47 protein-coding genes and 1 other annotated feature (1 of these 48 running past the window's edge) are annotated in these 57,671 nt (G+C 38.9%); of the genes, 33 read left to right on the top strand and 14 right to left on the bottom strand.

The window, feature by feature from the left end; translation table 11 throughout:
* Together AAHB12_RS11910 and AAHB12_RS11905 are read left to right on the top strand one after the other, a co-directional pair.
* Positions 1–1,529, top strand: partial view of a PAS domain S-box protein gene (locus AAHB12_RS11910; protein ID WP_342045469.1) — the 3' portion only. The gene continues 445 nt to the left of window position 1, outside the view; the window shows 1,529 of its 1,974 coding nt (coding positions 446–1,974); the start codon falls outside the window, past its left edge; its stop codon occupies positions 1,527–1,529.
* 62 nt (positions 1,530–1,591) lie between these two features.
* Entirely contained in the window at positions 1,592–2,542 is a 951-nt protein-coding gene (locus tag AAHB12_RS11905; RefSeq protein ID WP_342045468.1) for a sugar ABC transporter substrate-binding protein, read from the top strand.
* A gap of 143 nt (positions 2,543–2,685) precedes the next feature.
* Here AAHB12_RS11905 and AAHB12_RS11900 read toward each other — a convergent pair whose 3' ends face one another.
* Complete coding sequence (locus AAHB12_RS11900; RefSeq protein WP_342045467.1) at positions 2,686–4,179, bottom strand: peptide MFS transporter; 1,494 nt, start codon at positions 4,177–4,179, stop codon at positions 2,686–2,688.
* Between the two features lie 389 nt (positions 4,180–4,568).
* Here AAHB12_RS11900 and AAHB12_RS11895 point away from each other — a divergent pair, with 389 nt between their 5' ends.
* Positions 4,569–4,859 carry a hypothetical protein gene (locus tag AAHB12_RS11895; protein WP_246040109.1) on the top strand — a complete coding sequence of 97 codons (291 nt, stop codon included), beginning with the start codon at positions 4,569–4,571 and terminating at the stop codon, positions 4,857–4,859.
* Between the two features lie 625 nt (positions 4,860–5,484).
* A complete protein-coding gene (locus AAHB12_RS11890; protein WP_342045466.1) occupies positions 5,485–7,110 on the top strand; it encodes an AAA family ATPase in 1,626 nt (541 codons plus the stop codon).
* Between the two features lie 207 nt (positions 7,111–7,317).
* Here AAHB12_RS11890 and AAHB12_RS11885 read toward each other — a convergent pair whose 3' ends face one another.
* A complete protein-coding gene (locus AAHB12_RS11885; protein WP_342045465.1) occupies positions 7,318–8,991 on the bottom strand; it encodes a ribonuclease J in 1,674 nt (557 codons plus the stop codon).
* A gap of 847 nt (positions 8,992–9,838) precedes the next feature.
* Between AAHB12_RS11885 and AAHB12_RS11880 the strand changes: the two genes are divergently transcribed.
* From AAHB12_RS11880 to AAHB12_RS11840, 9 genes are all read left to right on the top strand, one after another.
* Entirely contained in the window at positions 9,839–12,394 is a 2,556-nt protein-coding gene (locus AAHB12_RS11880) for an EAL domain-containing protein (protein WP_342045464.1), read from the top strand.
* Between the two features lie 222 nt (positions 12,395–12,616).
* Positions 12,617–13,270, top strand: coding sequence for a GTP cyclohydrolase I FolE (gene folE / locus AAHB12_RS11875; protein WP_129725811.1), 654 nt, complete (start codon positions 12,617–12,619; stop codon positions 13,268–13,270).
* Positions 13,271–13,483: 213 nt separating this feature from the next.
* On the top strand, positions 13,484–14,020 hold the full coding sequence (locus tag AAHB12_RS11870; protein WP_342045463.1) for a 5' nucleotidase, NT5C type: 537 nt from the start codon (positions 13,484–13,486) through the stop codon (positions 14,018–14,020).
* Between the two features lie 16 nt (positions 14,021–14,036).
* Positions 14,037–14,990 carry an NAD(P)/FAD-dependent oxidoreductase gene (locus tag AAHB12_RS11865; RefSeq protein ID WP_342045462.1) on the top strand — a complete coding sequence of 318 codons (954 nt, stop codon included), beginning with the start codon at positions 14,037–14,039 and terminating at the stop codon, positions 14,988–14,990.
* Between the two features lie 293 nt (positions 14,991–15,283).
* Positions 15,284–18,049 (top strand): phosphoenolpyruvate carboxylase, encoded by a 2,766-nt coding sequence (gene ppc / locus AAHB12_RS11860; protein WP_342045461.1) that lies wholly within the window; start codon positions 15,284–15,286, stop codon positions 18,047–18,049.
* Between the two features lie 419 nt (positions 18,050–18,468).
* A complete protein-coding gene (locus tag AAHB12_RS11855; RefSeq protein ID WP_129725817.1) occupies positions 18,469–18,813 on the top strand; it encodes a hypothetical protein in 345 nt (114 codons plus the stop codon).
* A gap of 341 nt (positions 18,814–19,154) precedes the next feature.
* Entirely contained in the window at positions 19,155–20,990 is a 1,836-nt protein-coding gene (locus AAHB12_RS11850) for an assimilatory sulfite reductase (NADPH) flavoprotein subunit (protein WP_342045460.1), read from the top strand.
* Between the two features lie 26 nt (positions 20,991–21,016).
* Positions 21,017–22,735 carry an assimilatory sulfite reductase (NADPH) hemoprotein subunit gene (gene cysI, locus AAHB12_RS11845; protein WP_342045459.1) on the top strand — a complete coding sequence of 573 codons (1,719 nt, stop codon included), beginning with the start codon at positions 21,017–21,019 and terminating at the stop codon, positions 22,733–22,735.
* 396 nt (positions 22,736–23,131) lie between these two features.
* Positions 23,132–23,956 (top strand): GDSL-type esterase/lipase family protein, encoded by an 825-nt coding sequence (locus tag AAHB12_RS11840; RefSeq protein ID WP_342045458.1) that lies wholly within the window; start codon positions 23,132–23,134, stop codon positions 23,954–23,956.
* Between the two features lie 192 nt (positions 23,957–24,148).
* On the opposite strand, the gene AAHB12_RS11835 is transcribed toward AAHB12_RS11840, so the two are convergent.
* Entirely contained in the window at positions 24,149–26,350 is a 2,202-nt protein-coding gene (locus AAHB12_RS11835) for a transglycosylase domain-containing protein (RefSeq protein WP_342045510.1), read from the bottom strand.
* A 943-nt stretch (positions 26,351–27,293) separates the two neighbouring features.
* On the opposite strand from AAHB12_RS11835, the gene AAHB12_RS11830 reads away from it, so the two are divergent.
* The 3 genes from AAHB12_RS11830 to AAHB12_RS11820 are packed head-to-tail and all read left to right on the top strand — an operon-like array spanning position 27,294 to position 28,746.
* Positions 27,294–27,842, top strand: coding sequence for a helix-turn-helix domain-containing protein (locus AAHB12_RS11830; protein ID WP_342045457.1), 549 nt, complete (start codon positions 27,294–27,296; stop codon positions 27,840–27,842).
* Positions 27,839–28,000 carry a hypothetical protein gene (locus AAHB12_RS11825; RefSeq protein WP_342045456.1) on the top strand — a complete coding sequence of 54 codons (162 nt, stop codon included), beginning with the start codon at positions 27,839–27,841 and terminating at the stop codon, positions 27,998–28,000. The genes AAHB12_RS11830 and AAHB12_RS11825 overlap by 4 nt, the downstream gene beginning before the upstream one ends.
* Positions 27,997–28,746 carry a CPBP family intramembrane glutamic endopeptidase gene (locus tag AAHB12_RS11820; RefSeq protein WP_342045455.1) on the top strand — a complete coding sequence of 250 codons (750 nt, stop codon included), beginning with the start codon at positions 27,997–27,999 and terminating at the stop codon, positions 28,744–28,746. The genes AAHB12_RS11825 and AAHB12_RS11820 overlap by 4 nt, the downstream gene beginning before the upstream one ends.
* 213 nt (positions 28,747–28,959) lie before the next feature.
* Here the strand turns inward: AAHB12_RS11820 and AAHB12_RS11815 are convergent, their stop codons facing one another.
* From AAHB12_RS11815 to rpiB, 4 genes are all read right to left on the bottom strand, one after another.
* Positions 28,960–30,882 (bottom strand): LTA synthase family protein, encoded by a 1,923-nt coding sequence (locus tag AAHB12_RS11815; RefSeq protein ID WP_342045454.1) that lies wholly within the window; start codon positions 30,880–30,882, stop codon positions 28,960–28,962.
* 713 nt (positions 30,883–31,595) lie between these two features.
* Positions 31,596–31,892, bottom strand: coding sequence for a hypothetical protein (locus AAHB12_RS11810; RefSeq protein ID WP_342045453.1), 297 nt, complete (start codon positions 31,890–31,892; stop codon positions 31,596–31,598).
* A gap of 143 nt (positions 31,893–32,035) precedes the next feature.
* A complete protein-coding gene (locus AAHB12_RS11805) occupies positions 32,036–32,545 on the bottom strand; it encodes a DinB family protein (RefSeq protein WP_342045452.1) in 510 nt (169 codons plus the stop codon).
* Positions 32,546–32,783: 238 nt separating this feature from the next.
* Positions 32,784–33,254 (bottom strand): ribose 5-phosphate isomerase B, encoded by a 471-nt coding sequence (gene rpiB, locus AAHB12_RS11800; RefSeq protein WP_129725835.1) that lies wholly within the window; start codon positions 33,252–33,254, stop codon positions 32,784–32,786.
* A 302-nt stretch (positions 33,255–33,556) separates the two neighbouring features.
* On the opposite strand from rpiB, the gene AAHB12_RS11795 reads away from it, so the two are divergent.
* The 5 genes from AAHB12_RS11795 (at position 33,557) to AAHB12_RS11775 (ending at position 41,095) form a co-directional block, all read left to right on the top strand.
* Positions 33,557–36,577 (top strand): efflux RND transporter permease subunit, encoded by a 3,021-nt coding sequence (locus tag AAHB12_RS11795; RefSeq protein ID WP_342045451.1) that lies wholly within the window; start codon positions 33,557–33,559, stop codon positions 36,575–36,577.
* Between the two features lie 607 nt (positions 36,578–37,184).
* Positions 37,185–37,376, top strand: a complete 192-nt coding sequence (locus AAHB12_RS11790) for a hypothetical protein (RefSeq protein WP_342045450.1) — start codon at positions 37,185–37,187, stop codon at positions 37,374–37,376.
* Positions 37,377–37,719: 343 nt separating this feature from the next.
* Positions 37,720–38,463: a hypothetical protein gene (locus tag AAHB12_RS11785; protein ID WP_342045449.1), complete on the top strand. Its 744-nt coding sequence runs from the start codon at positions 37,720–37,722 to the stop codon at positions 38,461–38,463.
* 1,227 nt (positions 38,464–39,690) lie between these two features.
* A complete protein-coding gene (locus AAHB12_RS11780) occupies positions 39,691–39,975 on the top strand; it encodes a MerR family transcriptional regulator (protein ID WP_342045448.1) in 285 nt (94 codons plus the stop codon).
* A gap of 862 nt (positions 39,976–40,837) precedes the next feature.
* Positions 40,838–41,095, top strand: a complete 258-nt coding sequence (locus AAHB12_RS11775) for a hypothetical protein (RefSeq protein WP_342045447.1) — start codon at positions 40,838–40,840, stop codon at positions 41,093–41,095.
* 37 nt (positions 41,096–41,132) lie between these two features.
* On the opposite strand, the gene AAHB12_RS11770 is transcribed toward AAHB12_RS11775, so the two are convergent.
* Entirely contained in the window at positions 41,133–42,017 is an 885-nt protein-coding gene (locus AAHB12_RS11770; RefSeq protein WP_342045446.1) for an AraC family transcriptional regulator, read from the bottom strand.
* Positions 42,018–42,256: 239 nt separating this feature from the next.
* Here AAHB12_RS11770 and AAHB12_RS11765 point away from each other — a divergent pair, with 239 nt between their 5' ends.
* The 4 genes from AAHB12_RS11765 to AAHB12_RS11750 all read left to right on the top strand — a co-directional run bounded on the left by AAHB12_RS11765 (position 42,257) and on the right by AAHB12_RS11750 (position 47,782).
* Positions 42,257–43,435 carry a galactokinase gene (locus tag AAHB12_RS11765; RefSeq protein ID WP_342045445.1) on the top strand — a complete coding sequence of 393 codons (1,179 nt, stop codon included), beginning with the start codon at positions 42,257–42,259 and terminating at the stop codon, positions 43,433–43,435.
* A gap of 21 nt (positions 43,436–43,456) precedes the next feature.
* Complete coding sequence (gene galE, locus AAHB12_RS11760) at positions 43,457–44,458, top strand: UDP-glucose 4-epimerase GalE (RefSeq protein ID WP_342045444.1); 1,002 nt, start codon at positions 43,457–43,459, stop codon at positions 44,456–44,458.
* 28 nt (positions 44,459–44,486) lie between these two features.
* Positions 44,487–46,013, top strand: coding sequence for a UDP-glucose--hexose-1-phosphate uridylyltransferase (gene galT, locus AAHB12_RS11755; RefSeq protein ID WP_342045443.1), 1,527 nt, complete (start codon positions 44,487–44,489; stop codon positions 46,011–46,013).
* Between the two features lie 473 nt (positions 46,014–46,486).
* A complete protein-coding gene (locus AAHB12_RS11750) occupies positions 46,487–47,782 on the top strand; it encodes a HAMP domain-containing sensor histidine kinase (RefSeq protein ID WP_342045442.1) in 1,296 nt (431 codons plus the stop codon).
* 185 nt (positions 47,783–47,967) lie between these two features.
* On the opposite strand, the gene purF is transcribed toward AAHB12_RS11750, so the two are convergent.
* The 4 genes from purF to AAHB12_RS11730 all read right to left on the bottom strand — a co-directional run bounded on the left by purF (position 47,968) and on the right by AAHB12_RS11730 (position 51,033).
* Positions 47,968–49,347 (bottom strand): amidophosphoribosyltransferase, encoded by a 1,380-nt coding sequence (purF, locus tag AAHB12_RS11745; protein WP_342045441.1) that lies wholly within the window; start codon positions 49,345–49,347, stop codon positions 47,968–47,970.
* Positions 49,348–49,686: 339 nt separating this feature from the next.
* On the bottom strand, positions 49,687–50,244 hold the full coding sequence (locus tag AAHB12_RS11740; protein ID WP_342045440.1) for a CBO0543 family protein: 558 nt from the start codon (positions 50,242–50,244) through the stop codon (positions 49,687–49,689).
* A 292-nt stretch (positions 50,245–50,536) separates the two neighbouring features.
* Positions 50,537–50,770 carry a hypothetical protein gene (locus tag AAHB12_RS11735; protein ID WP_342045439.1) on the bottom strand — a complete coding sequence of 78 codons (234 nt, stop codon included), beginning with the start codon at positions 50,768–50,770 and terminating at the stop codon, positions 50,537–50,539.
* 5 nt (positions 50,771–50,775) lie between these two features.
* Positions 50,776–51,033: a hypothetical protein gene (locus AAHB12_RS11730; RefSeq protein ID WP_342045438.1), complete on the bottom strand. Its 258-nt coding sequence runs from the start codon at positions 51,031–51,033 to the stop codon at positions 50,776–50,778.
* Positions 51,034–51,107: 74 nt separating this feature from the next.
* On the opposite strand from AAHB12_RS11730, the gene AAHB12_RS11725 reads away from it, so the two are divergent.
* The gene (locus AAHB12_RS11725) at positions 51,108–51,662 is read left to right on the top strand and encodes an Hsp20/alpha crystallin family protein (protein ID WP_342045437.1); all 555 of its coding nucleotides are present in this window, start codon (positions 51,108–51,110) and stop codon (positions 51,660–51,662) included.
* A gap of 6 nt (positions 51,663–51,668) precedes the next feature.
* Here AAHB12_RS11725 and AAHB12_RS11720 read toward each other — a convergent pair whose 3' ends face one another.
* Positions 51,669–51,899, bottom strand: a complete 231-nt coding sequence (locus AAHB12_RS11720) for a hypothetical protein (protein WP_342045436.1) — start codon at positions 51,897–51,899, stop codon at positions 51,669–51,671.
* Between the two features lie 110 nt (positions 51,900–52,009).
* Here AAHB12_RS11720 and AAHB12_RS11715 point away from each other — a divergent pair, with 110 nt between their 5' ends.
* A complete protein-coding gene (locus tag AAHB12_RS11715) occupies positions 52,010–52,426 on the top strand; it encodes a hypothetical protein (RefSeq protein ID WP_342045435.1) in 417 nt (138 codons plus the stop codon).
* 55 nt (positions 52,427–52,481) lie between these two features.
* Here the strand turns inward: AAHB12_RS11715 and AAHB12_RS11710 are convergent, their stop codons facing one another.
* Positions 52,482–53,192 carry a DUF421 domain-containing protein gene (locus AAHB12_RS11710; protein WP_342045434.1) on the bottom strand — a complete coding sequence of 237 codons (711 nt, stop codon included), beginning with the start codon at positions 53,190–53,192 and terminating at the stop codon, positions 52,482–52,484.
* A 178-nt stretch (positions 53,193–53,370) separates the two neighbouring features.
* Positions 53,371–53,618, top strand: a binding site (T-box leader).
* A 24-nt stretch (positions 53,619–53,642) separates the two neighbouring features.
* Between AAHB12_RS11710 and AAHB12_RS11705 the strand changes: the two genes are divergently transcribed.
* From AAHB12_RS11705 to AAHB12_RS11680, 6 genes are all read left to right on the top strand, one after another.
* Positions 53,643–54,368 (top strand): SAM-dependent methyltransferase, encoded by a 726-nt coding sequence (locus tag AAHB12_RS11705; RefSeq protein ID WP_342045433.1) that lies wholly within the window; start codon positions 53,643–53,645, stop codon positions 54,366–54,368.
* A 15-nt stretch (positions 54,369–54,383) separates the two neighbouring features.
* On the top strand, positions 54,384–54,773 hold the full coding sequence (locus AAHB12_RS11700) for a tautomerase family protein (protein ID WP_342045432.1): 390 nt from the start codon (positions 54,384–54,386) through the stop codon (positions 54,771–54,773).
* A 288-nt stretch (positions 54,774–55,061) separates the two neighbouring features.
* Entirely contained in the window at positions 55,062–55,493 is a 432-nt protein-coding gene (locus AAHB12_RS11695) for an SRPBCC family protein (protein ID WP_342045431.1), read from the top strand.
* Positions 55,494–55,865 (top strand): ArsR/SmtB family transcription factor, encoded by a 372-nt coding sequence (locus tag AAHB12_RS11690; protein WP_342045430.1) that lies wholly within the window; start codon positions 55,494–55,496, stop codon positions 55,863–55,865.
* Between the two features lie 338 nt (positions 55,866–56,203).
* Complete coding sequence (locus AAHB12_RS11685; RefSeq protein WP_342045429.1) at positions 56,204–56,626, top strand: DUF1801 domain-containing protein; 423 nt, start codon at positions 56,204–56,206, stop codon at positions 56,624–56,626.
* Between the two features lie 603 nt (positions 56,627–57,229).
* A partial coding sequence (locus tag AAHB12_RS11680) for a hypothetical protein (protein ID WP_342045428.1) occupies positions 57,230–57,671 on the top strand: 442 nt, incomplete at its 3' end.

Here is a 57,671-nt window from a genome sequence, read left to right as displayed (position 1 = left end):
ATTTACGCAAGACAGAGGCACTTTCAAGAGTAATTGGCGAAACATTAAGGGATACAATTGTTACTTGTGATGAGCGAGGCTACATTCTATCTGTCAATCCTGCGGTAACAGAGATGTTTGGATACCAAACAGAAGAGTTACTAGGACAATCTATTACAGATCTCCTCCTTTCTATAAAGCAGGATGGGGGAGAAAGTACTGCTTTTACCACTGCTTCCTTTGTTAAGCAAACTACTAAGAAGGTAATGGAATGTACTGCTTTACGCAAAGATGGAAGCCATTTCTTTGCTGACATTCAAATCGGAGAAGCTATCATTGAAGGCGATTGCATCTTCGTGTGCTCCATTCATGACATTACAGAGCGGAAACAAATGGAAGAAGTGAGAAACCAAAGATTTAATGAGTTAGAAAAGCTGGTGGAGGAAAGGACGTTAGACCTTTTATTAGCTAATGAGAAGTTACAGAAGGAAATTGAGGAAAGAAAAAAGATAGCAGATGATCTCTATCTATCTCAAGACCGCTTTCGGAAGATTTTTGAATCCAGTCCGTGTTTAATAGCAATTCGTTCCTTACAGGATGGAAGATATATAGATGTGAATGCAAGCTGGTTACATTATACCGGTTATCGTTATGATGAGGTGAAGCAGCAAACGTCTGACTTATTAAATTTTGTTCAGAGCTGTGATGGCGACGATAATGACTTTGATACTCTTGCATTTAGTAAGCCAATTCGGAACATGAAAATCAGTTATCAAACTAAAATGGGAGAAGTACGGCGTGGTTTATTATCAACAGAAATGATAGAAATTCAGGATGAAACATGCGTCCTGATTGTGCTGATAGATATTACCGAAAGGGATCTTCTAGAGAAAGAAGTGTCGCGATTAGATCGTTTGAATTTAGTTGGGGAGATGGCTGCTGGAATTGCCCATGAAATTCGAAATCCGATGACAACGGTTCGTGGATTCTTGCAAATCGGAAGAATCGACAGCAAACAGCTTTCGCCTGAGCATATCGATTTAATGCTGGAAGAGCTTGACAGAGCTAATGGTATTATTAAAGAGTTCCTGAATCTGGCCAAAAACAAAACGAACCATAAAACAAAACAATCTCTCAACTCGATTATTGAGGCCTTATTTCCGCTTATACATGCAGAAGCTTTGCTTGCAGGTAAACGGGTTTTGTTAGACTTGGAGGACTGTGCGGAGCTGTACTTAGATGAAAAAGAAATTCGCCAGCTTCTATTAAATCTTTCTTTAAATGGGCTGGAGGCTATGACCTCTGGAGGACAGCTTACGATTAAAACCTATTCCGAGGGGCAAGAGGTTGTAATGGAAATACAAGATCAAGGCACTGGCATTACAGCAGAATTGCTTGATAAAATTGGAACTCCATTTTTTACAACGAAGGATAATGGGACAGGACTAGGCTTAGCAGTATGCTATAGCATAGCTGAACGCCATCATGCTGTAATTAAAGTACAAACAAATGACCAGGGAACTATCTTTTCAATTCATTTTAAAGCCTGATTTGCTCCGCTTTAAGAAAGGATAAATTTCCAGCTTGAATTATAATGGAAAGGGAATCGATAGTGAGAAAGAGATGGAGGAACATTCTATTTATTTGTGCTGTCCTTTGTGTCGTTTTTATAGGTTATACAGTTACATTTGCTAAGAAGGACAAGCCTGAGATTGTTGTTGTTTTAAAAGGATCAGATATACAGTATTGGAACATTGTTAAGGCAGGAGCCGAAAAAGCATTTAAGGATTTTGGGGTAAAGGGGAAAGTTGTAGCACCTGAGACCACCTATCCCGCTGAAAATCAAATTCGTATATTGAAAAATGTGTTGAAGGAAAAACCAAAAGCATTGATCGTTGCCTTGACGGAGCCTTCTATAACTGTACCTGTATTAAAAGAATATAAAAAGAATAATATTCCTGTGTTATTAGTAGATACAGGAGCAAATTGGGATGATCAAACTGCTTTTATCGGTACAGATAACCCTACACTAGGCAGAAAAGCAGGAGAGTTATTAGCTTCCATGTTGCAGCCTGGGGATAAAGTGGCTCTTATTGGTGGGGAAGATTCGGTGTTTGTTGAGAGAAGCGCGGGGGCGAAGGAGACTTTAGGGGCTGCAGGTATCGGCATTGTCTCGGAGCAATCGGGGTATAACGAAATTGGTGATCTAAAACCAGTAATGGAAAACGTATTACAAGCACATCCTGAGATTAAAGGTGTCTTTGCTACTGACGATATAATGGCTTTAGATGCATTAAAGGTAATAGAACAAAAAAGGTTAAACATACCAGTTATTGGTGCAGATGGTATTATAAAACTTATCGATTATATTGAAAAAGGAACTTTAACGAGTACAGTAGCACAAAACCCATATGATATGGGATATATAAGCGTAGAAAATGCAGTAAAAGCCATAAAGGGTGAAAAAATACCAAAACAGATTGATAGTGGTGTTGATATTATAACGAAGGATAATGCGAAAGAGAAATTAGACTTTTTAGAAAAGGTCTTGAAGGAAAGATAGATGTTGCGAAATATTTATAATCCTGAATAAGTTACTTGAGGAACAAGAAAAAAGCTACAGATATGATGCTCTGTAGCTTTTTTCTTGTAGAGGACAAGTTAAGCCTTTTGGCCAGTAAAAATGTCCTGCACTGATAAGTAAGGTTATCGAATACCTTTCATAAAATGCTGGAGTTTTGGTGACATTAAAAATAATAGAATTGACAAGAGAATCGAGGCTGCGCCAATAACACCAAAGTAGACCATTTCGGTTTCAGGTGTGTAAAATTTAACGATTTGTGCATTGATTGCTTGGGCAGCAGCGTTGGATAAAAACCATAAACTCATGGTTTGTGCTGAGAAAGCAGCAGGTGCTAATTTTGTTGTAGCTGATAATCCTACAGGTGACAAACACAATTCACCAATTACGACAACGAAGTAACTCAGAACAAGCCAGAGCGGGTTTACTAATGAATGAGTACCGCCAAAGTAAGCAGGCAGAAGAATCACTAGGAAGGACAAACCAGCGAACAATAGCCCTAATGAAAATTTTTGTGGAATTGTTGGCTGTCGATCTCCTAGCTTTACCCATACCCAGGCAAGTACAGGTGCCATAATGATAATAAATAATGGATTCAAGGATTGAAACCAAGCTGGTGAAATATGAATTCCGGCAAAATCTAATTGTGTACGTTTATCAGCATAGCTTGCAAGGATGGTCGCTCCTTGCTCTTGTATAGCCCAAAACATGATTGATGCGATAAATAACGGAATATAGGCGATGATTCGTGAACGCTCATCATTTGTTGTTTTAGGACTGCGGTACATCGTAACAAAATAGGCGATTGGAATCGCAATTCCTAATACCCCCACAAGTGCAATAAAGGTTTTGACAGTTAAAGCGTCCGTTAGAATAGCAATGATAATTAAGATGGCAACAATAACAGCAGCTAGTCCAAAAAGAGTGAAAACCTTTTTCTTTTCTGCTTGTGATAAAGGGTTTGCTATCAATGTACCTGCAAGACCAAGATTTGTTTTCTTAGTGAACATAAAGACCATTAATCCTAGGAACATACCGACAGCAGCCATTCCAAAACCTAAATGGAAATTATATTTCATTCCAGCAGTTCCGACTATTAAAGGGGCCAGGAATCCTCCAAGATTAATTCCCATATAAAAAATGCTAAATCCAGCGTCTCGACGATTGTCCTTTATACTATAAATTTCTCCAACAATACTAGAAACATTAGGCTTTAATAATCCAGTACCGATGATAATGAGAACCATCGAAGTAAAGAACATTGCCAGGCTTCCAGGGATAGCTAACGCAATATGGCCAAGCATAATCAATATTCCACCGTAAAACACAGCCTTTGATGTTCCAAAAAGCCTGTCAGCAAACCATCCTCCAATAATTCCTGACATATAGACTAATGATCCGTATATAGACATAATAGCCAGCGCAGTCTGCTGATCAAGTCCTAATCCCCCTTTTGAAACTTCATAGTACATGTAGTAAACAAGGATTGCCCTCATTCCATAATAGGAAAAACGCTCCCAGAATTCCGTGAAGAAGAGAGTGAATAAGCCTTTAGGGTGTCCGAAAAACCCCTTTTGAGGAACGCTTTCCACAATTTTACGCTTATTTAAGTCTGACATCCTGCAACCTCCTTTATATTATTTTATAATAATACTATTGATGGTTTTACTTAGTCAAAAATTACTTCTATATATTCAAAAAAATTTCATAATGTTAAGTTTTTTTGTTTGTTTTTATGAGGTTATTATGTTTTTTTGAAGATTTTATGTATCGTTTTTGTTTGAATTGTTTAATAATTATGAAATATAAAATTTTTTTGAGATATTAATTTAAGCAGAGGTGGCTGCTGCTGTTTGATGTAATGATAGGTTAGGAGCAGCAGTCGCTGCTCCTTTTTTGTGGAGAAATTTTAGGCATAGACGTCTTTAAAATAGAATATTAATTTGTTTTAAGAGAGCGAGCAATTTGATTATTTGCAGCATAACATAAAGTACCAATCAACAGGGAGATGATGACAATAGGTGCTTGGATGATTTACGCGCTGTGGGCGGTATTAGGCTTTATGTTGCTTGATTTGGTTGTTGGCTTTGTTAAAGCTTTGGTTACTGGGACGTTTTCTTCGAAATTGGTGTTAGATTATTTAAAAGATGTTCTATACTATGTATTTCCGTTATTATTTGTTATGAATATTATGTCAATTGATCCTACAGGCTGGATACTTATGATTTTTTACTATATTGGCAGCTTGGCTGTTATTTGGAATTATTTGGTCTCGATTAAAAATAAATGGAAAGCATAAGCTCTCTCTTATTGTTAAAAAAGTCGCTTGTTATTAACTAACAAACGACTTTTTTTATTTGGTGTATTTTAACAATAGCGTGTATATGTAACTAAGTCTCTGTCTTCGCCTAACGGCTCGCTAATCGGCGAGTTTTTTTATTATAGTGAATATTGGGTTCAATCTATTCTGGGTACTTATTTTTAATTAAATGTAAAGCGCTGGATTTTGATGATGAGTATATTAATAGCCTGAAAAAGAGGTTAGTGAAACAACTTCGGTTCTAAAAAGAGAAACAACGAATAAAATCTGTGGAAAGATTCTTTTTATAAGACATCCTTAGAGGGAGAGTTTATAGTTTTTGTTTAATTCTGGTAACTGAAAAGCAGGATGAGGGTATGTCTGCTTTTCAGGAATCTATGGACTTTATAGGTAATGAATATTATTTTTTTACATGGAAAGAAAAAGCCTTTTAATGCTATAAAGAAGGCTTTTTTGGGTTCAGGGAAACCAGTGAAAGGGAAGGGTGAGTCCTCCTCACTATACTTTATGGAGTTTTCATCATGTAGCGTTTGTCTTTAGGTATGAAGTACCCCTTGAGACTGTGTTTTTGTAGAACAGTAAAATCTGCAAAGGGAGTGGGGGCATGAGGAAGTATCGGTGGATTAAGTGGCGTAAATTCCTTCTTTGGTTGGCAATCTTCGTTCTTATCGGTGTCGTGTTATGGATAGGAGGGCCGCCAGCCAGGGAGATCGCATTAGGCATTCTTAATATTTTACTGCAGCTGCTTTTCGCTGTTGTGTTTATAATTATCCAATTTGTTGCTCTTTTTTGGTTCCTGGCCCGCGGACGCACATATTGGATTTTGCCTGGCGAAACCGGTGCTACCTGGGATGATTATCGAGGGAATCCTGAGATTGTTGAAAATGCTAAGCGGATTGTTATCCTGCTTAAAGGTGTCAAAGAATTTAAGGAGATGGGTGGCGAGGCAATACGGGGATTGTTGCTTTGCGGACCTCCCGGAACAGGAAAATCTTATCTAGCTCAGGTGATTGCCAACGAAGCACAGGTGCCCTTTGCTTATGCTTCAGCTCCAAGTTTTCAAAATATGTTTTTTGGTGTCGGCAACTTAAAGGTCATGTCTTTATATAAGAAAGCCCGGAAGCTGGCAAAGGTATATGGTGCTTGTATCATCTTTATTGACGAAATCGACGCGATTGGGATGAACAGGCAGGCAGGGGCCGGCGGAATGGGAGGGATGTTTGGCATGGGTGGGGCAGGCTTGCTTAATGAGCTGCTCTTGCAGATGGATCCCCCGAACATCGATAACTCCTGGTTTGCTAAGACGCTTCGCTCACTCGGGTTGCGCCGCACAAAGGCAGAGCGTCCGGCGGTGTTGACGATTGGAGCGACTAACATGCCCGATGTACTCGATCCTGCACTGCTCCGACCTGGACGCTTCGACCGGAAGCTTTGGGTAGACTCTCCTGACTATGATGGCCGAGTGGATGTCTTCCATTATTACCTCGAGAAGGTGAAAAGGGACCCCAGCTTGACTCCAGAGCGTGCGGCACTTGACACAGTTGGCTACAGCCCCGCGCAGATTAAACATATTGTCAATGAGTCAGTTGTAATTGCTCATCAGCGAGGAGCCCAACTGTCTAACTATGAGGATTTCCGGGCTGCTATGGAGACCTATGAGTGGGGACTCAAGCAGCCGCTTCGCTCCATGAGCGAGGATGAGAAGCGGAACGTTGCTTACCATGAGGCTGGTCATGCAGTGGCTCAATATCTGCTAAAGCCGCATGAACGGGTTTGGAAGGTGACAATCATCCGCAGGGGCAGTGCGCTCGGTCTTGCCGCTACCAAACCGATACATGAAAGGTATAATCGAAGCAATAGTGAGATTTTGGCGGAGATCCAAGTTTGTTTAGCAGCCCGTGCGGTGGAAGAAGAGTTTCTAGGGAAGAAATTAAATGGAGTGACTTCTGATTTGAGGCAGGCTACAGAGTTGGCCGGTGCTTATCTCGGTTTGGTTGGTATGGGGGATGAACTGTTTAGTTGGCTTGCTTTAGACTCGCGACCAGATGGACTTAAAGCGCTCCGCCCTAAAATTAATGAGTTGTTAAATGGCCAGATGATTGAAGTGAAGAATTTAGTACGGGAACAAGCTGAATTTGTTCATACCATCGCGGATGAGTTGCTGAAGCGGGGAGATTTAACCGGGGAGGAGATTGAGCAGATTTATAATCAATTATCTCATCATAACTAGTTGGTTACCGAAGGCAGAATCCAAAGAATATCTTTCAGCTGCTATGCTTAGTTAGACATACAGTTATTTTGAGGAGAAATCCATGAATTATACGCTGCTGGGAAGTCAACTCTTTGAATATTCATCTAAAAAGGGCTATTGGAAAAGAGGTGGCTGCAATAAAACACCGCTACAATAGCCCTGTTTAGTAATATGAAATGAATGATTTTATACTTCAATGATGATCGGAAGAATCATCGGCCTTCTTTTTGTACGAGAGTATAAAAATTGTCCGAGTTTTTCTTTTACATCCCTTTTTAGAACACTCCATTGGCTAATATTTGATTTTTGTAAGCTGGTGATGGTTGTTACAACGAGCTGATTAATTTCCTTCATGAGATCTTCCGACTCGCGACCATATATAAATCCGCGGGAAATCGTGTCCGGACCAGCAATGATTTTATGTTCCGTTTTACTAAGGGTGATAACAATCACGAGCATACCATCCTCAGAAAGCTGTTTGCGATCCCGTAAAATAATGTTTCCAACATTACCAATACTTAGGCCATCTACATAGATATTGCCCGCAGGTATTCGTCTAGTTTGTCGAGCCACCTGGTTATGTATATCGACAATATCTCCATTATTAATTATAAAGATATGCTCTCTTTTGACACCGACCGATTCTGCCAGTAAGCGATGATGATGCAGCATTCTAAATTCGCCATGAATTGGAATGAAATATTTGGGCTTCATTAAAGTGAGCATTAGCTTTAATTCTTCCTGATATGCATGCCCGGAAACATGCATTCCCGTTGAACTACCTGAGCCATAAATGACATGAGCCCCTAATAAAAATAAATTGTCGATAATACGTGAAACATTGCGTTCGTTTCCTGGTATAGGGCTTGCAGCTATAATGACGGTGTCCTCCGGCAGAACCTCTACTTGCCGATAGCTTCCGCTGGCTAGACGGGCGAGAGCAGCCATAGGCTCACCTTGGCTTCCTGTACAAAGGATAGCTACTTTTTCAGGATCCATTTGATTAATTGCATTTGCTTCAATCAACATCCCTTCAGGAATATCTAAATAACCTTGTTCCATAGCAACAGACACTACATTCACCATACTCCGGCCCAGCAAGGCTAGTTTCCTGTTCGTTTTTAAAGCGGCATTCACGATTTGTTGTACACGATTCACATTAGAGGCAAAAGTAGAGATGAAAATTTTTCTATGAGCTTTCATGAATGCTTCTTCAATATGCTCGCCAACAAAGCGTTCCGATGGGGTAAATCCCGGGCGTTCAGCATTTGTGCTTTCAGAGAGTAACGCTAAAACTCCATTACTTCCTATTTTAGCCATTTTATGAATATCCGGATATTGATTATTCACAGGGGTCAAATCAAATTTGAAATCACCCGTATGAACGACTGTGCCTTCAGGTGTATGAAATGCAATCCCAAGGCAGTCAGGAATACTATGGTTTGTTTTAAAAAAGGTTAGACGAATTTCTCCAAATTCAATATCCGATTCAGAGTGAATCGGAAACAATTGAGCTAAATCTTGAAGTCCATGTTCTTGCAATTTAATTTCAATTAAACCGAGTGTTAGGCGTGTAGCGTAAATGGGTATATTCAGTTCCTTTAATAGATATGGAACACCCCCGATATGATCTTCGTGTCCATGGGTAACAACTAAAGCTCGAATTTTATCCTTATGTTCTTGTAAGTATGTAATATCAGGTATAATTAAATCAACCCCTAATAAATTTTCATCCGGAAACTTAGAGCCGCAATCGATGACTACGATGTCATTAGCGTATTGTAGCGCATACATATTTTTTCCTATTTCATTAATGCCGCCTAAAGCAAAAATAGACAATGTATTTTCTGTTGTGCTCAAAGTGAACTCCTCCTTTGGAAAGGATTAAAGATATGTAAGGATATAAAGAAATTCTTTTTTACGCTTCTTATTGCCACTCAATAGCATTTTGATTTTTTACAGAATGAATGGTTGCTTTCTTTATTATCTAGTTGAGCTGGAGTATAGTTAGTTCAGCTCAATTAACCTTCAGTTTATATGTTCTCCAAGTATATGTAATATAATTCCGAGGGAAGCGCATAGCGTAGGTGATGATACGGTGGGAACCTTGGTAGTTGCTGTTAATTACAATGTGGAAAAGGACAAAATTTCCGGTTAGAAGTCATTCAATGATCTTTTGTTAAAATTTATATATGTGAATTTTTAGTTTTTATCTATAGTTGTGGTTTAGAATTCATTACCGGATAAACAGAAGCATATGAGTGGTTTTTCTTGCACTGTAAGAAAGTATAAATTTCCAGCTAGGCGCGAATTCGACGTAGTCGAAAATTTTAGAAATACGAATACAGTGTAAGGGCAACTACGCCTCTGTCTTCGCCCAAGGGCAGGGCTCACCAATCGGCGAGTTTTCTTTATTCAACGAGGTACTTATGGAATAAAAAACTCTAGGCAAGTAGCATGCTATGTATGTTAAAATGCTTTTATGTGAATATTTTACGCTTTAGCATCGATAAAGTGAAAATACAGTAGAGAGTCTATAAGTAAAATCTTTTTTAGTTTGAATATTCCATAATAGCCATATTACTTGTGTTATTTAGTTCCTACTTATATGGGATGCCTATATACTTAAATGAATTTAAAATCAATATTAACTTATAAGTAACATGACTTATATAAGGTGTTTTATTTTTTACAGAAGGAGAGGTACATGATAGTGTCAATAAAGAAGAGGCTATCTTTAATTTTTACCTTACTAGTATTATGTATTTTAATAGCTAATAATACATTGCACTATATATTATCCAAAAATAAATTAATAGAATATAATGAAAAAGAAATAGCATTAATTACCCAAGAAGTATCGTACCAGGTAGAGAATGCAAAAGAGGGTTCTTTATATGTGGAAAATATTATTGGCAGGGAGTTGAGAACAGCTTCTATCGCCATAAACAAATCTTTACCGTCCAAATATGAAGATGTGACAAATGAACAGTTAAAAGCCTTAGCTGATGAACTAATGATATCCCATATTACGTTATTGGCACGAACGCAGGATGATATTATAGGAGTAAAGTCCTCTGATCCGCATGAGATTAATATGTCAACAAAAGAATGGACCTATTGGCATGATGCCTTTCAACAGCTCTTCTCTTTATCCCCTGTTACAGTGAAAGAAGGGCTAGCTTTACCTAACTATTGGACAGGACCGATTGAGATTGCTTCTAGCAATCCTGATCATACAGATAAATGGGGTTACTATTATGATGGATCCTCTAATTTTATAATAGACCCATATCTTCGTGACAATCAGGTGCTAGATTATGAAAAACGGTTTGGACCAGCTAATGTAATGGATCGTTTCACGAAAAAACTCGATGGTATCTTAGAATTGACGGTTTTTAATCCGAAAAATTTTGGCCAGAAGAATAGCAGTGTATCTATAAATGGGAATACTTATATCAAGATAGCCGATCAGCCGATTTGGTACGGAACATATAAGTATAGAAATCAAAAAACAGATGCAAAACTCATTCAAACAGCGATAAAGACTGGAAAAACACAGAGTTATATTAAAGAGATAAATGGAAAAGATGTTAGGAAAACTTTAGTTCCTATCCGAACAGGAACTGCAGAACCGTATGTTATAGGAGTCACATATGATTACAGCATAATTGAGAAAGAACTCAAAAATGAACTGCTAAAACATTTGTTATTGTCCATTCCCTTTATATTAATTGTGCTCATAACAAGTATTGTGTTTTCGCGTTCTATTACAAAACCAATTGGTTATATAGTTGAACAGGTAAATGAGATTGCCCAAGGAAACTTTGGGAAAAAGTTAGTTTTAAAACGAAAAGATGAACTAGGGCATCTTACACAAAATGTAAATGCTTTATCCAGTTTTTTGAAAAACTATGTAGATGATTTAAAACAAAGCCAGGAAGTTATTGAATTCCAAGCGTATCATGATCCGCTCACTGGGTTGCCTAACAGAAGATATTTTCAAGAAGAGCTGCATCAGGGAGTGGCGAATGTGAAAAAAACAGGGAATATCATCGCTTTGTTGTTTATTGATATAGACCGTTTCAAAGACGTTAATGATTCGTTGGGACATGCTAAAGGGGACCGCTTGATAAAGCTGATCTCTGAGCGGATAAAGGGATGCCTGCCTGCGAAAGATAGTGTCCTCACGAGACAGGGCGGGGATGAATTTGTTATTTTATTTAGTAACCTTGATTTAGAGAAAATAAAAGAGATAGCTGAAACAATTGTAGCTGCCGTCAAACAGCCTTATTCTGTAGAAGGAAATGAAGTTTATGTAAGTGCAAGCTGTGGCATGAGTGTATATCCGACTCATACGGAAGATCCTGATGAACTTATGGTATATTCGGACGTATCGATGTACGCTGCGAAAAAACAAGGCGGCAACAAGGTTATCCTATATGATGATGCAATAAACAAAGAGAAAAAACAAAGATTGCGCATAGAAACACGTTTGAGAAAAGCAATTGAAAATGAGGAAATTGAAGTGTATTATCAGCCAAAAATCAATGCTCAAGCAGATGTAATAACAGGGGTAGAGGCATTGTTGAGATGGACTGATGCGGAATTGGGGTTTGTACGGCCAGACATATTTGTTTCCGTTGCGGAAGAAACAGGACTCATTCATTCTTTATGGGAGTTAGCGATGAGGAAAGCTTGCTCTCAAATAAGTAAGTGGAATGAGAAGCGTTTAGAACCGTTGAGCCTTGCTGTTAATTTTTCGGCTAAACAATTTCAAGACCCTGCTTACTTGGTAGGACGGGTGAGAGAAATTTTGAGCGAATGTCAACTGGCAGCACAAAACTTTGAAATAGAAATTACAGAAAGTACGTTATTTATCAACTCGGATGAAACAATTAAAGCTTTAGAAAGCTTACAAGAATATGGCGTATCTATTTCTATTGACGATTTCGGAACAGGGTATTCTTCATTAAGCTACTTAAAGACTCTACCAATAAATTGTCTTAAAATAGATCGATCATTTATTCAAGATATCCAGGAAGATTATAGTGATTCTGAAATTGCTAAAGCCGTTATCAATCTAGCTCAAAGCCTTCGGTTACAAGTAGTGGCAGAAGGGGTTGAGCAAGAATATCAAAAAGAATTTCTAATGAAAAATAATTGCTATCATATGCAGGGCTATTTGTTTAGTAAGCCAGTTTGTAAAGAGGAGCTTGAACGGTTATTGCTAAATATAAATGAACAGAAAACTTACTCATAAGGCTGTTGAGTTTATTTGGGCGGGCTCATGGAATGAGAGAGTGCATTATATATGATAAAAGCTTCATATGATAAAACCAGTATCTATCTAGCTGTATTGACCGAACCTGATAACAGAATGTATATTTTAATTAATGCTTAAAACTACTGGAGTGTTATTGACGTGCATTACTAGCTAACGAGAGTAAGTAGATATTTAGAATAAAGGAGCTGTATATACGAAGTGTTTATTACTGAAAACAAGGAGCATAGGTTAATTACCCAGAACTTTTTTGATATATTGGAACAAAATCCTGCTGAAATCAATAAAAAGATTGCTCAGTCACAAAATTTTATGAATGCTGTTAGAGAGCTGATTGAATTATGTGGGGATGATCCGGATCGCGATGGTCTTGAAGAAACTCCATATCGAGTACTGAAAGCATTTTTAGAATATACAGAAGGGTATAGAGAAGACCCTAAAGCTCACCTGATGAAAACCTTTGATGTTGATCATCAAGAGTTGGTTTTAGTAAGAGATATTGAATTTCATTCCATGTGTGAGCATCATTTTGCCCCCTTCTTTGGTGTAGCCCATGTAGGTTATATACCTAATGAGAAAATTACAGGCTTATCAAAAATTGCTCGTCTGGTCGAAGGATATGCAAAAAGATTTCAAGTTCAAGAACGAATGACAACTGAAATTGTAGAGGCGATAGAGGAGATTTTAGAGCCTAAAGGAATAATGGTAGTGATTGAGGCAAAGCATATGTGCATGTGTGGGCGTGGCATTAAAAAGTCAAATGCATCCACTGTTACCTCGTCCGTTCGTGGTATATTTGCCGATCAACCGGATGCGCGTGCTGAATTTTTATCACTTCTCCAAGGACGTATTTAAGTGGTTTATAGTTGATTCTATTAAGGAAAAAAAGCGTATGCCAAAGTGTTTACGCTTTTTTTCTTAGGGAAATAGACAATAAATGTAAGGCGTGGCAATAGCGGATATGGTTACAGATTTAAGTTGTATTTAGAGTTGATTTTGTCAAAATAAGAAAATAGCTGTGAGTCAGAAGAACGTATAAATAAAAAATGATTAAGGTGGAAGAATACGGTGAAAAAAACATTGCTAATTGATATGGACTCGGTAATATGTGACTTAATGTCAGTATGGCATGAGCGTTATAACAGAGATTATCAGGATAATTTAACTGTTGATCGGTTAGAATGTTGGAATTCTGAAAAATATGTCAAGCCTGAATGCGGGACAAAAATATATGATTATTTAAAGGAACCTGGTTTATTTCTAGGATTAGAACCACTTCCTAATGCTATCGAGGTGCTAGAAAGATTACACGGTAAGTATGATATTTTAATAGTAACAAGCAGTGTTTCTAATGCTTTTGCCGAAAAGGAACTATGGATCGAAAAGTATCTTCCTTTTATTGGAAAATATAATTTGGTTTTTTCTCATCGTAAAGATATGATTGTGGGAGATTTATTGTTTGACGATGCGCCGCACAATTTAACAGCGTTTTCCTCAACAGGCCGGATTGCAGTAGCGATGGATTATCCTTATAACAAAGAAGTCCCTGTTCCAAGGGTTAAAAATTGGCTGGAGTTTGAAGAGTTTCTAAAAAAAGGGGACTGAGAGGGGGATAGGCTGCATGCAACATGTTGATGTAATCATTATTGGGGGTGGACCAGCAGGGATTTCGGCTGCGATATGGTGCAAGAGACTGGGAGTTAACCATCTCCTTCTTGAGAAAAAGGAAGAACTGGGCGGACAATTCTCCAAGATCCATAATGAAATTATCGATTATCCAGGGCTATATGCTAAGGATGGCAAGGAAATGCAAAGGATGTTTGTAGAGCAGTTTGACTGCTCAGGATGCTCATACAGATTAGGTACAAACATTTTCTCTATTAATCATTCCCTACAAACGATTAAGATTCAACAGAAAAATAAAATAGAAGAAATTCACTTTAACTATCTAGTGTTAGCGACAGGGACTAATCAAAGAAAGCTTGAGGTTCCTGGAGAGAAGGAAATGATAGATAGAGGAGAAAGCTATTCTGCTACAGCAGACAGATATTTGTTTAAAAATAAGATAGTTGCTGTTGTAGGTGGAGGAGACCGTGCTTTTGAAGGAGCAATTTTATTAGCGGAGGCAGGAGCAATAGTTTATTTAATCCACCGTTCTAAATATTTTAAGGCAAGAACCCAATATACTGATATCGCTTCTCAAAAAGGGAATATAAAAATTATTACAGATACTAAAGTCACCGCCATTCATGGAGACAAGCAGGTAACATCCATCGATCTGATCAATACGCATTTAAATAAGGTTTTTTCCTTAGAGATAGACGCTCTATTTGTAAGAATAGGAACAAAGCCAAATACTGAGTTGATTGAAGATAACATAGAAATAACTGAGCAAGGGGTAGTAGTTGTAGATCAAATAGGAAAAACTAGTAATGATTCTATTTATGCAATAGGTGATATTTGCACAAAGCCTTTATTTTCTAGTATCGTCTCTTCAGTGGGACAAGGAGCCATTGCTGCAAAGCATATATCCCTACGTCTAACTAGCAATGATGAACACGTAACTTGGTCTTAATAGTTAGGAGTATAACTTATAAGTAACATAATATAAAATTATTAAGACAGTCTGCATCCATACATATAGAAAGTGTATTACTGCAGACTTTTTCTCCATCCCACTTCAGAAACAGTACTAATATTATCAAAAAAATCAGCAAATAATACGATTTTTCGACAAGAAACGAAGTATGCTAGTTAATAATTAATCAGTCTGTGGTATAATAAATCAATGCTTCATATGCAGTGGTATTACTCATAGAACATTAAGGAATTACCACATAATTACCACTTTGGAGGGTTGTAACTACAATGACATTACATTTATCCGTAAAAGAGCAAGGTCACGGCGACCCTTTGCAACGAGATGTAAAATTTTTGGGAGATATCTTAGATGAGGTTCTTCTTCATGAAGGGGGGCAAGCATTAGTCAATAAGGTGGAGAACATCCGTAGTATTGCAAAATCACTTCGAGATGAGCATAATCCATCTGTGTACGCACAGTTAAAAGAAGAAATGACAAATTTACAGCCGCCATTAAGGCAGAATGTAATTCGGTCGTTTTCTATTTACTTACAGCTGGTGAATATTGCAGAACAAACTCATCGAATTAGAAGACGTCGTGAGTATCAGCATCAGAGCGGTGAACTCCTTCAGCCAGGTTCCCTTGAAGATGGAGTGGCGTCTTTAATTGAAAATAATATTTCAACGGATATTGTTGAAAATGCCTTACAAACATTATCACTTGAGTTGATTATTACGGCTCATCCGACAGAAGCAACGAGACGGACGGTATTGCAAATTCACCAACGTATCGCTAACTTGTTACAGCAATTAGATCAGCCGTGCACAAAACGTGAAAAGGAAGACCTAGAAGAGAGCTTATTTAACGAAATCACGGTATTATGGCAAACAGATGAATTGAGAGATCACAAACTTACTGTTATGAATGAAGTGAAAAACGGTCTCTATTATTTTGATGAAACGTTATTTGATGTGCTGCCTCAAGTTCATCAAGACTTAGAGGATTTACTTGTTGAGAAGTATGGACAAAATTGGGATGTACCTACCTTCCTTCGCTTTGGCTCCTGGATCGGCGGCGATCGTGATGGTAACCCAAATGTAACTGCTGCAATGACGTGGAAAACGTTAGAGCAACAACGTGAACTAGCTTTGCAAAAATATAAAGCTGCTCTTCAAGTTTTGATGAAGCGACTAAGTCATTCGACAAAGAGGATACAGGTCAGTGAGGAGCTGCTTAACTCAGTTGAACAGGAAACAGCTTTATTTGAAGGGCAAAAGAAATGGCGAAATGAAGATGAAATTTATCGCTGCAAAGTAACCATTATGCTTGAAAAATTAGAGCAATGTGGTCAAAGCGGTGCGGGATATCAGTCTGCTGATGAACTGCTTCGTGATATTGTGATGATTGAAAAGAGCATTAAAAGTCATCATCCGCATGGCTATGCATTAAAAATGCTGCGAAAATTAAAGCGACAAGTTGAGTTATTCGGCTTCCATTTGGCTACTCTTGATATTCGCAACCATAGTGGGGAACATGAATCTGCAATTGCCGAAATCTTCAAAACAGTCAATGTTACTCCTGACTATAAAGCGTTGACCGAAGAGGAAAAAATGGCTGTTTTAACAAAAGTTTTACAAGATCGCAGACCATTAATCTCAATTTTTGATACGTATTCTCCAGAAACGCAAGAAATCATCGAAGTATTCCGGATGATTAGAAGAGCGAAAGAGGAATTTGGCGATCGTGCTATTGAAGTGTATTTAATAAGTATGACGCAATCTTCCAGCGACTTGTTAGAAGTGCTCGTTCTAGCTAAAGAGGTTGGCTTATATCGTGTTTATCCGGATGGTCGCGTTGTAAGCAATCTGCATGTTGCTCCATTATTGGAAACAATCGATGATTTAACAGCGGGTCCAAAGCTGATGGAACGATTATTCCAGCTAGAGTTATATCGTAATCATATAGCTGCTCGCAATAACTTGCAGGAAATTATGTTAGGTTACTCCGACGGCAGCAAAGACGGCGGTACGCTTACTGCTAACTGGAAGCTTTATAAAGCGCAGCAAGAGATTCATGATATGGCGAAGAAATATGATATCCGCTTGAAGTTCTTCCACGGACGCGGCGGCTCTTTAGGACGCGGCGGCGGTCCTCTAAATCGCAGTCTATTGTCACAGCCTGCTGAGACATTAGGAGACGGTGTAAAAATCACGGAGCAAGGAGAAGTTCTGTCTTCTCGTTATCTATTGTCTGAGATTGCGTATCGCAGTCTTGAGCAAGCTACAAGCACGCTGCTTACAGCGATTGCACATGTATCAAATGAGGCTGAACAAGATGATTTACGCTCTGCGGAGTGGGAACAAGCGATGGATGAGATTGCAGCGTATGCTTTAGAAAAGTATCAATCACTTGTTTTCAAAGATCCGGATTTCTTAACATACTTTAGACAAGCTACTCCTTTACTTGAGCTTGGGGCTCTTAATATTGGTTCTAGACCAATGAGCCGTAAAGGAAGCAATCGATTTGAAGATTTGCGTGCGATTCCGTGGGTGTTTGCATGGACACAAAGCCGTCAATTAATGCCTGCTTGGTTTGCAGCAGGAACTGGCTTGCAAAGTTTTGTTGAGAAGAAAGAAGGATTGGTTTTACTTCAGCAAATGTACCAAAAGTGGCCATTTTTCCGCTCGACTATCGATAACTTGCAAATGGCTTTAACAAAAGCTGATTTAACAACTGCAAAAGAGTATGCAGATATGGTTAAAGACGAAGAAATTGAACAAAGAATCTTTGGTGTAATTACGGAGGAGTATAATAAAACAAAAGATATTATCCTGCAAATTACAGGACAAAGTAGTTTACTTGACCATGTTCCAAATATTCAAGAATCAGTTCGACTTCGCAATCCATATGTTGATCCGTTGAACTTCCTTCAAGTTCAGCTTCTTTCAGAGCTTCGTCAAAAAGCAGAGAAGAATGATGATACAAGTGAGCTACTCCGCGAAGTATTGCTTACTATCAACGGTGTTGCTGCAGGATTACGAAATACAGGTTGATATCTAAGCTAACGTTTTTTGTTTAAATATGTTATGAAAAGCAACAGCCCGTAACTTTATTGTTACGGGCTGTTAGTGTTTATACTGTTAAGAATGTATACTTTACAAGATAAGAAAGGATAACTTTTCGGGGGTGATGTCTAGCTCCCAAGGCCCAAAATGGCAGACTCCAGGCTGAATCTCCGCAAAAGGTAAAAAGAGCCTTTTACTCTGGCCCACCCCTACGCTGCCATAAAAGGCGGGCCTTGTCTGCTTTTCTTAATACAGATCCTACCAGCGATTCTTGCTTTTTTTACTATAACGAAAAAGCACTTTGCCTCAAATTAATGAATTGAATTTTTAGAAAAAAATTAATTGGAAACGCTTTCTTTTTTGCTGAAAGAGTGCTAGAATAAAACTATCAAAAGGGAGTGATAAATGTGATGGTGGAAAACAAATTATTTTTAGAAGAGTTAAAAGTTTTTGTTGAAAAAGGTTTGACACTTAATGAGTATGATGTAGAATATTTGCAGGAAAAATTCGATAAGAGTCTGGATCTGATCAATCAGCTTTATCAGCTCTTGATGGAACAACATCACATGCTGCCAATAGTTTCTGATATTGAAGCAGACGTATACTGTTCCATGATTGGTTACGAAATTGAACATGGTAGAACTCTTTACGGCGCGTCGTTGGCGGTAGCTGAACGTTTTCAAATTCCTCAAACATATGTAAAATATAAAATAAAAGATTACAATCAACCGCGGGTAGCTCACATTGCATAAACAGACTTTTTATTATCCATAAGAGAGTCATTCTTATTAACATATAAGAGGACTCTCTTTTTATATGTTTGATTGCATATTTTCATTTGCTGGAACGAGTCTATACGTTATAAAGCCTCCCGACTTCAAACATTCCGTAAGAAGGTTAAGTGGCGGATGTATTCATAAGTATTCACTAATGGTTTATATAATTAAAACTGATTTGACTTATAGTAATAGTAGAGATACGATTGAGTTAATCATTTTTTCACTGAAAGGTGAAGGGTAAGGATTATTAACAATAGTCATTATAAACAAAATGACATACAATCAGTTTATATTTATTTGAGAGGTGGATATCGTTGCAACTTCAGGTAATAAACAGTCCGTTTAACCAGGAGCAGGCAGAGCTCCTTAACCGTCTTCTGCCAACCTTGACAGAATCGCAAAAAATCTGGCTGAGTGGCTATTTAGCTGCAGCCCAGCCTGCTATTCAGGCTGTTTCCGCTTTAGGAACACTAGAAGCACATGTGGCAGAGGTGCCTACCGCGAACGCTGGACCGACAGTCTCTAAAGAAGTGACTATTTTGTACGGATCACAAACAGGTAACGCACAAAAGCTTGCAGGGAAAGCAGGCAAGACGCTTGAGGCTCAAGGATTTCAAGTAACAGTTTCGTCCATGAGCGATTTTAAGCCGAATAATTTGAAGAAGGTTCAAAATCTACTGATTGTCGCAAGTACACATGGAGAAGGCGAGCCGCCAGATAATGCGCTGTCATTCCATGAGTTTCTTTACGGCAAACGGGCGCCAAAGCTAGACGATCTTCGTTTTTCTGTGTTGTCGCTTGGGGACAGCTCATACGAGTTCTTCTGTCAAACAGGAAAAGACTTTGATCAACGCCTAGAACAGCTTGGCGGCACGCGCCTGTACCCCCGTGTTGATTGCGATCTTGATTTTGAAGAGCCGGCAAGCAAATGGATAGAAGGAGTCTTAGGCAGCTTAAGTGAAGCGCAGGGCGAAAGTGTTGCTCTTGCTACGGCAGCGGCAACTCAGGCGCAAGCAACTGAATCTGTGTATTCTCGAACAAATCCGTTTCATGCGGAAGTACTTGAGAATTTAAACTTGAATGGTCGCGGTTCCAATAAAGAAACGCGTCATCTTGAGATATCTCTTGAAGGCTCTGGACTCACATATGAACCAGGGGATAGCCTTGGTATTTATCCGCAAAATGACCCGGATCTTGTAGATCAGCTGCTTGAGGGAACGAAATGGAATCCGGAAGAAGCAGTGACAGTTAATAAAGAAGGAGATGTTCGTCCGCTTAGAGAAGCGCTCCTCTCTCATTTTGAAATTACTGTTTTAACAAAGCCACTTCTTGAACAGGCTGCAAAACTCTCTGGAAATGAGGCTTTACGTGAGCTTACATTGCCGGAGAATAAAGAAAAATTAAAAGAATATGCTGCTGGGCGCGATGTACTGGATTTAATTCGTGACTTCGGTCCATGGAATGCATCAGCACCAGAGTTTGTCTCCATTCTGCGGAAACTACCGCCTCGTTTGTATTCTATTGCGAGCAGCTTGTCCGCAAATCCGGATGAGGTCCATTTAACAATTGGTGCTGTCCGCTATGATGCACATGGACGTGAGCGAAAAGGTGTTTGCTCTATTTTATGTGCGGAGCGTCTACAGCCAGGAGATACATTGCCAATTTATATTCAGCGCAGTCACTTTAGATTGCCTGAAAATCCAAGTACGCCAATTATCATGGTTGGACCAGGAACAGGCGTTGCGCCATTCCGTGCTTTTATGCAGGAGCGGGAAGAGGCCGGAGCAGAAGGTAAGTCATGGATGTTCTTTGGCGACCAGCATTTCGTTACAGATTTCCTTTACCAAACTGAATGGCAAAAATGGCTTAAAGATGGTGTGTTAACGAAAATGGATGTTGCCTTTTCTCGTGACACAGCTGAAAAAGTATATGTACAGCACCGCATGCTTGAGCACAGCAAAGAGTTATTTGCGTGGCTTCAAGAAGGAGCAGCCTTTTACGTGTGCGGAGACAAGCAGCATATGGCGCGTGACGTGCATAATGCCCTGCTTGAGATTATCGAAAAAGAGGGCGGCGTGAGTCGTGAAGAGGCAGAAGCTTATCTTGCCGACATGAAAAAACAAAAACGTTATCAACGTGATGTATACTGATTTGGATTGAAAGGAGCTTTTTCAACATGGTGAACCAAATTTTAAAAGCCCCAGACGGCTCGCCAAGCGACGTTGAGGGAATAAAAGATAGAAGTAATTATTTACGCGGTACGCTGAAGGAAGTAATGCTGGATCGGATGACAGCTGGGATTCCTGAAGATGATAATCGTTTGATGAAACATCACGGCAGCTACTTGCAGGATGACCGTGATCTCCGCAATGAGCGCCAAAAGCAAAAATTGGAGCCTGCGTACCAATTCATGCTGCGCGTTCGTTTGCCAGGCGGTGTAGCATCATCGGATCAGTGGCTTGTTATGGATGACCTTGCTCAAAAATACGGAAATGGGACGTTGAAGCTAACAACACGTGAAACATTCCAAATTCATGGTATTTTAAAATGGAACATGAAACAAACGATTCAAGAAATCCATGCGTCTATGATGGATACGATAGCTGCATGCGGTGACGTGAACCGGAATGTTATGTGTACTTCCAATCCATATCAATCTGAAATTCATGCTGAAGTGCATGAGTGGTCAAAAGTTTTAAGTGACCAATTGTTGCCTCGTACAAGAGCGTATCATGAAATTTGGCTAGATGAGGAAAAAGTGGCCGGTACACCGGAGGTAGAAGAAGTTGAACCGATGTACGGACCGCTGTATTTACCGCGGAAGTTTAAAATCGGGATTGCGGTTCCTCCAGCGAATGATATTGATGTCTTTTCACAAGACCTTGGCTTCATTGCAGTTGTGGAGGAAGACAAGCTTATCGGCTTTAACGTGGCAATCGGCGGCGGTATGGGGATGACGCATGGCGACAAAGCGACATATCCGCAGCTTGCTAAAGTGATTGGTTTCTGTAAGCCGGAGCAAATGTATGATGTAGCTGAAAAAGTTATCACGATTCAGCGTGATTATGGAAACCGTTCTGTCCGCAAATATGCTCGTTTCAAGTACACAGTTGATCGACTTGGGCTGGAAAATGTTAAGGCTGAGTTGGAGAACCGCTTAGGCTGGAAACTAGATGAAGCGAAACCATACCAGTTTGAGAGTAACGGCGACCGTTATGGCTGGGTACAGGGGCTTAAAGGAAAATGGCATTTCACGCTATTTGTTGAAGGCGGCCGTATTACTGATTATGATGACTATAAGCTAATGACGGGAATTCGTGAGATTGCTAAGGTTCATACGGGTGAATTCCGTCTGACGGCAAATCAAAATCTGATTATTGCCAATGTATCAAGTCAGAAAAAGAAAAAAATCAATGAACTCATTGAACAGTATGGTTTAACAGATGGCCAGCATTATTCTGCACTTCGCCGCAGTTCAATCGCCTGTGTTGCGCTTCCGACATGTGGATTAGCAATGGCGGAAGCTGAGCGATATTTACCAAGCCTTATTAGTAAGATTGATGTTATTATTGATGAGAATGGCTTGCGTGATGAAGAAATCACAATCCGCATGACAGGCTGTCCGAACGGCTGTGGCCGTCATGCGCTTGGTGAAATTGGTTTTATTGGTAAATCTCCAGGTAAATACAATATGTATCTTGGTGCTGCATTTGATGGTAGCCGTTTAAGCAAAATACACCGTGAAAGTATTGGTGAAGAAGAGATTTTGAGCGAGCTGCGTGTGCTTCTGCCTCGCTACGCGAAAGAACGAAACGAAGGTGAGCACTTCGGTGACTTTGTTATCCGCGCCGGCATCGTCCAAGAAACGACAGATGGTACGAACTTTCACGAGTAATTAAGATAAATTAGAGACAGGATTCATTTCTGTCTCTTTTTTGCACTTTAAGAAAGTATAAATTTCTAGTTGGAAGATAATTCGACGTAGTTAGAGATTTTAGGAACGAAGTATAAGTGTAACTATGTCTCTGTCTTCGCCTAACGGCTCGCCAATCGGCGAGTTTTCTTTACACTGTAGAAAAGCATAAAATTCCAGCTAGAAGTGAATTCGACGCAGTTGGAATTTTTAGGAATACAGTGTAAGTGCAACTACGCCTCTGTCTTCGCCTAACGGCTCGCCAATCGGCGAGTTTTCTTTAAAAGACCTATATTAATTTTTTCTTCCTTACACATTTTGGAGTGATTATTTTATATTTTATTTTGCTATAATGATTGTCAGTGAAGGAGGATATGCATGAAGAAGTTTTTAATATTTGTCTTAGTTGTAACGAGCTGCATAGCTTTAGGAGTTGCTGGCTGGTTTTATTATCCTAAATATCAAATCTACAAGATGAAGAATGCCTCGGCTCCTTCTGTTGAAGCAGAAAAACGCAGCGTTTCATATATAGATTATGTTCGTCAGCTTAATAAACCCGAATTGAATCATCTTGCGTTAGGGGATTCAATTATTCGTGGGATTGGGGCAGGTGAAAATGAAAGCTTTGTCGATCGTTTTTCAGACATGCTAGAGCAACAAACGAACAAGCCTATTGTATTGCAAAATGAAGGTGTTGCGGGAATGACAAGTTCTGAGCTGAATGCTCTTTTACAAACTGGGAAGTTAGATGAGAGTATCCAAAAAGCGGATATTATTACAATCAATATTGGAGGTAATGATATTATCCACTCTGTAAGAAATAAAAATTATCTTCAAGCGATTCAGTCATTTGATGCGCTGCAAGCTGCCTTTGTTGATAATCTTGCCCAAATTACAACAAAAGTGAATGAGCTTAATCCAAAGGCAATAGTGGTGTTGCTTGAATTATATAATCCTCTAGAACCGGGGAGCGAATTGTATTCCTTGGCTGATCAGTTGCTGCCAAAGTGGAATGTGAAATTATATGAGGCAGCCAGCCGATTTAGCTCATCCATTGTGATTGAGACAACGAAAGTTATTAATGGGAAACATCTTCAATATCTTTCTGAAGATGGGGTGCATCCGAATGCTTTAGGATATGATGCAATTTCAAAGCAGATGCTGCAGCAGTTTCAAAATCAATCAGTTGGAAAACCAGTATAAAAAGTCGCTGTGAAGTAACAGCGACTTTTTATCTACTTTAAGAAAGTATAAATTTCGAGCTGGAAGACTATTCGACATAGCAAGAAATTTTAGGAATCCACTATAAGGGCCTCTACGCCTTTGTCCCCGCTCAAGAGCAAGGCTTGCCAATATTCTCTACTCCACCTAGGTTATCCCTTTGCTATACTTACTCTAGTGATGTTTACCTTTATCCTTCTTATCTTTGTGTCCTGAGTTTTCTTTACTATTTCCCTTATTACTGTTCTGTTTTTGTAGTACAGCTGCTGGTGACGTGGCTGCTGGTGGTGCAACTGCTGGTGGTGCAACTGCTGGTGGTGCAACTGCTGGTGGTGCAACTACTGGTGGTATAACGTCAGGACTAGTCCCCTTAATGTACAACTCATTATTCAATGTGTATACACTGCTTGGTTGTTGGGATCTGGATGTATCTGTTCCAAATGCTTTCAGCATCGCTTTAAAAATAAGGTGTGAGATCTTTGTAGTATCTCCAAGCATATAATTACCAAGACCATTTTTTGTATACCCTGTCCAAACAGCCATCGTATATTGTGGCGTGTAGCCGACAAACCAACTATCATTGGTTGCTTTAGATGGATATCCAAATTGACTGCTGGTCTTATTATCAAAATTTGTTGTTCCCGTTTTTCCTGCTATGTCCAGATCAGGTATATGGGCTGTTGTGCCTGTTCCGTTAGAAGCATTTACTACACCACGAAGCATATCAGTAATCATATATGCTGTATAATCCTTCATAACACGATTGCTTTTTGGCTTGAAATTTATTTCCTTGCCATCTGGAAAAACAACTTTTGTGACGAAATGAGGCTTTGTATACACACCACCGTTTGCAAATGCACCGTATGCTCCTGCCATTTCAAGAGGAGATACAGGATTGCTTCCAATTGCGTAAGATTCATAAACCTGATCATTTGGGAATGTAATCCCAAGCGATTGCGCAAATTCTTTTGCTCTATTCAAACCGACTTTTTGTAATGTCTTTAAAGCTGGAATATTTCGTGACTCTACTAAAGCATTCCGGATAGACATGGAGCCTTTGTACTCAGTATATGCATTCCGAATAGGTGTTCCATTAGAGTATTGATACGGTTCATCTACAACTTGGTGGTATGTCGACCATTTTAAGTTTTCAATCGCTGGACCGTAATCAAAGATCGGTTTAAATGTCGACCCCGCTTGACGCTTCATATCAATTGCCAAATTATTTCCCAGGAATGTTGCTTTGTATTCATTACGACCACTTCCAAGGGCACGTACTTCACCCGTTTTTGAGTCCATAAACGTGAAAGCTGCCTGAAAACGATCGTTCGGATAACTTACAATATCTTGTGTAGCCATGATTTTATCAGCATACTGTTGAGCATTAGGGTCAAGGGTCATATAAATTTGCAGACCATCTGTACTGATATTGACATCTTTTAATTTGCTTTCAACTTCTTTCGTTGCAGCATCCAAAAACACTTCATATGGCATGCCTTCTTGATTGTTTCTCGGAACAATGTCTTTCGTTACTGGAACCTTTATAGCGTCCTGCATTTGTTGTTCCGTAATGTATCCTTGTCTATGCATAGAAGCCAAGACAAGATTCCGGCGTTTTGTAGCTGCGGCTACGTTTTCTGGTTTAGAAGGATCGTAATTATTTGGACTTTGTGGTAACCCAGCCAACATAGCAGCCTGTGGAAGCGTTAATTTTTTCAAATCATTTGATGCAATACCGTAGTAATTTTGCGCTGCGGCAGCAACTCCATAAGAACGATTCCCTAAGTTAATTTTGTTTAAATACATCATTAAAATATCGTGTTTAGAATATTTTTGTTCCAACTTGTACGATAAATACCATTCCTGTATTTTTCGTTTTAATGTTTTTTGAGGAGACAAAAATGAGTTCTTAATTACTTGTTGTGTAATGGTACTTCCGCCTTGCGATCCGAAGCCCCCAGTCAAATTTTCCAAAATGGCTTTGCCAGTCCGTTTTATGTCCACGCCGTGATGTTCATAAAAACGTGCGTCTTCAGTAGCAATAAATGCCTGTTCTAACACTTTTGGAACTTGATTGTAGGTAATTTTTGTCCTCCGTTCCTTTCCATATTCGTAGATAAAATTTCCATCCTTATCGTAAAACTTCGTTGATAATGGATCTGCTAATTTTGAAGCATCTATTGAGGGAGCATCCTTAATTATATAAAAGAAAACAGAAATTCCTGCCCCTATTGAAATGATACCCATCAGCAAACATGCAAGTAAGATCTTTTGCAAGAGAGGTCTTTTTTTGGGGGGCTTTTTAGTCCCAGGTTGCGTTTGTTGGCTTCTCTCTATTTGTTTTCGTTCCTCACGAGACTGATACGTTCCTGACATGATTCTTTGTTCTAGTTGTTTTCGTTCTTCACGAGAACGATATGCATCTGACATGATTCCTCTCTCCTATGTTTAATCTATTGATGAAGAAGAACTATGTTAAGTAAAGTTCTTATTTACTGTACGATGGGCATTATATTTGAACTAACACGTTCTTAATTTATAACGCGCACATAACGTACTAAAGAGGAGTCGATAATAGAATCTCCCTTTTCTGTAAAATTCCTATCCTGTATAAGCATGCGGTTAACGTTCCGTTTTGTCTTTTCTAGACATTATACATGAAACAAGTATCCATATGGATAAAATTAAGGACAGCATTCCTACTATTCTTTTGATGTAAGCATACGTGTTATCTATAAATATTTCATAAATACCATAGATAGAGCCGGAAAAAATGACGATAAAATCGTGTATAGAAATTCTCATCGGTTTCACTCCCTTGAACTACCATTTATATTTATTCGCAAGAGATCTTATTTTTAAGGGGGTAGGATAAAAATTTTAACAACCTTTTTTATGTGTTCTTCAATAATGTAGTTTGCCTTCTAAACCGAGAGACAGTAGATATGGTATCAATATCTTTTTATATAATCCGATGAATTAGGGAATTTTTTACATAGTAGAAGTAATGTGAGTATGGTGATGAGTAAAAGTTGATTTTGTGAGATAGTGAAATTTCGCTTATGTTTCTCACATTTACGAAAAGGATACAAAAGGTATATGCTTTCGGTAATTGGATGCGAAAAAAGCCTTAGGATAAAAATTTTCGATAAACAGGTAGGAAGAGATAAGGGGAATATAGGATAACGGATAGGGGCCTTTAACGGCAGTTTCTTAAAAATTGGAATATTTTACTTGGGAATTATTGACAAAATATAAAAATATAATTATTATCATTATTGATAATGATAATAAAACATGGCAATAAAGCAAGGTGATAATGATGAATGAAAAAGCAAATCTAATTTTACATCCAGTTCGCATGCAAATTTTGCAAACCTTAATAGGAGGTCGCAGGCTTACTGTACAGGAAATGGGGCAACGATTATTAGCTGTACCGCAGGCTACGCTGTATCGGCATTTAAACAAGCTGGTTCAGGGCGGAGTCATTGAGGCTGTGGAGCAGCATCAAGTGCGCGGTGCGGTGGAGAAGGTATATGCCTTATCTAGCGGTGGTGTTATTTCTCTACAGGAATTTATGGAAAGCTCAAATGAAGCAAAGATGGAGGTATTCATCCAATTTGTGAGCGGTTTAATTAACAACTTTGGCAGCTATGTAAACCAAGAAAAAGCTGATTTTGTGAAGGACGGAGCTACATTCCGGCAGGCTGAACTACATATGAATGATGATGAGTTTCAAGAGTTTGCTCAAGGTATCGCGGCGGTATTTCAAAAGTTTATTCAAAATGACCCTCGCGATGATCGGAAAAAGCGGACTATAGCGACAATTATTATCCCTGATGTGGGAAAGGGAGTGGATGAATCGTGAATTATGAAGTCAAAGAAGAGAATGTAGTTATTCAAAGTGAAGTAAAGCTAGCTGGGACCGTGACGATTCCAAATGGGGAGTCTGTGTATCCGGCGGTACTGATTCTCCCAGGTAGCGGTAATAGTGACCGTGATGGTAGTGGGGGAGGATTATCTTGAAGCACGTTAAATTAGCTATTTTTCTTGCCATTTTATGTGTAATCGGTCTCTTATGCGGCATCCCATATATGATAGCAACTATAGGAGATACATTAGCAGGTACAAAGGTTCCTGTTGCTACAGTGATTATTGCATCCGTTGTACAAGGAGCGATTCTAGCCTTCGTGCTCGGTTGGCTCGGCTTAATGATGGGAGAGGCTGTAGGACTTGATGCCCCTATTTTTCGAAGCTGGATTTTAAAAACAGGAGAAGTTGGTTTTCAGAAGAGAGATGTTTGGCAAGCTATTATACTTGGGGGAATAGGCGTACTGGTTGTTATTGGATTGGAGCTGTTTGTTTTCCGGCCGCTTATTCCAGAGCTGGTAAGTATGGACAGAAAGGTTTCCCCTTTAGTAGGGATGCTAACCTTTCTACAGGGAGGGGTGTATGAGGAGGTGCAGCTGCGTCTGTTTCTCATGACCTTGATTGTCTGGGTGCTTTCTAGAGTGTTTCGAAAGCAGCAAGGGTTGAAGCCTTGGATGTACTGGATAGGAATACTAGGAGCAGCTCTTTTATTCGGAATAGCTCATTTTCCGGCAGTACAGCAACTGTTTGGTGAAATCACACCGATTCTCTTTGCTCGCACAATTATACTCAATGGTCTTATCGGTCTGCTTTGCGGCTATTTGTATTGGAAAAAAGGGTTAGAGTATGCGATGATTGCGCATGCGGTTGGAGATATTATACTTCATGGCTTATATGCTTAAGAAAAATGCTTCATAAAGAAAACTCGCCGATTGGCGAGCCCTGCCCTACTTATACTTTGTTCCTAAAATTTCTCACTACGTCGAATGGTCTTCCAGCTAGAATTTTATCCTTTCTTAAAGTGCAAAGTAAAAAAGCTAATCATCTATATAGTAGACGATTAGCTTCTTTTTCTATTCCAATCACTTTTCCAAATACTGTCTTGGATTTTATCATTAGTGGTTGTAATTATACTTCGAACTGTCTACAGGTGTAAATCCTTCCGGTGTGTAGAAACGCAATAAATCCTCATATACTACCTTGTCAGAAAGGCTTAGCTTTGTTTGGACAAGCTGTTCCATGCGTTTGATTTCATCATTGAGCTCTATCGGATTTCCTGTTGCAGAATCAAAATATTTACCGTTTAATGCAGTAACAGTCGGACTTACAAAGTTGCCGTTGCGGAAAGCAACAACCTGCTGATGGTCAGCTGATAATAAATCTGTACCAAATTGCAAATAATTTTTTGTATCAGTGCCCAGCAAGTGAAGCAACGTTGGAAGAACATCAATTTCCCCGCCATATTGATGCATGACACCGCCTTTTATGCCAGGTACATGGATAATTAACGGTACGCGTTGTAATTGAGCATCTTCAAAAGGTGTAATGTCCTTACCTAGAACTTGAGACATTGCTTTATCATGATTCTCTGAGATGCCGTAATGATCACCATAGAGAACAATGACAGAATTATCATATAATCCAGATTGCTTTAAATAATCAAAGAAGCTTTGGACGGATTCATCTAGGTAACGTGCTGTTTGGAAATACGTGTCAACAGAAGCGTCACCTGTTTGAGCCGGCTCAATTGTCGCATCTTCCTTACTGATTGGATAAGGAAAATGGTTGGATAATGTAATAAATTTTGCGTAGAACGGCTGCTTTAAAGTTTGAAGCATAGGAATAGATTCCTGAAAGAATGGTTTATCTTTTAAGCCATAGTTTAACACATCATTTGCGTTCATATCATAGTAGCTTGCGTCGAAAAAGTGATCAAAGCCAAATGATTTATAAATCTGATCTCGGTTCCAGAAAGTTCTATAGTTGCCATGGAACACAGCTGATGTATACCCTTGTTGACCTAAAATAGCTGGTGCAGCCTGGAACGTATTTTGTGCCTTTGTTGAAAATACAGATCCCTGTGGTAAACCAAACAAAGAGTTTTCCAACATAAATTCTGCATCAGATGTTTTACCTTGTCCTGTTTGGTGGAAAAAGTTATCAAAGTACAGCGTGTTAGAGTCCTTTGTTAATGAATTTAAAAATGGAGTTACTTCTTGACCATTTAAGTTGTAGTTAATTAAAAAGTTTTGGAACGATTCCAAATGAATATAAATGACATTCATACCCTTTGCTTTTCCAAAATACTCCGGGTTAGGACTTGCGTAATTTGACTTTACATTATTAAGAACAGTGGTAACATCATTGCCGTCCGCGAAAACTCGCTGGGAAGATGACTTCGCGCTTTGAATCGCATCGTAAATAGTATAATTATATGCCCCTAAATATTTCACAATATAGGTACGGTCGAATGTTCGTGATAATAATTGTGGACGGTCAGATTCTGCTAACATTAGATTTGCACTGAAAATGGCAATGGCCACTAGAAATACTAAGGATACCTTATGCTTCCCTACACGAACCGATTCGCGTTTTACGAATTTTGCTGCTACCAACGTAATTAAAATGATTAAATCTATGAAATAGAAAATATCATGTGCTTTTAATAAAGCTAGAACACTTCCGCCCATATCACCAAAGTTTTTCGTTTGAGTAAGAGTCGGAAATGTAATAAAGTCACTAAAAAATCGGTAATAGACAATATTGGCATATAAAACAAAGGACAAAATAAAATTCATTACAATAATACGGGTATAAACCTTTTTACCTTTCGCTAGTAATGCAAGTCCAAGGAAAAATAGAGCTGAACTTATGGGATTGATAAATAAGAGAAATTTCTGTATAGAATTACTAATTCCTAGATTAAATTCAACACGATAGGCAACATAGGATTTTGCCCAAAATAATACTACTGCCAAAATAAAAAAACCAAGATGGTTGCTTAAAAAGCGTTGTGCTTTGTTCACTAAAATCTTCATAATTCACCTCTGCTAATCTAATTTCATGGTAGTAAGCTTGTAGTTTTTTAGTTTGTAAAAACAAAATTACGCTTTGGATTCGAACAGACAACTAAAGGTCACAAAACACATTATAATATTATTGAAGCAGGTCTTCAACTTTCTCTTAACATTTCCTTAATAATTTACAATGAAAAAATGGTTTTATATGGATTGTAGAGTAATTGGATTATGTCATCCTTATATAAAGAAGAAAAAGATAGATTAGAAAGGAGTATACGGTGGTAAACCTTAACTAGTCGCGGGAAACTACTAGAAAACTAGCAGGTTTCTTTACACTTGCAAGAAAAAGATATTTCCAACCAGAAGCGAATTTGACATAATGGTAATTTTTAATAATTAAGTAGAGGTGCAACTGCACCTCTGTCTTCGCCTAACGGCTCGCCGATCTATCAGTAATCAATGCGACCAAATTAAGAATTTCATTGTAACCCGTTTAGGGAGAAGATAACTTAAGTTTGAGAATTATTCTTCATTTTCCGTGATCTTGATGCAACCCGTGCAAAAGACAAAAAGTGCCTTTTGCATGGGTGTTCTCCCATGGAGCAGAGTGGACTAGGTCTGCTTTTTTACACTATAGAAAAGTATCAGTTTCCAGCTAGAAGTTATTTGACGTAGTCGGAAACTTTAGGGATACAGTGTAAGTGCAACTATGCCCAATCAGTGGATTTTCTTTAATGTATATTTTGCTTCGACACAGAAATGGGCGACCCCGTAGAGGTATGTTGGTTTACCCATTCACGAGTTGTATCAGAAACGGCCGACCAGTTTGGGATATGCTCGCTATGTTGTTGAATCCAGCTCATGCAAAACTGAGGGTCGATGTTATGCTGCTCACATTGAGATAAGAAAGACTGAACGGTAGATTCATTACAGTTTTCCCATGATCCGCAAGTTGTGCGCCAAATGTTCTCCATTGTACCCTGGATAGAAGAATTAGTGGAATTTGTGAACTGATTTTGGTTCGGCATAAGAATTCCTCCTTGTCATAAGCTAACAGTGCTCTAAAAGACACATACACAGTATGTCCAAAGAGGTTAAAATCATGTAAAGTTACGTAGGTAGTTACGATCATTATCATGAGGTATCTAGTGTTTCTGCTTTAGTTTCCCTCTTAAACGATTTCTGGGGCCTCCATACCGATTTGGCTCCATTCCTCTTTAGCAGGACCGTATATGCCTGGAACGATTAGATCTGCTTGCCGCATAAGAATGGTCATTTGACCACGGTGATGGATTTGATGGTTGATGAGGATAGAAAGGGCCATTCCTTTCGTCCAGCCTGCTTGTCCGAACATGTTACATGTTTCTTGCAATGTTTCATCTGTCCATTGCGTTTGAACTGCTTTGGCTAAGGCTTGGCTCGCTTGACGATAAGCATCGGCAATTTCCTTTGCAGTAGCAGGAAGAGCAGTATTGTGGGCAGGTGCGTCGAAGAGTAAGCCTGTTTGTCCCATAATACTTGAAAGAGCTGTGACGAGGTGCCAAGCAAGACCGCCCAAGGTACGATCATTTGGTTTAACAGCCTGCTTGAGAGACTCATCTGTTAAGACATCAAGCAATTTTTGTGTAGAAGAACTTTCGAACTCCCATGCCTTATTAAAACCAGCGGTAGATAAAAACATGTATAAACCCTCCTTATGTAAATCAAGTTATCTAATTTATATTGTACAATCTTCAGTTAATATTTTCCATCTTAAAGTGTAAAAATAAAGAAGGCGTGAAAGATAATAGCCACGCCTTCCTTATTGTTGTCGTTCCTCCAATGCATCAGTAGAAACGAGCCGCTTTTATCATGCGTTCCTCTCGCATGTATAGTTGCTGTGCGGGGACGTTTCATCAACGCTTTTATTTCCGCTTTACTTATATTTCAGATAATTTTTTTACATGCTTTTCCGCGATTTCGTTTACCTTTTTAACACGTCTTTCATATTTTTCAATCCCGCTAAGGAAATCTGTTTTCATCCATACGTCTACGATTTCAATAGCTAAGGCTGAACCGATTATTTTTCCTCCAATACATAGAACGTTACTATCTGTATGTTCACGGGCTAATCGTGCGCAAAATGGATCCTGACAAACGACTGCATGCAAACCGTATATTTTATTGGCAATGAGGGCACTGCCATAACCAACACCATCAATGAAGATACCGCGGTCCGCTTCTCCTTTTGCTACTGCTAATGATGCAGGATATATATAATCCGGTAAATCACAGGCATCTGTACTATTTGTTCCGAAATCTAATACTTCATGTCCTTGTTGCTTTAGTAGTTCCTTTACTTCTTCTTTCAAAGCAACTCCAGCATGGTCACTTGCCATAGCAATTTTCATCTATGTACCCTCCAAACATTTTTTAAGACTTCATTATCGTATCATCAATTATGGATGTTTTCTATAGCAGGCAGGTTGGAGGAGTGATTTTATCTTGAATTTGCGCACTTATTACAAAGCTATTTTCTATAACTCATTTACTTGCATTAATCGTAAAGACCTGTTCCTTTTAAAGTTAATAGAATGTGGGATATTAAACCATATTATCAAAAAATTACAAATAAAACATTTTATTTACAATTTATGGATGTTACTATTACTATTGTTCAAACTTTTAAACAAGTTGAAAAGGGGGTATTCATATGTCTTGGTTTACTAAATGGGCTTTTCAAAATAAAGCCGCGGTTTCCATTATGTCTATTCTCATCTTGCTCATGGGGATTGTTAGCTACCTTACTCTTCCTATGGAGTTTCTTCCGCCCATTGATCAGCCGCAGGTGTCGGTTGTGGTAATGGGTCAAGGAGTTGACTCTTCTACAATGGAGAATCAAGTGACAAAGCCAATTGAAACGGCAGTTGCTACAGTAAGCCGCAAACGCAATATTTTCTCAACAACAGGTGACGGTTATTCTAAAATAGATATTTTCTTTGAGCCCAAGACTGATAAAAAGGATGCTAAGCAGGAAATACAAGACGCGCTTAGCACTATTGCATTGCCCTCTAATGTATCCAAACCGAGCATCGTACAGCTTAATACGTCAATGATCCCAATTGCCGATGTTGCGATTACCTTTGATGATGGTCTTACTCCAAGTAATCTGGAGTTTGCAAAAGAAAAAATTTCTCCTTACTTTAAGGATATTAAAGGCGTTGCCAACCTTCAGACGTTCGGGACAACGGATTCTTTTATTTCTGTTCAGGTAAAGAACAAAGAAATGGGTGAAAAGCAGGTTTCTTTAGAAAATATTATGACTGTGCTTCAGGGGCAGAACATGGCTGCTTCCATCGGTGAAAAAACCATTGATGGGAAGGCAAGCAACCTGAAGGTAGTCGGGGATGTTAACAAAATTGAAGATTTAAAAAAGCTAATAGTTGCGCCAAACACATCGCTCTCCGATGTGGCCTCCATTGAAATTAAGAAGGCGGAAAATACTTTAACACGCATTAATGGGAAGGATGGACTTCTTTTTATTGTGACGAAGGATAGTCATTCTAATGCCGTTTCCATTAGCCACGAGATTAAGAAGGCAACGAAGGAAATTAACAGTAAGTACGATCATGTAAAGGCAACCGTTATTTTGGCAACGGCTGATATGGTAGAGAATTCCGTCAACAGCATGATGAAGGAAGTACTGCTGGGGGCCTTATTTGCTACTATTGTTATTATGATATTTTTACGCAATATCCGTTCTACCTTTATCACAATTGTTTCAATCCCGCTATCTTTATGCTTGACGTTATTCTTGCTTGCTAAATCGGGCATTACCTTAAATATATTGACACTGGGTGGTATAGCTGTAGCGGTAGGGCGGCTAGTAGATGACAGCATTGTTGTCATTGAAAATATTTTCCACCGAGCTCAGCGCGAGAAAGTTACAGCGGAGCTTATAATGGCTGCAACAAAGGAAGTTGGCGCAGCCATTACCTCTTCTACATTAACGACAGTAGCTGTCTTTTTGCCGATTGGTCTTGTTAACGGTGACTTACAGGACTTAGTGCTGCCATTTGCACTGACGATTACGTATTCGCTGCTTACATCTCTTATCGTTGCATTAACTGTTGTTCCGCTTATGAGTGCGGGGCTTTTGAAAAACGCAAAGCTAAAAGAGCACAAACCGGCAGTTAGATTTAAAAATTTGCTGAGCTGGTCGCTTAATCATAAATGGATTATACTCTTAACTTCATTTGTTATGTTTGCAGGTTCCATTGGCGCTTACTTCATGATGCCAAAAGGAACTGTTAATAGATCGACTGTCGATTTTATGCAAGTAACGCTAAGCTATCCGAATGATACACCAATTGAGACTGTGAAAGACAATACGAAAAAGCTAGAAACATTTTTACTAGGTCAAGATGATGTGAAGTATTTGTTTACACAGCTTGGCAATAGTGCGGATGCTGCCAAATATGGTGAAATTGGTTCTCCTACAAAAGCAAGCTATATGCTGATTTTAAAAAAGGATATTGATTCTGAAGCACTTACGAAGAAAATTGAAGAACAAAAGGGAAATTACTCTGGTGCTAAGCTAACAGCAGGAGCAGGATCTTTGACAGGGAGCGGCGGGCCGCAAATTACAATTGATGTTGTCGGTGAAAAGCTAGGTGATCTAGAAACTGCTGCCAAGGATATTAAAGCCAAAATAACAGGTATAAAAGGCGTGGAGGCTGTTGAAACGAATCAAGAAGAGAAGAAAACAGTATACTCCTTTGTAGTTGACCCGTCTAAAGCAAAGGCAGAGCAAGTCGCACAACAGCTGGCTGTAATGTTTAATAGAATGCCAATGGGAACGATTATGGTCGATGATCAACAGACACCAGTTCTGTTGGAGCCAGTTCTAGATCCGAAGAAAGAATCAGACTTGAAAGATATCAATCTTGCAACTCCGGCAGGTGCCATTCCTGTCTCGGAAATTGCCACACTTAAAAAGGCAGAACAACCAACCAATGTGTTTCATAAAGATGGAGATTCCTATATTCGTGTGACAGCTACGGTAGAAGCTGATCAGTTATCTGTTATCTCTACAGAAATCAATAAAGCATTGTTTGGAGAGAAACCAGGAAAAGGGCTGGATTTTCCAGAAGGAGTGGATATATTTGTAGGCGGTGCGAGTACGCAGCAGGCTGATGATTTCACTGATTTGTTCATGACAATGCTCGCTTCCATCGGTATTGTATTTTTAATCATGGTTATCACATTTAAAACATTACGTGCTCCTATCGCGATTCTCTTTTCTTTGCCGCTTGCAGCTATCGGTGCCATTTTAGGGTTGTTAATTAGCCGCATCGTGGTAGATCCGACCGCATTGCTTGGAGCATTAATGCTTATCGGAGTTGTTGTAACAAACGCCATTGTACTGCTTGATCGAGTGAAGAAAAATGAGGCTACGATGACGATTCGCGATGCTATTCTTGATGCTGCGGCAACACGCATGCGCCCAATTCTCATGACTGCAGTTGCGACTATTTGCGCCATGCTGCCATTACTATTTAAGAAATCAGAAACCGGCAGCCTTGTATCCGCCAACCTTGCCGTTGTTGTTATTGGAGGATTGAGTGTGGCGACGTTGTTAACACTGGTTGTCATTCCGGTTGTATATGAATTGCTTCATTTTAAAAAGGCGAAGCAGCAGCGAATGCAGAAGGAAACAAACACAGCATTATAAAGAGGGGAAAGCTCCTGTTTAGCAGAGGGCTTTCTTTTTTTCATTATTTAGCATGTTCAGCCTTTAATACGTTAACATGCTCTTGAAAATGAGAAATAGCTTCCATTTAAATTCTATTTATCATTTTCCGACAGAAGACCCCCACTTCAAGCACGTGATGGGCGTAGCCCAGTGGTAAGTGAGGGATGAATGTCGGCTAGGTGATTCGCCTAGCATGTTTGAATAGGAAAACCCCACTAGACAAACGTATGTTCCTTTGGTAATGTATAATTACCAAAATGAACCAGAAGAGAGGAGAAAGGAATGAAGAAGTGTTATTTTTCCAATCGAATCTATAAACACAAGGTCCCCCACCTCAAGGAGCATTAGTGAGTAGGTGGGAGTAGTTCAATTCCTTGTTGTAAAACTCGTTGAATGTAGATCGTTTTGCCAACGTTTGCTGGTACTGTATATCGGGCTAAAAGAAACTGGTTAGCTGTTACTGTTTGTGAATCCGTAGTACAGGGATATTCGATCTATTTGACATTAAATTGTATGATTTATCAAATCTCCTCTTTAATTTTTTGCATAATTCTGTTACAATCACTCGCAACAGGAGGTGTTTAGTATGTCTATTAACTTAACGGAATTACTAGGTGTTCCATACGATAATCTAATGGAAGCGAAGGTAGATAAAAGTCCAAGTGAGATCGTGATTACGAATAACAATGGCGAAACATATTACATTGTAACGCCTGAAGTATACGAAAATGGACCGAAGCAAGCAGGTTATGAAATCGTAGTGTCTGACGGAGAATAATTTTTCTCCGTTTTTTAATGCCGGTTTGTCGATGGATTACCGTTCATTTCAGAAAAACATGTAGCTTGAGAAAGGATTAGTTTCAGATAATAATGTATTTGTCTATAAAAGATATATTAATTTCAATTACCATAATGATAACAAAAATTACAGTTAGTTAACAAAACATTTACAACGCTTTCTGTTCTCGATGAATACCCTTAATATGTAAAAAAAGGTCCTTAAGCTTCTTGTAGAGTTGCACGAAATAGAATTTCATATTAGGTATGTTTTGAAATACGTAACTTTAGCGAAGTCATTGATGTATATCTTTACACCAATATCTGAAACTAGGGGGCAACATATGCAGCATATATCGGTACTATCCAAGAGAGTAAACATATTGATTTCCGGCGTGGTATTATCTACTGGACTATACGGAACTCTGCCCAGTGACAAATTCGATGATGGAGTTACTGTACGATTAGCGGCAACACAAGAAACATCTGTACAAAAATATAAGGAGCCAGAAACATTTTCCATTACAAATGTTGTAGAATCGGATGCTCATGCTAAAGAAGTCATAATGAAAGCCTTAACTAGGACAGACATTAAACCTAGACTCGATGACGAAGGAGGAGTGTACGGGAATTTATTTGCAAGTCAGCCGCATCTCGTTGACGTTATCCTAAAAGCTTCTAAAACATTTTCTATTCATCCCTACTTTCTGACGGCTGTACTCATGCAGGAAAGTGGCAATGGCACTTCCTACTCCTTATATGAAAGAAATAATACATCAGGTATGAGATGTATGAGTCCTGATTCTCTTCAGGCAATAAAGCAAGTATATCCTGATTACGGGGAGGTAGGCTGTGTACGAACGGCCGATCATGGGGAATACGCAACATTTTCTTCGATTGAAGACTGTATTGTGTATACATCCTGGTTATTTCGAAATGTATATGCAAACCAAGGGCTTCTTACGGTTGAAGAAATTGGAAAGGTATATGCACCTGTTGGGGATGAGGGAGATCCTGAAGGGTTTAATGAGGAATGGACTGCTGGTGTAAAATCGAAGTTAATCCAAATGGGTGTTCAAAATTTTTAGTTTTTGAGCGCAAGAACTTCGGGGACATTGCAGTGCATGATTAGCTTTTACATTCTTATTGCTTGTATGTAAGCTGTATTTCAGGACATTCCATAGGTTATAAGTAACGGAAGTAAACATGTTTACATTTGCCTGTGCGCTTTCTAGTTTTAAAATAGGCATTTGAAAGGATGGACTATGCAGCTAGATACGGATTCCTTTTATAAAAGCACTTTAAAACATAGAATATTCGGCCTGTTCTTAGATGTTGTTTTCTGAATTTTTAGTTTTTTGATGTTGATATAGGTTCAAAAATATTAACTAGTTATCAGTTAATGTAAGTGCTTTAAAAATTTACGTTTATTGCATGGGTAAATGAAACAGGCTTTATAAATATAATCAGTAATACAGCTAAACATGAAAATCCCTCATCTACAAGAGAGATGTTTGACAATAGTAGTTTTCATAGGTCAATTGTTTACGCTAGACTTATACATATTAGTATCGAATTTTTAGGGTTGGAGAGACATACATACTTATGTAAGCGCTTTTAATGCTAAATTTGGAAATGATATGATCTTTGATTTGAATATCAATCAAAGCGGCAACAAACGGATGGAGGGGATTAATGATCTAACTGGCCAGTATTTGCGCTACCTAACATAGATAGCATGAAAAACAATATTAGAAGCGGTTAGAGCAGTGGGAGAATGATAGAATATATCTTTGTCTGAGCTGTTTACCCAGTAGATTTAGCTGATCTGATCTGTTTCGCTGTAGGAAAGTATAAATTTCCAGCGAGAAGTGGATTCGACGTGTCTGGAAATTTTAGGAGTGAAGTATGGGTGGGGTGCAACTACGCCTCTGTCTTTGCTCAAGGACAAGGCTTGCCAATCGGCGAGTTTTTTTAATTTGTGTATTTGTCACAAAATTGTCACAGACGAAGGTCTCATTTCGACATACAGATAGATTCAGCTTGTCCTATACTTATCCATGTTGAGCATTGTATGAGAAGATATTATGCATGGAAGATGGGGTGAAGAATAGGGAAGAAGAATAGTATTATTCATTTTCTATTTCTAAGCTACACCATGGTCTCGGAATTACAATATGCTCTTTAGAAATAAAGGGTAAGAGAAGCTCTAATTGGAGGAGTCTACTAGCCCTGCCTGAGGAAAAAGATAGCCCTAGGCAGTGAATTTTAATATTGTTTTTCAAAAATATCTTGATATAAGGGAGTGGGCAGTTATGTCAGTACAAGCTATATCTTATAAAGATAAAAAAGTCATTTCAATTGGTGATGTTAGCAAAATAACAGGAATAACTGAACGACAAATCCGTTATTACGAAGAAAGAGAACTAATCTTTCCGAAACGTACAGAAAGGGGAACAAGAAAGTATTCATTTGGTGATATAGAAAGACTAATGGATATTATCGAAAAAAGAGAAGATGGTGTGCAAACATTTGAAATTAGACAGGATCTGTTGAAAAAGGAACGGCGGTTGGCTGGGAAGAAGTTTCAAGTAATATGATGTGTGAACGGTAAAATGACAAATTCGATACTTTCTGAAGATTTCTTAATAATTTAGTTTTAGGTATGTGTAAGTTGTCCAGTGAATCTGCTTTTGATAGTCATACTTAGATGCTTACGAGTATTATTTTCTCCACAACGGCTAGGATGGGGCGAATATGTGTCAAAAAATAGGCCAGAACCATTCTTCCTTCAACCAGAGGGGGTTTCTCCTGGGAAAGGGATATTAAGGGGAGGAGAGGGATTGCCATCTCTTATCTGGAGGGAAGCAGCGCGGTATTATTGAAGCATAAAAAGGCCGCAAAGCTTTTTTGCACTTTAAGAACGGATCAACTTCCGGCTAGAGGCGAATTCGACGTAGCGGAAAACTTTAGGAACAAGGTGTAAGTGCAACTACGCTTCTGTCTTCGCCTAACGGCTTGCCAATCAGCGCATTTTCTTTACAAAAAAGGCTTTGCGGCGGGACTGTAGCTGTTTTTGCTTAGATCAAAAGCAGTTGTCTGTTTCGAAAGCTCAAGAATGTGGTGCCGTTAGGGTTGAAGTGGCGGGAGGGGAGATGATTCTGTTTCGTTCGAGTTATCGACTTCATTGGTCGTCCCGTTATATTCCCAGCCATTGCTTTCTACCCACCATACGAATAACTCCCAAAATTCATCGTGGGGCATATTGACATTTGTAACAATGCCGTTTATTGCGATGTTCTTTTTCAATTCTATCACCTCACTGATTAATAATTCGTTTAGAAACCAATATATTCCTTTAATGTAAGGCTCGTCTGAGGATACATAAATATTGTTTCTGCTCTTTAATTCATTTATGATAAGGATAATAATTGTTTAGCGTAAGATAAGGATTGTGAGAGTATGAGAACAGAGATTGAGACGATTTACGATGAAGTATATGAGAGTGTTGAGCAGTATCTGGAGCAGGTAAGAGAACTTCAGCTATTAAATCTAGAAGCCCCAACCGAAGAGGAAAAAGAAAAAGCATTACGTATGGAGCTTGCACTGCAAACTGCAAAGGATGTATTGGAAAATCTGATGGTGCCGGGTAAGAAGCTTACCTTTATGTATGAACCGGGATCAGTAACGTTAGAGATTTTCAAAGATAAAAAAGCTTAATGACTTGTTCATTAAGCTTTTTGGGCGTTATAACACTTTAAAATAGATGATCTCCTAGCACTTGGTTGCTTTTGCGAAACTGGCCTGGCGTCATACCGGTTGCTTTTCGAAATACCTTTGTTAAATAGTTTGCATTCGCATAGCCGACATTTGTAGCGATTTCTTCAACTGAATATTTTGTTTGATGCAGCAGTTCGGCCGCTTTGGTAATTCGGATTTTGGTCAAGTATTGAATGGGTGTTATGCCGGTTGTTTGCTTGAATAAACGGCTGAAGTGAAAACGGGACAAATTTGCTGCTTCCGCCATTTCGTCAGGTCCGATTTCTTTTTGAAAATGATTGCGGGCAAATAAGACAGCATTTAAAATGTTTTCCGGCCAATCCTCTGTCGATGTATCCAGACTCTTCACATACTGATATAGCTCCATGATAAAGCGGTACGATAGGCTTGAGGCCTGAAAGGGATTTGTAATCTTCTTTTCGCTGGCTTCTTGGAAGATTTGAACAAGAAGCTGGATTGGACTGGATTCAGGATGAAAAGGAACAATAAAATGATGCTGATTTTGAATATAATTCCAGCACTTTTCTACATGCATGCCGTACAGTGTAATAAAAATAAACTCCCAATGTTCGCTGTTTTTCGGCAGGTAATATTGGTGATTGCCAGAGATGTTGATAAGAAAAGCTTTTCCTGCATCTAATTTATATTCTTTTCCATTGATTTCAATCATTCCATAACCGGAAACAGTGTACTGGAAAATGTATTTTTCTGCCTCTTTTCGATTTCGGCCACTCCATTTGTAAAGCGGCGAGGTTTGCTTCTCCCATCCAACAGACCACATTTGCGCAGCTTCATTCGTTGTCTCCTCCAAAAACCGATAGGCAAAAATGCTGTAATCTTTTATTGGAAATTTTGAGAGCAAATTTTCACCTTCTTTCCTAAAAATTTCTCTGCACTTTGCGTTCTTTCGTTTTTTAATAGGGCTTCTTGTAGCATTTGAAGGGAGCGAACTCTCCAAGCGATATCATTTTTATGCTTATTATAGATGAAAAAGCAAGAAACTACCTATTTCGCCTTTTTATTTTACCATTGAGGGGCATGAAATAGAATCGTAAAATGAAGGCATAAATAATATACAGTGTTAAAGGATGGGATGAAGCAATGGTAGAGAACCTCATGCAAGAATTTATGAACGTTTTTCATACAACAGATGAACAAATTCGAGCCTTCTTTGCACCAGGACGTGTAAATTTGATTGGAGAGCATACAGATTATAATGGCGGACATGTTTTTCCTTGTGCATTAAGCATCGGGACTTATGCGATTGCGAAAAAGCGTAATGATGACACAGTAAGAATGTATTCGATGAACTTTAAGGATTTAGATGTTATTACATTCTCCATAAAACATTTAGCTTATGAGCAGCAACACGGTTGGGCTAACTATCCAAAAGGTGTTATGGATATGTTTCAAAAGCATGGTCACAAACTTGAAAGCGGTTTCGATGTGTTGTTTTATGGCAACATTCCGAACGGAGCAGGTCTTTCTTCTTCCGCTTCTATCGAGTTGGCAACATCGGTTGTAGTAAACGGACTTTTCGATTTAGGAATTGATATGATCAGTATGGTTCAAATGAGCCAACAAGCGGAAAATGAATTTATTGGTGTAAACTGCGGAATTATGGATCAGTTCGCCATTGGGATGGGAAAAGAGCAGCATGCAATTTTGCTAGATTGTCAAACATTACAATATACGTATAGCCCTATTGCGATGGAGGGAGCTTCCTTGGTTATCGCCAATACGAATAAGCAAAGAGGCTTGGCGGACTCTAAGTATAACGAGCGCCGCGGTGAGTGTGAACGAGCTTTGAAGGACCTTCAGCAGGAGCTTACGATTGCATCTTTAGGTGAATTGAGCCCAGAATTATTTGAGCAATATAAGTACTTGATTCAAAATGAAATAGATCGTAAGCGTGCAAAGCATGCAATCTATGAAAATGCACGTACAAAGGAAGCTGTGCGCTGCCTGCAAGCAAACGATTTAATCAGACTGGGTCAGCTTATGAAACAATCCCATGAGTCCTTGCGTGATGATTACGAGGTGACAGGAAAAGAGCTGGATGCATTAGCAGGAGCTGCATGGGCGCAAGAAGGCACTATCGGTTCACGCATGACAGGCGCCGGCTTTGGGGGATGTACAATCAGTATTGTGCAGAACAATAAAATCGATTCGTTTATTGAACAAACAGGAAAAATATATACTGAACAAACGGGTTTAACAGCGGACTTTTATGTTGTACAAGTAGGCGGCGGTGCAAGGGAGCTTACATTTGTAAGATAACGAAGAAGGGAGGATCTTATTATGGCGATTTTAGTTTGCGGCGGAGCAGGATATATCGGCAGTCACACTGTTTCGGAGCTATTAGATAAAGGAGAAGACGTAATTGTTGTGGATAACCTGCAAACGGGACATAGAAAGGCGGTCCTAGATGGTGTTAAGCTGTATGTTGGGGATTTACGCGATACGACTTTTTTAAATGAAGTATTTGCAAACAACGGGATTGAAGCGGTTGTGCATTTTGCGGCGGATTCACTTGTAGGCGAAAGTGTAGAAAACCCGCTCAAGTATTATGATAACAATGTAAATGGCGCCCTTTGTCTGCTACAGACCATGGTAAAGCATAATGTGAAGAAGATCGTCTTTTCTTCCACGGCGGCAACGTATGGTGAAGCAAAGGAATTTCCTATCGCAGAAGAGACTTTGACTGAACCAACAAATCCATATGGGGAAACAAAGCTGGCAATTGAGAAAATGTTAAAGTGGTCGGAGCAAGCTTACGGTATGAAGTATGTTGTATTGCGGTACTTTAATGTGGCAGGTGCTCATATGGACGGGAAGCTTGGGGAAGACCATACACCTGAAACACACCTAATTCCAATTATTTTACAGGTAGCATTAGGGAAGCGTGAGAAGATCAATATCTTTGGTGATGATTATGATACGTATGATGGGACATGTATCCGTGATTATATCCATGTGACAGACTTGGCTGATGCGCATATTTTAGCAATCGAGAAACTGCGCCGTGATGGTATCAGCGGTACTTATAATTTAGGAAATGGAAATGGTTTTACTGTAAAAGAAGTCATAGCTGCAGCGCGCAAGGTGACAAATCATCCTATTCCAGCCGTGGTGGTAACAAGACGTGCTGGAGACCCGGCAAGGCTTGTCGCTTCTTCTGAAAAAGCCATGACAGAATTAGGGTGGCAGCCGCGTTATACATCACTTGAACAAATGATCCAAAGCGCTTGGCGTTGGTTCCAAAAGCATCCAGCCGGCTATAGCAAGGAGAAAGTCAACTAGAGATTTTTAGAGAAGGGAGCGATGAGATTTGGATACTAAAATTTATGAGCAAATAGAAAGACTGCTGCAATATGGCCTGAAAAAGAGCCTTATTACAAAGTGGGATGTGGATGTTGTTCGAAATAAGCTGTTGGAAGTGCTTGGACTTGATGATTTTACAGCAGTTGAGATAAAAGAAGAACGGCTTGACACTCCTGTTGAAATTTTAGAAAACATATTGGATTGGGCAGCAGAGAACGGTCGTATAGAAGCAAATACTGTCACATATCGGGATTTGCTAGATACAAAGATTATGGCATGTTTTGTACCACTTCCTTCTGAGCTGAACCGTCTTTTCTACGAAAGTTATGAGCGAGAAGGAGCGGAAGCCGCGACGAAGTTTTTCTATCAGTTTTCAAAAGATGTCCATTATATCCGCACAGATCGCATCGCAAAAAATGAGATGTGGATTGCTCCGACGGAGTATGAGGGTATGGAAATTACTGTAAATTTATCAAAGCCTGAAAAAGATCCAAGGGCTATTGCAGCGGCAAAACATATTAAGCAAAGTGATTATCCAAGTTGTTTGCTCTGTAAAGAGAATGCCGGGTATGCTGGACGTGTGAATCACCCAGCTAGGCAGAATCATCGCATCGTACCTGTTGAGATGGGAGGGACACAATGGTTTTTGCAATTTTCACCATATGTCTACTATCATGAGCATGCTATTGTATTAGCAGAAGAGCATACACCAATGAAAATAAGTAAGGATACCTTTGCACGTCTCCTGCAATTTGTGGAACAATTTCCGCATTATTTTCTTGGATCGAATGCCGATTTGCCAATCGTAGGCGGTTCTATTTTAACGCATGACCATTTCCAAGGCGGTCACCATGACTTTCCGATGGCAAGAGCGGCAATTGAGAAGGAATATACTCTTCAAGGTTTTCCGAATGTTCGGACAGGCGTTGTCAAATGGCCAATGTCTGTCATTCGGTTGCAGGCGGCTGATTATCATGATCTTGTGGAAGCAGCTGATTACATTCTACAACAATGGAAGATGTACAGCGATCCAGAAGTCGGCATTTTCGCATTTACCGAGCAAACACCGCATAATACAATTACACCTATTGCTAGAAAGCGAGAGGGTGTTTTTGAAATAGATTTAGTGCTTCGCAATAATCGCACAAATGATGAACATCCACTTGGCATTTTTCATCCACATGGAGAGGTCCATCATATAAAGAAAGAAAACATTGGACTTATTGAAGTGATGGGACTTGCTGTTTTACCAGGACGCTTAAAAGACGAAATGCAGGAACTGGCGCAGGTAATGATTTCAGATTCCTTTGAAGCAAAGATTATGGAACAAGAGGAAATTGTAAAGCATGCAGAGTGGGCGAGAACGATAAAGGAAAAACATCCAGAACTAGCACAGGATAATGTACTGGATATTTTAAAGGAAGAGATTGGGATTGTATTTGCAACAATATTAGAGCATGCTGGTGTATTTAAACGGGATGAGAAAGGACAACGTGCTTTCGAAAGGTTTATTCATCAGATCGCAAACAAATAGGAATTCGCTAGCAGCCCTCACTTCAAGCGTGTCAGCTTGGAAGTGAGGGCTTTTAGTTGTACTGTAAGAAAGTATAAATTTCCACTTGGATTCCAGTTCGACGTAGACAGAAATTTTAGGAATACAGTATAAGTAGGGCTACGCCTCTGTCTTCGCCCAAGAGCGGGGCAATAAACTATTTGCTCGCTGCCAAGCAATTTTGTCCTGTTATGAAGCACATGAACTGCACTTTTTTTCTACAAAGTGATGAATATGATATACATGAGACGAAAAATAAAATAAAATAGGATTTTACAAGGCTGTTAAAAAGCTAAACGATAATATACTGTGTTTGGTATAATATCTTCCAGAGGAGAAATCATTTGAACGTAAGTAGGCACAGTGTTAGAAGATTTTAATTAATTGATTGTTATTTCCCATACAATAGATGTTGAAACGTAACAGTTATAAAAATCTTCTGGTGACAAAAATGAATGGAGATAGTTTTTAGTAGAAAGCATGGTGAAGTTATGAGTGTTGTAGTGAAGGATTTACTCGTTAATTTTTTATTCGTTCTTCTACCCTTATTTATAGTGCAAATGTTTTATTTATTAAAATACACAAAGCAGCTTGAACATTTAAAAGATTGGATTGTCATGATCTTCCCAGTTCTTTCTATGGTTCTTTGTATGGCTTTTCCAGCCCATATATATGAGGGATTTGTGATAGATTTTCGGCGTATTCCCTTCATTTTAGGGATATTATACGGAGGGTATCGATTTGGATTTTTTTTAATGGCGTTAATGTTAGTGATCCGTTCTTTTAGTGGGGGATCGGGGTTTCACGTTGCACTTATTATCTATCCATTGTTGACAATCCTCTTAAGCGTCCTAGCAAAACATTATTTGCAAATGGCTGTAAAACAAAGAATTCTGCTAAATGTAGTCCTTATTCCCCTTTTAGAAGCAATTTTTTTCATTATGGTAACAAAACTTTTAAATATTAACGTCCCAGTCTATATTCAATTGTCGATTGTTGCTATTAATATGGGAGCCATGTTGATTGTTATGATTCTTTGGGAGAGTGTCAGAAAAATTCTAGATTTATTACAGGCATTGGTGAAGGCAGAGAAATTAGAGGTTGTAAGTCACTTAGCAGCGAGCATTTCCCATGAAGTTCGAAACCCATTAACAGTAAGCAGAGGGTTTATGCAATTGTTGCATGAGGACATACCGGCGAATAAAAGAACGGATTACTTAAATATCGCGGTGAGGGAGTTAGATCGTGCTGTAGAGATCATTAGTGATTATTTAACGTATGCAAAGCCAGAAGCTAAGGGAAGCGAACAGATCGATGTTTATAAGGAAATTCATCATGCTGTAAAAGTGATTACTCCCCTAGCTAATATGAATACAGTACAAATTGATTTGCAAAAACTGAATCACGAGAATGTTTGTGTTTTAGGAGAACGAAAGCTTTTTGAGCAATGTTTAATGAACATTTTTAAAAATGGCGTAGAAGCGATGCCGCATGGCGGGACATTAGAGATATCCCTTGTCTACTACTATTCAACGATACAAATTAATATTCGTGATACAGGCGAGGGAATGACGGAGAAACAAATCCAGCGACTAGGAGAGCCTTATTTCACAACAAAGGAAAAAGGTACAGGGCTAGGGATGATGGTTTCGTTTAATATTATAGATCGAATGAACGGAAAGATGAGTGTAAGCAGTGAGCAGGGAAAAGGAACATGCTTTTCTATTGAACTCCCTGTTGTATATAAATAGTTAACTTGGTGGGATGCCAAGCTAAATTACTGGATGGATATGGATGCATAGGGCTTTAATTTGTTTATACATATCCCCTTTTTGGGGATATGTATAAACATTATGTATGCGCGCTTATCCTCATCTTTATGTGGCGAGACGAAGAACTGGCATAGGAACGGAACATGCCGTTTTGCTTAGACTAGCTACTCTAGATACAGTTTAGTCGGGTAAGCACCGCTGAAGCAGGCTATGCAGCGAGTGCTAGTTTCTGCAAGATTCACATCTACTGCTTCTAATAATCCCTCGGTACTTAAAAAAGCCAAAGTATCAGCTCCGATAGCCTGTCCCATTGCTTGTTCATGTTCAAGTGCATTAGCAAACAACTCTTCTTTTGTCGGCATATCAATTCCATAAAAACAAGGGTTTCGAACCATTGGTGAACTAATACGTACATGGACTTCCTTGGCGCCTGCCTGTCGGATGAGTTGGACGATTCGTTTGCTTGTTGTACCCCTTACAATGGAATCATCAACAAGCACTACCCTTTTTCCTTCAATAATTTCCTGAACGGCACTTAGCTTAAGGCGGACGGCTAATTCACGCAGTTCTTGGGTCGGTTCAATGAATGAGCGTCCTGCATACGGATTTTTGATTAACCCCATTTCATAAGGGATTCCAGATTGTTGAGAAAAACCTATGGCTGCTGGGATGCTTGAATCAGGTACAGCGACAACCACATCAGCTTGTATAGGATGTTCCTTAGCTAGAATTTGCCCTAATTCTTTTCGGATGGATAAGACGCTCCTTCCTTGAATAACACTATCGGGCCGGGCAAAATAAACAAATTCAAAAGAACAAAGAGACAGCTCTTCCTTTTGAGCGAATCGTCCTGTTTGGATCCCATTTTCGTCAAGAAGAAGCCATTCTCCAGGTTCCACATCTCTCCAAAATTTAGCATCCACTGCATTCAAAGCACATGTTTCGGAAGCAACGACGATAGCTTCGCCGATTTTTCCTAGAGAGAGAGGGCGCAAACCATGACGGTCTAGAGCGATTAGCATTTGTTTTTCTGTCATAATCAGCAAAGCGAAGGAACCATCGATCCGCGTAAGAATATCAGGGGCAGCTTCGCCAAAGTGCTTTTTCTTAGAGCGGGCGATAAGGTGAGCAATAATTTCTGTATCAGTTGTTGTTTGGAAAATACTGCCCTGCTGCTGTAATACATTTCGCTCTATTCTTGCATTAACTAGGTTGCCATTATGGGCGACGGCCAAGTCCCCCTCAATATATTTGAATACAAGCGGCTGTGCGTTTTGCAGTAAGCTTTCACCAGAGGTTGAGTATCGAACATGGCCAATTGCCATATTTCCCTTCAATCCATCAAGAATGTTACGTGTAAATACTTGGGTCACCAGCCCCATGCCGCGATGGTGCTTAAATGCTTTACCATTGCTGGCTACAATTCCCGCACTTTCCTGACCGCGATGTTGAAGAGCGTGAAGTCCGTAGTAGGTTAAATTAGCTGCTTGTGGATGATTGAATACTCCAAATACCCCACATTCTTCCTTTATTTCTGAAGACATTGCTTTCCCTCCCAGTTATATCCTTTTTCCTATTTTTTACTTTAATGTATTTTCTATCCCGATAAATTTTTAACTTTTAGTTGTACATCAGTAGAAACGAGATATGGCGGAGCTGAAACATATATAGATGGGTAAAGTTAGCAGAGTGGAAGAGGCCTGTCTTATATCGAAGCGCTGGAAGCGGTGTACTTGGGAAGCGACTGAATGCACAATGCCCTTTACATATGTGAGCAAAGGGCGTTATACATGCAAAATAGGTGGAAATTTCTCTCTTCCTCAAGGCGGGTGAGTGGTGGATTCCAGTCGATGCCTTGGGGAATGTCCTGTTTAGTATCAAACTTATACATTTTTCTTGGATTGCGCCTCAAGCGAATGTAACTTTTGAATAACAGCTTTTACAAATAGTCCTAGTACAATATATCCGGGAACAGAGTAAATATGTTTCCATTTTAATAACATGTAAATGCCCAACCATTGAAAAATAGTTTCCCCGACAAATGCAGAGAATAATGCGAATAGTATCATTGTTAATATGTATATTTTCCACTTAGCAAACCTTTGATAAATCATCATATAAAAGAAGGGGAGAACGGAAAAATCAGCAACTGCCCACAGGTCCCTTTCTAAAGGTGTCAACGTATACGGATAAGTCCAATAACCAAGTGATGTACCAATTTGATCTAATATAAAAGCAATTCCAGATATAAGCAGACCAACCAGACTTATTTCTATTATTCGAGTTTTATCCACCACTCTCCACCAGAGAAAAAAGGGGATAATTAACACCCCAACCATTATCCACCAATGATACGTAAAAACCACATCTTGAATCCAGTAATCTAACCATAACTGTCGTAAATATTCATATTGTTTTTGTATTTCTTGGAACTGGTTCATCTTGTTACCTGTTTTTTATCTTAGTATGCCTTTAGAAAACAAACATATACAGCATCAATTAAATTGTTTTGTTCGTATTACAAGGGTAGGCATATTCGGTTGTATTTCTGAACAGAATTAGTGTTGGTGTTTTTGAAAGAGCGGCAGAACTGCGGACAAGGTAAAAATCGCTCAAACCCGTGCTTCAAGCGTAGAAACGCAAGGAGATACATGTCTCCTCGCGTTCTGTGGCAATATGCTTTAGTTCTAAAGACACCATGATAAAAAACGAGGGATTTTTTATCTCTTTTTGTTATACCACACTGCCTTTAGCAGAGGTTGAGTCAATAACATCCGGATCATTCACAGCGGAGATTGGTATATTAATGAAAGCGAAATCGCCGTTTTCCTCACCAAAGCCATAATTTCGTTTTTCTGAAACAAATGTATCTACTTGCAGATAAGGTCCTACTGTTGCGGCAGAATCATGATCGAGCGTGTTAATTTTCATGCCTAAAAAGTTGACAACCATCGGTGCGAAGTTCATAGTGCTCACTTCCTTTCTAAGTTGGGACAAGCGGATTCAAAGGATGATAAGGAATCAAACTGATCTCGGTCATCTACTGCGCTTCGTGTTGCTACAAACTCGCTATTATCTCCAAAGTTTTGCCCGTACCCCTGATTTTTTTTATCCGAGTTATGCCAATCTGCTAACAAGTTTTGCCCGATATTTACAGCTGAAGCATTTTCAAAGGAATTTATCTTCAATAAGAAAATATTAATATTAACGTAAGGCACTGGTGCAGGCATGAAAGACCTCCTCCTTTTTGTTTTCAAATATATGCCTTTCTAAAGTGAATTATGATGGATAAGGGGTGAAGCGATTGGATGCCGATAAGATTAAGCAACTGATGGAATTAGCCGCAAATGTATACGGTACAGGTTTTTGGAAGGATATTTTTGATCCAAATACGATGAATCCATTTATGGGTGACGGGCAGGAGAAGCTTCAGGCCTTAAAAGATATGATGAATGAAAGGCACCCAGCTGTTAAAACACCAAACCGAAACTCGAGCGATCGTCCATATGCTAGTCAACCCTTATACACAAACGAAAATCAAACTTTTCCACTCGTTGATATTATAAAAAAGGACGGGAAAATCATTATAATGATTGACCTTCCTGGTATAAATAAAGAGGATGTACAGTTAATGGTAAATCGAAATTATTTAATTGTAAAAGGCACTCCGAAATCAAAAGTGAAGGAAAGTGATGTGGAAATTGTTCTTTATGAGCGGAAGCACGGTCCGTTTGAACGTCATATAATGCTGCCGGAGCCGACAGACGGCAGTAACATTACAGCGAAATTCCATAATGGCGTACTGCAAGTCAGTTATCCACGGCTTGAGCAAACCGGTGATGTGATTCCAATTGACTAAGGGCGGCTATATCGTTTTTTTAACTGCCACTGAATCTATCAAATCGCCGTCATCAACGTATGAAATTGGGATATGGATTTCTGTACCATCCGCATTTTGCTCTCCGAATCCTTCGTTTTTATGAAGGCAGGCATTTCGATTCATCATTACATTGGATCCTGTTGAGATATTGCTGTTATTTGCTATGCCGTTGACCTTAATATAATTTAAGTTTACTGCTGAAGGCAAAAAAAACATACAGGGCTCCTCCTCAATTTTAGAAATCTACGCAAGAAATATGGACATGTTTCCGCAGCACGTACATATACTGAGTAAAAGAAGACTTTCCATATAAGCGGGGACTTAGCATGCTATTAAAAAAATTATTCTTTTCCTCTGATAAAAATGATAAGTATTGCAAGATGGAACAAAAGCTGCGGTTGTTAGAGTTAGAAATTCAGAAACTGCAGCTGTTAGAGAAACAGTGGGAGAAGCTGCAAGAAGAAAACAACCAGCCGCCTGTCGTCATTGAAAAGGTACATATTGATAAAATTGTATTCGACAAGTTTGAGTTAAATAATAATTTTGGGCAGCTTGGTATTAAGGAATTAAAGGGAAGATTGAATATTGGCGCGACATATGGAAATGACTTTTTACGACCGGAGGCAGAGGAAGAAGCGGAACAGAAACAAGAAGGGGTGAAAAAGGAAAGAAAGAAGCCGGAGAAACCCCAGGAAGATGGACCTAAAATTAATATTCAGCCAAGAAGGGAAAATGTAACGTAATCCTGTTTGATTACTATATGAAGAGGCTGTCTCGAACAAGACAGGCCTTTCAGGGTCAATGCAGTATGTCATTTCGTTTATCAATATATAACGTGCCATCCTGTTGAACTTCTGCATAGAACACATCTGAAATGGATTGGATGCCGATTTGATGAAGCTGCTGCTCCAACCAATCCTTATGAACATGTAATTTCTGTGCATTTTCCTTATTCATTTTTCCTTCTGCTATAAGCTCAAGTGCCATAGGAAGTACATTTTGTTTTATGCCGCGGATATGTATATTTGGCGCTGTGACGAGTTTGTTCTCCTTTTTTATAACAGTAAGCTCCCCGTTTACCTCAAAAATGGCATACGAGACATCAGATAAAGAGAATATATCCTTCTTCCTAAGAAGGGCGTTTAGTGCATCCATATCCAAACGAGCCTTACGAAGAGTATTTTCCATAACCTTACCATCTTTTATGACGATGGCCGGTTCTCCTTCTATAAGCAAACGTACTTTTTTTGATTTAATATCAAGAAATCCCAGAGCAATTGTGATAGCGCTCCACCCTACTAATGCAATGATTCCATTACGAAGTGGAAGAGTCGCGTCTACTACAACAGCTCCTCCTATTGCTCCAATTGTAATGGCTGAAACAAAATTAAAAAATGTTGTCTGGCCAATTTCTTTTCTGCCCATCAGTCTAGTGAGCCCTAATAATACTGCATATGTTAAAGTTATTCTTACGATTAATTCTAGTATTCCCATATATGCTTGTGCCACCTTTCTCTCCTATGATTACCCACATAGGGAAAAATAATTTATATTGCTTTATATTTGGTCTTAATAAAGCTACTGTTTTAATTTAGTTATAATAATTTTTGGAAAATATAGGTTGATAATTCTCTGGATAAATAATATAATGTGAATAATAAGATGAATGAAATTAATGTTGGAAATAAATAATGCGATGATGAAGAGGAGTAGACATAAGGAACACTTCAGAGAGCTGATGGTTGGTGAAAATCAGCGTGGGAATTTTGTTGAATGGGCTTCTGAGCAACCAAGCTGAACGAATAGTAGGTTATGGCGGAACGTCCTACCGATAAAAGGGACAATGTATCGAACAATTTGATATTGTTTCCGTACAGTAAGTGCGTTTATTTAATAAACGAACGAAGGTGGCACCGCGGGTTTCCCGTCCTTTTTTAGGATGGGGAACTCGTTTTTTTTATGCAAATATGTGCAAGGAGTTGGTTAAGTGTGGATAAAATCGGATTAGAGTTGGATAGAGTTGTATTTATCGGTAGAACATTTGAAGAGTATTTAGATATGTTTTCCATTACACTGGATGAACTCAAAGATAAGAAAGTCCTCGATTGTCCAGCAGGAGCATGTTCCTTTACTGCTATAGGCAACAAGAAAGGCTTAGATATAACTGCGTGTGATATTGCCTACTATCATCAAGGAGAAGCTTTAAAAAACAAAGGTCTTCACGATGTTGAACACGCTATGGAGAAGATGGAAAAAGCGAAGAATCACTTTAAATGGGACTATTTTAAGGATGTAGACGATTTGAAAAAACATCGATTAAATGCCTTGTATGATTGTGCAAATGACATGAAGGAAAACAACGAACACTACATTCCAGTTACTTTACCCGAACTGCCTTTCGAGGATAAGGCGTTTGATATCATTTTATCTGCACACTTTTTATTTACATACGCGGACCGGTTAAGCTATGAGTTTCATCTCAAAACACTGCATGAATTATTACGGGTAGCTAAAGAAGAAGTTCGTATTTTTCCTGTAGTTGATTTGGAAGGAAAACGTTATGAACATTTGGATAAGATACTAGGTTATTTGGATGAAAAGGGATTTGATGTCGAAGAAGTAAAGGCCTCATATGAGTTTCAAGCACATGCGAATTCTATGTTAATTATTAAGAATAAGGATTAAACAAGGGGGATAAAAATGGCACAAATTAAGATTTATGGTCTGGGAGAAAATTTAAATTCGATTAAAAAGACGTTGTCGAACGTTATACATTCGTGCGTAATGGATGCGTTGGAGTATCCATTTGATAAGAGGTTTCATCGATTTTTCCCGTTGGACAAAGAAGACTTTTACTTTGCAAGCGGGAGAACAGAAGCATATACGGTTATTGAGATCAGCATCTTTGAAGGCAGAACGGTTGAGGCTAAAAAGAGATTGATAAAGCTATTATTTGAACGGATTCATAGTGAATTTAATATCTCTCCGCAGGATATTGAGATCACTATTTTTGAGACTCCAAGACATAATTGGGGAATACGAGGATTACCTGGGGATGAGTTAACACTAACTTATAATGTGAATGTCTAAGTTGCAAGGGTGCCGTGAACTTTAAGAAAGGACACATTTCCAGCTGGGGGAGTGAGTTTGACGAAGCTGGAAATTTTAGAGGTGAAGTGTAAATTTAACCACGCCGTTGTCATCGGGCTATTGTTAAATCAATCTTAGGTGTGTTTTTATGAAAAATGATGATCAAACTAGGGATAGATATAAGCAAATGGAGAAACAGTAAATGTTGACATAAAACCAAAAGGTGTTATATTATCGAAAATGAAACCAAAAGGTTTTATTTTTATTTTGAGAAAGTGAGGGAGTAGTATGGAAGCAAATCATACACTACAAGATATTAAACAAACCATTGTTTTGAAAGCACCTATTCAAAAAGTGTGGGACACAGTATCTACTTCAGAAGGCATTGGATTATGGTTCATGCCAAATGATTTTCAGCCGAAAGTAGGATATGAATTTCATCTGCAGTCGCCTTTTGGACCATCTCCATGTAAAGTATTAGAAATAGATGCTCCTCATCGGCTTTCTTTTGCATGGGATACAGATGGCTGGATTGTTTCGTTTATTTTAAAAGAGTTGGGTGATGCTCAGACAGAGTTTACAATTATTCATGGTGGCTGGAAACATCCTGAGACAATTCTTTCGAAAGCGAATGAGAAAAGTTCTGTTATTCGCGATAGAATGGAACATGGCTGGACAGCGATTGTTCATGAACGGCTTCGAAAGGCTGTCGAGAGTTAAGTGTTATCATCATCAGTAAAGCACGATGTATTTCAAGCGATTGCTGATCCAACTCGTAGAGAGGTACTTCGATTACTTGCCGTAAAAGAATTGCCTATTTCGGAAATCGCATCCCATTTTCCTATAAGTCGTACAGCCATTGTAAAACATCTTCATATCCTTTCGGAAGCAGAATTAGTTAATGGGCGAAAGGTAGGCAGGGAAAAACTTTATCGACTGCAACCAGAGCCCTTAAAGGAATTAAAAGATTGGCTTTCTTTTTATGAACAATTTTGGAATAACAAATTGTCAATGCTTAAGCATGTAGTTGAAAATGAAGCTGAACATGGATTAGATCTCATTGAAACAAAGTTCGGTAAACAGGATAAGTGAACTACCACGAACCTAAAGGTATCATGGTTTTACGTTCACAAATATAAGGAAGGGCTGCCTTGGCAGCTTTTTTTGTTTGAATATCAACAGAGTTATTTTACAGGGCCTTTTGTTTATAACTAGGTTTTTTATCGTTTATTATTAATTTTCTTTCTCGGCTCCTGTGACGGAATTATTTTTCTTACATCATCTGTGCTGCTGCGAGGTGTGACATGGGTGATTAATGAGGCGGGTTTGTTGTAGAGGGAAAAAGCTTTTTATGCAGAAGTTTTAGTATAGTTAATTCCACTGTCCCCAGATGTTTAAGCTTATACTTAAGAAAAGGAGAGGGTTTCGTTATGTATGAACTAAAAACGAAAGAAACGGACAGTAGTGTGATTGAATTTATTGAAAATATCGAAGGTCTTAAAAAACGTCAGGATGCCTATACATTATTAGATATTTTTACGGAAACGACAGGGTATGAAGCGAAGATGTGGGGACCAAGTATTATTGGATTTGGCGCATATCATTATAAATATGAATCCGGTCACGAGGGTGATGCCCCACTGGTTGGCTTTTCACCGAGAAAAGCAAAAATCAGCTTGTATTTTGCGCCAGGTGACACAAAACGTGAGGAATGGTTAAAGGACTTTGGCAAACATACGACAGGAAAAGCGTGTGTGTACATCAATAAAGTAGCCGATATTGATGTTAATATTTTAAAGGCATTAATTATTCAATCTGTAAAATTTTTGAGAGAAACTTATTCCGATGATTAAAGTGTTTGAAGAAAGCGAGTGTTCAAAACGAGACAAAATGAGACATCTATCTCATTTTGTCTCGTTTTCTTTTTTACACTTTAAGAACGTATAAATTTCTAGCAGGAAGCCCATTCGACGTAGCGGGAAATTTTAGGAATACAGTATAAGTGCAACTACGCTTCTGTCTTCGCCCAAGGGCGGAATTCGCCAATCAGCGAGTTTTCTTTATGTAAGACTTTTAGGGAATTGTTTAATGTATTAGAACGGGGATATATTGTAGCATCAGATAGAACAGCGGATCAAACACTTACATTAGCCCATCTATTGAGTACTCAAACGAACTCGACTACTGTATTAAATATGGAGCAAGACAGCACAAGCACAGAGACATTAACCTTCCGTGAAAAAATCCAAAAAGATTTAACGCTAGAAACACAGTACGATTACTGCTTCTAGCGTTTTTTATTTGCTGTGATTCAATCGTTCAGATGCTGCTTCAAGAATAGAAATTTGACATGAATTATACATTAGAGAATTTTTTTACATATAAAGGCGAACGCACAAACGAAATTAATAAATTTTAATATAGTTTTAGGGGGATTTCAAAAAGGAGATGAATATATGGGGAGCTATTATGATAAATTAAGCTACCAAAGAGCTAAGTACGTTGCTGAGCAGCAAGCCGCTGAGTATCGAGCTAAGCATGGGTATTATTATCAAGATAAGTGCGATGACTGTTACCCAGATAAGTACGAGGATTATCACAAAGATAAGTACGAGGATTATCACAAAGATAAGTACAAGGATTATCATGAAGATAAGTGCGATGACTGTTGCCCAGATAAGTACGAGGATTATCACGAAGATAAGTGCGATGGCTTTTATCCAGATGAGTGCGATGACTGTTGTCCGGATAAGTACGAGGATTATCACAAAGATAAGTGCGATGGCTTTTACCCAGATGAGAGCGACGGTCAACAGAAAGATGAGAGCGACGGTCAACAGAAAGATGAGAGCGACGGTCAACAGAAAGATGAGAGCGACGGTCAACAGAAAGATGAGA

The sequence above is a fragment of the Bacillus sp. OTU530 genome (genome assembly GCF_038440375.1).
This window is presented reverse-complemented; position numbering and strand designations above follow the sequence as displayed.

Excerpts from the sequence above, each read along its gene's own strand:
- AAHB12_RS11900 (WP_342045467.1), bottom strand. The coding sequence starts at position 4,179 with ATGTCAGACTTAAATAAGCGTAAAATTGTGGAAAGCGTTCCTCAAAAG.
- AAHB12_RS11895 (WP_246040109.1), top strand. The coding sequence starts at position 4,569 with ATGATGACAATAGGTGCTTGGATGATTTACGCGCTGTGGGCGGTATTA.
- AAHB12_RS11890 (WP_342045466.1), top strand. The coding sequence starts at position 5,485 with ATGAGGAAGTATCGGTGGATTAAGTGGCGTAAATTCCTTCTTTGGTTG.
- AAHB12_RS11880 (WP_342045464.1), top strand. The coding sequence starts at position 9,839 with ATGATAGTGTCAATAAAGAAGAGGCTATCTTTAATTTTTACCTTACTA.
- AAHB12_RS11865 (WP_342045462.1), top strand. The coding sequence starts at position 14,037 with ATGCAACATGTTGATGTAATCATTATTGGGGGTGGACCAGCAGGGATT.
- ppc (WP_342045461.1), top strand. The coding sequence starts at position 15,284 with ATGACATTACATTTATCCGTAAAAGAGCAAGGTCACGGCGACCCTTTG.
- cysI (WP_342045459.1), top strand. The coding sequence starts at position 21,017 with ATGGTGAACCAAATTTTAAAAGCCCCAGACGGCTCGCCAAGCGACGTT.
- AAHB12_RS11840 (WP_342045458.1), top strand. The coding sequence starts at position 23,132 with ATGAAGAAGTTTTTAATATTTGTCTTAGTTGTAACGAGCTGCATAGCT.
- AAHB12_RS11835 (WP_342045510.1), bottom strand. The coding sequence starts at position 26,350 with ATGTCAGGAACGTATCAGTCTCGTGAGGAACGAAAACAAATAGAGAGA.
- AAHB12_RS11830 (WP_342045457.1), top strand. The coding sequence starts at position 27,294 with ATGATGAATGAAAAAGCAAATCTAATTTTACATCCAGTTCGCATGCAA.
- AAHB12_RS11815 (WP_342045454.1), bottom strand. The coding sequence starts at position 30,882 with ATGAAGATTTTAGTGAACAAAGCACAACGCTTTTTAAGCAACCATCTT.
- AAHB12_RS11810 (WP_342045453.1), bottom strand. The coding sequence starts at position 31,892 with ATGCCGAACCAAAATCAGTTCACAAATTCCACTAATTCTTCTATCCAG.
- AAHB12_RS11805 (WP_342045452.1), bottom strand. The coding sequence starts at position 32,545 with ATGTTTTTATCTACCGCTGGTTTTAATAAGGCATGGGAGTTCGAAAGT.
- rpiB (WP_129725835.1), bottom strand. The coding sequence starts at position 33,254 with ATGAAAATTGCTATGGCAAGTGACCATGCTGGAGTTGCTTTGAAAGAA.
- AAHB12_RS11795 (WP_342045451.1), top strand. The coding sequence starts at position 33,557 with ATGTCTTGGTTTACTAAATGGGCTTTTCAAAATAAAGCCGCGGTTTCC.
- AAHB12_RS11790 (WP_342045450.1), top strand. The coding sequence starts at position 37,185 with ATGTCTATTAACTTAACGGAATTACTAGGTGTTCCATACGATAATCTA.
- AAHB12_RS11785 (WP_342045449.1), top strand. The coding sequence starts at position 37,720 with ATGCAGCATATATCGGTACTATCCAAGAGAGTAAACATATTGATTTCC.
- AAHB12_RS11780 (WP_342045448.1), top strand. The coding sequence starts at position 39,691 with ATGTCAGTACAAGCTATATCTTATAAAGATAAAAAAGTCATTTCAATT.
- AAHB12_RS11775 (WP_342045447.1), top strand. The coding sequence starts at position 40,838 with ATGAGAACAGAGATTGAGACGATTTACGATGAAGTATATGAGAGTGTT.
- AAHB12_RS11765 (WP_342045445.1), top strand. The coding sequence starts at position 42,257 with ATGGTAGAGAACCTCATGCAAGAATTTATGAACGTTTTTCATACAACA.
- galE (WP_342045444.1), top strand. The coding sequence starts at position 43,457 with ATGGCGATTTTAGTTTGCGGCGGAGCAGGATATATCGGCAGTCACACT.
- AAHB12_RS11750 (WP_342045442.1), top strand. The coding sequence starts at position 46,487 with ATGGAGATAGTTTTTAGTAGAAAGCATGGTGAAGTTATGAGTGTTGTA.
- purF (WP_342045441.1), bottom strand. The coding sequence starts at position 49,347 with ATGTCTTCAGAAATAAAGGAAGAATGTGGGGTATTTGGAGTATTCAAT.
- AAHB12_RS11740 (WP_342045440.1), bottom strand. The coding sequence starts at position 50,244 with ATGAACCAGTTCCAAGAAATACAAAAACAATATGAATATTTACGACAG.
- AAHB12_RS11735 (WP_342045439.1), bottom strand. The coding sequence starts at position 50,770 with ATGAACTTCGCACCGATGGTTGTCAACTTTTTAGGCATGAAAATTAAC.
- AAHB12_RS11730 (WP_342045438.1), bottom strand. The coding sequence starts at position 51,033 with ATGCCTGCACCAGTGCCTTACGTTAATATTAATATTTTCTTATTGAAG.
- AAHB12_RS11720 (WP_342045436.1), bottom strand. The coding sequence starts at position 51,899 with ATGTTTTTTTTGCCTTCAGCAGTAAACTTAAATTATATTAAGGTCAAC.
- AAHB12_RS11715 (WP_342045435.1), top strand. The coding sequence starts at position 52,010 with ATGCTATTAAAAAAATTATTCTTTTCCTCTGATAAAAATGATAAGTAT.
- AAHB12_RS11705 (WP_342045433.1), top strand. The coding sequence starts at position 53,643 with ATGCAAATATGTGCAAGGAGTTGGTTAAGTGTGGATAAAATCGGATTA.
- AAHB12_RS11700 (WP_342045432.1), top strand. The coding sequence starts at position 54,384 with ATGGCACAAATTAAGATTTATGGTCTGGGAGAAAATTTAAATTCGATT.
- AAHB12_RS11695 (WP_342045431.1), top strand. The coding sequence starts at position 55,062 with ATGGAAGCAAATCATACACTACAAGATATTAAACAAACCATTGTTTTG.
- AAHB12_RS11685 (WP_342045429.1), top strand. The coding sequence starts at position 56,204 with ATGTATGAACTAAAAACGAAAGAAACGGACAGTAGTGTGATTGAATTT.